Genomic DNA, 55,491 nt, shown 5'->3' with positions numbered 1-55,491 from the left:
CGATCGACTTGCCGCCTGCCTCTTGCGCGCCACGGTTGCCGGCTTCCATCACGCCGGGGCCACCGCCAGTGACAATAACGTTTTCCTGACCGTTGTATTCCATCGACTTTAGCGTCACCTGACGGGCGAAATCCCGGGCAACGTCATAGAAATGCGACAGGTCGGCCAGCGTTTTGGTGCGGGCGGTTTCCTTTTTTGCAGGCGATGGGATGCGCGCGCCGCCGAACAGGACAATCGTCGATTTGATCCCCTGTTCATCCAGCATCAGCGTGGTTTTCATCAACTCCAGCTGCAACCGGACAGGGCGCAGTTCCTCGCGGCACAGGAAATCGTCGTCTGTAAAGGCAAGATGGTAGGCAGACGAGCGCGTTTGCGGCGTGTCTGGAACTTCTTTTGCCTTGGAACGGTCGCTGCCTGCGTGGCGCAGCGGGTGGTGTGCAGATTTGGTCATGCCTGTCTCCGGTGTGGTGTTGTGGTCAACATGCATGGGTTTGGCGGCATTGGCCACGCGATTTTGGGCGCCAAAGCGTCGCCCGCGTGCATTGCGTGAAAGCGGCTCAGACGGTAAAGGGGCTGAAATGTCCCAACTCTGGAATTTACACCATGTCCAATGCCCAACTTGAATCCTCTATCGAAGCTGCATGGGAAACCCGCGACAGCATCACCCCCGCAACCACTGGTGAAACGCGCGAAGCCATCGAAGACACGCTGAACGCGCTGGACAGCGGCAAGCTGCGCGTTGCCGAAAAACAGGCTGACGGGTCGTGGCATGTGAACCAGTGGGCCAAAAAGGCGGTTCTGTTGGGTTTCCGCATCAAGGACATGGAACAGCAGGACGGCGGCCCCCAGGGCGGCGGCTGGTGGGACAAGGTTGACAGCAAGTTCAAAGGCTGGGGCGACAACCAGTGGAAAGCCGCGGGTTTCCGCGCGGTGCCCAACTGTGTGGTGCGTAAGTCGGCGTTCATCGCACCCGGCGTGGTGCTGATGCCGTCATTCGTGAACCTTGGCGCCTATGTGGACGAGGGCACCATGGTTGACACATGGGCAACCGTCGGCAGCTGTGCGCAGATCGGCAAGAACGTCCACCTGTCGGGTGGTGTCGGTATCGGCGGCGTCCTGGAGCCCATGCAGGCGGGTCCGACCATCATCGAGGACAACTGCTTTATCGGGGCGCGGTCCGAGGTTGTCGAAGGCTGCATCGTGCGCGAAGGCTCGGTTCTGGGCATGGGCGTGTTCATCGGCCAGTCGACCAAGATCGTGGACCGCGAAACCGGTGAAGTCACCTATGGCGAAGTGCCTGCGGGTTCGGTCGTTGTGGCAGGCACGCTGCCGTCCAAGAACAACGTCAGCCTGTATTGCGCCGTGATCGTGAAAAAGGTCGATGCGAAAACACGCTCGAAGACCTCGATCAACGAGCTGCTGCGCGACTGAGGGAACCAAAAGGACCCGCTGTCTGTTGTCTCTCCAACACAACACATTGGAGAGACAAGATGACAGGATTGGGTTGGTTTGCGGCGATTATCGTCGGGGCCCTTGCGGGGTGGATTGCCGAAAAGATCATGAACTCGAACATGGGCTTGCTGGCAAACATCGGTCTGGGGATCGTTGGCGCGATCGTCGCCAACTTCTTGCTGGTGACAATCGTCGGCAGCACGCTGGTCGGCTGGATCGGCCAACTGATTGTGGCTGTGTTTGGCGCCTGCCTGCTGATCTGGGTCACCCGGTTGATCCGCGGCCGCGCCTGAACCCTTTTCAGGACGGCAAGAACACGTTAGGGCTGCCGCATCTTCATGCGGTGGCCCTTTTCATGTCTGATATCAAAAAAACCAAGAAACCCTCGCGTCAGCAGGTCTATACGCTGCTGGTTCAGATCGGCCGCAAAAAGGGCGACGGGTTGCCCGACAAGGCGACCGGCGCTGCGCTGATGTGCTTTGCCAGTGGCGTGGACGAGGCCGAAGCCGTGCGCGAAACCGTGGCGATCCTGAAGCAGGCAGACACCGCGCCGCTGGACGTTACAGGCTACGGCACCCTGGCCGAGCGCGAGGAAGAAGGCCACGAGATCGACGACGAAGAGCGCGCGCTGATGCAACAGGCGTTGGACGAAAACGCGGTGATCGTGGCGCAGGTCACGCCCTTTTACGACAAGCTTTAGTGCGCTTCGCCAAACCAGTTGCGATAGAGAGTGGCATAGGTGCCGTCTTCGCGCAGGCTCAGCAGTACCTGATTGATGTCTTCGCGCAGCGCACTGTTGGTGGGCAGCGCAATGCCATAGTTCTCGCCTTTGAATACAGATCCGGTCAGTTCTGCCAGACCTGCACCGGCAGTGTTGACGTAATAGGCCAGCACCGGTGCATCAAAAACGACGGCGTCCAGTTGGTTGGTCTCGAACTTCTCGATCAGGGAGGCCAGATCGGGTGACCCCTCCGAGCGCAATTCGCGCGCGTCCATAAACACCTGCGCGGTACTGCCCTCGATGGTGCCAACGCGTTTGCCATAAAGATCATTGATTGATCCGACAGACCCGTTGATTGCATCGACCGTCATGGCGGCTGTGATATGCGCCACGAACAACGACACGATGAACAGCGACGAAATCACCAACAACACGCCGAACACACGACCAAAGGGGCTGCGCGGCATCCGTTCCTCGAACCCGCCGTTGACCACAAGGTTCAGCGCCCACCAGAATGACGGAAAGATCGCCTGCCGCAGTGGTTTGTCAAAATATTCCTGCGAACGCTTTTCAAAATGCCACATCAACATGCCACCGGCCAGAAGCAGGGCAAAGGCACCCAGAATGGCAATCACCAGATCCCACGACATCAGCGCAGACCAGATCGACGCGCCGCTGCCCGCTTGGGGATGCACCATGATTTGCAGACCCGAGGCAAAGATCGGCTGGGAAAAATCCATATCAAGCTCGCGGCGCGCCGTGATCGAGATATTGGCGATGGCCGCATCAGAGGTCCCGGTCTTTACGCTGTCCAGCATATCGCCAAAACTGTCGTAACGCACAAACTGATAGGGGCGGCCCAGCTTGGCGGCAATCTCGTGCCACAGGTCAATGGAGAATCCGGTATCCTTACCGTCCACGACCATGGAAAATGGTGGCCGTGTGACAGTGGCAATCGACAGCTCCTGGGCTGCGGCCTCGGACAAAAGGCAGCAGGCGAACAAGATCGCAAGAAAATTACGGATCATCCCCTAACCCCATTATTTCCAACGGGGTTAATGCAAGGCTTTTGACCCTGCAAGGGTGCGCAAGCGTCAAGCGGCGCGTTGATCCGTCAAAGTGACAGCTTCGAACCATTTTAGCACCGGAAAGGCCGGTTTTCCGTGTTCTGGCAGGGTTATACGTTCGACATCACGCAATACGCTGTTGTTCAACAGGTCGTTTTTGCGGCGCAGGCGCCCGATATACAGGCTTTCGGCCCATGTGCCTGCGGTCAGCAGGGTTTCATGGCCCGGCAGCAACAGCTGCGTATAGGTGATCACCGGCCCGCTGGGCGCTGGATGCGCGGCGTGCCCGTTCATAAGGTGGCGCGCGGGGACCAGAACGGCCTGCTGGTTGAACAGATATTCAACATCCGACCCGCGCAGAACCAGCCGTTGATCGGGGGCAACGATGATGTCCTGTTGCAGATCGAAATAGGGCGCCCGCAGGCGGACGGGGGAAAAGCTGCCGCGCGCAGGCACGGTGCGGTCGATGCGGTGCAGCACCGGCACGACACCCGACTGTTCGGTCATCACCGTATCGCCGCGCTGCAATTCGCCCACCGGACGATAGCCTTCCGGCGTCGCGGCCATAACCGACGGGTCCAGCGACGGCATCGGGCCGATGGGTTCAATCCGGGTCGACACGGCGGCAAAGATCACATCCTGTGCCAATACGCGGTCGGTCTGGCCCAGGATCAATTCGCGCAAGTCCGACACCAGAAACGGCTTGGGGTCTTTGATCGGCACGCTCAGAACTTCGCCCTGCTCGGGTTCTTCGATCGACAGACGCGCCCAGTTGGTTGCGGTGTCCCAGGCATAGGTCACGCGCAGCACATCGGTACGCGCAAAGGTCTTGCGCCGGATTGCGCCGTGTACAACCGTACTGTCGTGGCTGTGCACCATCGAGATTCCGCCGCCGGGAATGGCCTGAAACGTCAGGCTGCGCGGCCAGGGATGGCCTGCGGAAAAGCCGAACAGTTCCTGCGGCCGGCCATCGGGTGACATCCGCGTTTCCAGCATCAGGCTGCCGCGTGTCAGCATCGCCTCGTCGGCCATATCGCATTGCGGTGCGTCGTGGTGATCAAGCCCCAGCCCATTGGCGCAAAAGCGGCCTTCGCGGGTGTCGAGTAGTGCAATCCAAGCCATAATCAGGCGACCTTTTGTGCGCGGCGCCACAGGTCCGCTTCAAAGTGTTTCAATGTCCGGCGCGCGGCGGGCGAATAGCCCTGCCCGGTTGCCGGGTCGAGTTCGGGGAACAGGGCGCAGATCTCGTCGAGGATGTCTTTTTCAAAGCTCTTCTCGGTCTGCGGTCCGGGCAGGAAAGACTCTGTTGCCAGCCCTTCCGAAAACACCACCTGATGCCTGTCGAACATCAGATGGACATAGGTCACCTCGCCCCCCGCACGCGCGCGCACGGAACGGTCGTTCACCAGGTCCTTGGCGGCGACCAGCACTTCGGACTCGCCGAAGAGCAGTTCGGCCAGACTGTCGCGGATCAGGATGCGGTGTTCAGGCGAGACCAGCAATTCGCGGTGGCTGCCAAAGGTATTGGCGCGCACGCAGATAGGCGCAAATTTTCCCGCCGCCGCCACGGTGCGTTGTCCGATCCAGCGCAAGGGCTGGGCACCGTCGTCTTGTGTCATCACCAGATCGCCGGGCACCAGATCCTCGACCCGCGCCTCGCCTTGCGGAGTTGCAATCATGGTTCCGGCAACAAAACAGGGGATCGAACTGACGTTGACATAGCCGATATCGGTATTGTCGCCGTTGTCGATCTCATAGGTAAAGTTGAAATCTTCAGCGTCGCCATCACCAATCAGCGTCAGCGTGCCGTCGGCGTTCAGCATCACCTGCTGGCCTGTGGGCAGGGTGACGGTCTGACCGGCCACCACGGCCATGTTGTTGATATGGGTGATGGTCAGACTGCCGGCACCGTTGTTGATGTCATTGGCCAGCACATCGACGATCTTGGTGCCATCGGGGGCCACATGCGCGTCGTCGGTGTTGGCCACCAGTTGCGTCTGCACCGAATTCGCAGCGATCAGCAGGTTTGAATCGTAGTTGGCGTCCGACACGTCCGCGATGCCGATGCGAATGCTGTTCAACTGGCCTGCGTTCACCGGAATTGTCAGGGTCATCGTGATGGTCAACCCGTCCATCTCGGTGTTGTAGTCGTCATTCGAGTTGTCCAGATACATGTTCTGGTTATTGGTTTCGTTCACGTTGCCGGGGTCGGTGTCGCCATTGCCAATCGTCATTTCGACAAACTGGCCGTTGATCCAGACGCCGACAAAGTCCTGATAGACCGAATTCTGGAACTCGGGATATTCTTCGGATGAAAACACAAACTGCATCGTCATCACGTCGCCGGTGGGCACAAAATCGACGTCCAGCCAGGCCGCATCATAGGTGCGTGTGCCCGCCTGTTCGTTAAAATCGCTGTTATTGTTGCGACCGGATGTGTTGGTCGAAGTGTTTGTCGAGGTGTTCGTGTTTGTGCCCCCCCACCAGCTCCCGGAGGTGTAATCCTGCGCGTTGCCTGTGGACAGAATCACGCCGGTGTCGCTGGGGGTGGCGCCGGGCGAGACACTATCGCCGTTGGTATAGATACCGGCAGAATCGCGGTCTCCGGTATAGGTTGCCCCATACACCGTGACGCCATCGCCAAAGATGGTTTGCGCCATATCCGTGGCGTCTGTACCTTCGCGCACCGTCTGGATGGGAAGTTCGCTTGCTATAGCCATGTCTGCCTCTTGCCCTTAAGCGAGACAGATCAATCAGCAGCGCACAGTTATCCTGTGCCCATTACGCCATGCGGTTTTTGCATGTTTGTGCCATACGTTGATGGCGGTACTGCTGAATGCCCTGCCTCGGGTCATGTTATTGCCGCAAGCCTAGCATGTATTTTTGGAGTTTGTTAACAAAAACTCCATGTAAAGAGCGCGGTTTTGTGCCGATTTCGCCACAATTCTGTGATCGCCGCGCAGTATCGTTGACCAAAGGAAACCAAATGCCTCCCATTGATCCCGTTGATCTGACCGCTGAGCTGGTCAAATGCGCCTCTGTCACGCCAGCCGACGAAGGGGCGCTGGATGTGCTGTCTGACGTGCTGTCACAGGCCGGTTTCGCGGTGTCATGGGCCGATCGCGGCGGCATTCGCAATCTGTTTGCCCGCTGGGGCGACAAGGGCCACGCGCGCACCTTCGGCTTTAACGGGCACACCGATGTGGTGCCCGTGGGTGATACAGGCGCGTGGACGCATCCCCCGTTCTCCGCCGAAGTTGTCGAAGGCGTGATGTACGGGCGCGGCACCACGGATATGAAATCGGGCGTTGCCGCCTTTGCCGCAGCGGCCATTGATTTTGTTCAGGATACGCCGCCCGATGGCGCGGTGATTTTGGCCATCACCGGCGATGAAGAAGCTGACGCGGTGGACGGCACCACTGCGCTGCTGGATTACATGGATGCACAAGGCGAGGCGATGACCGTCTGTCTGGTGGGCGAACCGACCTGCCCCGAGACCATGGGCGACATGATGAAGATTGGCCGTCGTGGATCAATGACCGCGTGGTTCGACGTGACCGGAAAACAGGGTCATTCCGCCTATCCCCACCGCGCGCTGAACCCGCTGCCGGCAATGGTGCGGCTGATGGACCGGCTGGCCAGCTATCCGCTGGACGAGGGGACCGACCATTTTGACCCCTCGACGCTGGCCGTTGTCACAGTGGACACCGGCAACCCCGCCACCAATGTGATTCCGGCGACCTGCTCTGCCTGCGTCAACATCCGGTTCAACGACATCCACTCGGGCGACAGCCTCAGCTTGTGGCTGCAAGAGAATGTGGACCAGGTCGTCGAAGAATTCGGCGTGAAAATCGACCTGCGCATCAAGGTTTCGGGCGAGGCCTTCCTGACACCGCCCGGTGACCTGTCGACGCTGATCAGCACGGCGGTCGAGGCGGAAACCGGGGTCAAGCCGGTCCTGTCCACCACCGGCGGCACTTCGGACGCGCGCTTTGTCAAGAATCACTGCCCGGTTGTCGAATTCGGTCTGGTCGGGCAGTCGATGCACCAGGTGGACGAACACGTGCGCATCGAACATATCCACCAGCTCAAGGCGATCTATGCCCGCATCCTGCGTGACTATTTCGCATGACGGTCCAGATTGCCACGACCCGCGATATTGACGCCTGCCGCGCCTTGCGACGCACGGTGTTCATTGAAGAGCAACAGGTGCCCGAGGCGGACGAGATCGACGATCTGGATGAGGACGCGCTGCATATCCTTGCCACCGATGCGGGTCGTCCGGTCGGGTCGGCGCGGATCATCCTGTTGGACGACACGGCCAAGATCGGCCGCGTCTGCGTGCTGAAAGACCAGCGCGGTACGGGCCTTGGGGCCGCTCTGATCCGCGCAGCGCTGGATGTGGTGCGGGATCAGGCGGGCGTGACACGGGCCAAGCTGGGATCGCAGGAATATGCGATTCCTTTCTATGAAAAGCTGGGATTTTCCGCCTATGGGCCTGTCTATCTGGACGCGGGCATTCGCCACCGCGACATGGAACTGACCCTGTGACCCCCACCCTGGTGGTCATGGTCAAAGAGCCGCGTGCGGGGCGGGTGAAAACCCGGCTTGGCCGCGACATTGGCATGACCGCCGCTGCATGGTGGTTCCGCCATCAGGTCCGCCGCCTGCTGCGCACCATCGACGATCCGCGCTGGACCACGGTTCTGGCCGTCGCCCCCGACCGCGCAGGTATGACCAGCCGCGTCTGGCCCGCGCATCTGCCGCGCTGGCCGCAGGGGCAGGGCGATCTGGGCGACCGGATGGCGCGGATGATGGCACGCGCGGGCGGCCCGGTCTGTGTGATCGGGGCTGACGTGCCGGGCATCACCCGCGCGCACATCGCCCAAGCGTTCAAGGCGCTGGGCGATCACGACGCCGTCTTTGGCCCCGCCCACGATGGCGGCTACTGGCTGATCGGCCTGCGCCGCGCGCACCCCTTGCCGCGCGGGCTGTTCCACGGCGTCCGCTGGTCCACCGAACACGCGCTGGCCGACACCCGCGCCACGCTGTCCGGCCTGCGCATTGCCCAGATCGCGACCCTGCAAGATGTGGACTCCGCCGCCGATCTGCCCCGCGCCGGACACGATAAATAGCCGATGACGCTGCCTCATGCCCGTGCTACCTCGGAGGTATGAGCCGTATACCTTCAAAACCCGAGATCCTCGACTGGATTGCCGCCAATCCGACCCTGACCGCCAAGCGTGACATCGCCAAGGCCTTCGGGATCAAAGGCGCGGCTCGGATCGACCTGAAACGCCTGCTGCGCGAACTGGAAGACGAAGGTCATCTGGAAAAGCGCAAAAAGACCTATCAGGACCCCGACCGCTTGCCACCCGTCAGCATCTTGCAGGTGCTGGCCCCTGACAGCAACGGCGACCTGTTCGCGCGGCCCCTTGAATGGCACGGCACGGGGGTAGAACCCGTGGTGCTGATGATCACCCGCGCATCCGATCCGGCGCTGGGCGAAGGCGACCGTATTCTGGCGCGCCTGACCGTGGTGACGGCAGAGGATCACAATTACGAGGCGCGGATGATCCGGCGGGTTGGCAGCAACCCCAAGAAGATCCTAGGCGTGTTCCGCAAAACAGCCGAAGGCGGGCGTATCCTGCCCGTGGACAAGGGCGCCGACAAGGAATGGCAGGTGCCATCCGACGCCACGGGTGGCGCCAAGGACGGCGAGCTGGTCGAGGCGGAACTGGCCGGCCCCGCCCGCATGGGCCTGCCGCGTGCGCGCATTGTGGAACGGCTGGGCGATCCGTCTGCGCCCAAGGCTGTGTCGCTGATCGCCATCCGCCAGCACGGCATCCCCGATGATTTCCCCGACGAGGTGATCGCCGAGGCCGACGCGATGAAGCCGATGGGCCTGAAAGGCCGCGAGGACCTGCGCGACATGCCGCTGATCACCATCGACCCGTGGGATGCGCGCGACCACGACGACGCCTGCTATGCCCATGCCGACGATGATCCCAAGAACAAGGGCGGCCATATCATCTGGGTCGCGATTGCGGATGTGGCGGCCTATGTCACGCCCGGTTCGGCGCTGGACCGCGAGGCGCGCAAGCGCGGCAACTCGACCTATTTCCCCGACCGCGTGGTGCCGATGTTGCCCGACCGTCTGTCCGGCGACCTGTGCAGCCTGCACGAGGGCGTGCCGCGTGCCTGTATCGCCGTGCGGATGCAGATCGACGCGCAGGGCGAAAAGCTGAGCCACAAGTTCGTGCGCGGTCTGATGCGGTCACCCGCGTCGCTAAACTACGAAGAAGTGCAGGCAGCCATTGACGGCAACCCCAACGACCGGTGCGGTCCCTTGTTAGAGCCTGTTTTGCAGCCCCTCTATGACGCCTATGCCGCTTTGGTCAAAGCACGCCATTTGCGTCAGCCGCTGGAGCTGGACCTGCCCGAACGGCAGATCGTGCTGGAAGACGACGGCACCGTCAGCTCTGTCAACTTCAAGGAACGGCTGGATGCCCACCGTCTGATCGAGGAATTCATGGTGCTGGCCAACGTCGCCGCCGCCGAGACCCTGATCGCCAAGAAACAGCCGCTGCTGTTCCGCGTCCACGAAGAACCCAGCCCCGAAAAGCTGAACGCCCTGCGTGAAATCGCGCTTGAGGCAGGGTTTCCGCTGGCCAAGGGGCAGGTGTTGAAAACCGCGCATCTGAACAACCTGCTGAACTCTGCTGCGGGGTCCGAGGATGCCGAGTTGATCAACATCTCGACCCTGCGGTCAATGATGCAAGCCTATTACGGGCCGCAGAACTTTGGCCACTTTGGTCTGGCCTTGCGCAATTACGCGCACTTCACCTCGCCCATTCGCCGCTATGCCGATCTGATCGTGCACCGCGCGCTGGTCACGGCGCATGGCTGGGGAAAGGACGGGCTGAAGCCCGAGGACATCGAACGGCTGGAAGAGACAGGCCAACATATTTCCGACACGGAACGCCGGTCGATGGTCGCCGAACGGGACACGACCGACCGCTATCTGGCTTCCTACCTGTCGGAACGGGTGGGCGACGAATTCACCGGACGGATCAGCGGCGTGGCCAAGTTCGGCGCGTTTGTAAAACTGGACGACAGCGGTGCCGACGGGCTGGTGCCGATCCGCACGCTGGGACGCGAGTTCTTCCACTTTGACCGCGAGGCGGGCACGCTGATGGGGGCGGACACCGGCCTGACCATCGGTGTCGGCCAACGGGTGACCGCGCGCCTGACCGAAGCCACGCCGGTCACAGGGGGCGTGGCGCTGGAGCTGTTGACGATTGACGGGGAAAAAATGCCCCAAGGCGGCAGCCGTTCACCCGCAGGTCGTTCACCACGGCGCAAGGCGGCCAAGGGCAAACGCAAAACCGACAAGATCAAACGCAAGGTCAGCCGGAAACGCGGTTAGATTCGAATGTCTGCTGTCAATTTCTGACAGGAGTTGTGTTATAACTGGCGCATGAGCCGTACACATCGCCTGTTCCAATTGATGCAACATTTGCGTCGCCTGCCTCCGCCTGTCACGGCACAGCAGCTGGCTGACGACATGGATGTGTCCTTGCGCACCGTGTACCGTGACATTGATGCGTTGCGCGGGTTGGGGGCTGTGATCGACGGCGAGGCAGGCTTTGGCTTTACCTTGATCGAGGACGCAACACTGCCACCGCTGGGGTTCGAGGATGACGAACTGGAGGCGCTGGTGCTGGGCCTGCGCGATGTGGCGGTGATTGGCGATCCGGCACTGTCCAAAGCGGCGGAATCGGCGCTGGTCAAAATTCAGGCGCGCGTGCCGCCCCGTCAGGCCCACCGGTTGAAACATGCGATTCTGGACGCGCACCGGTTCCACCGCCCCGCCGCCCCCACCATCGACGTGGGCCTGCTGCGCGCGGCCACCTGGGACGAGGTTTGCGTGCGGTTTTCCTATTCCGACGCCGAGGCGCGACAGACCGAACGCAGCGTGCGCCCGCTGGGGATCGTCTATTTCGACCACAACAACGTGCTGTTGGCCTGGTGCCTGCTGCGACAGGACTTCCGGACGTTCCGGCTGGACCGGATGAGCGATCTGGAACGCACCGACACCAGCTTTCGACCGCACCGCGTGGCGCTGCTGCGCCAGCACCTTGAGCGGATCCGGGCCGATCAGGAACGCCACTGTCTGCCCTGACCGCTTTCGGCAGCCGGGTTTTGCCGCTAACCTGCGGCCAATCACGCGGACCACACCAGCGAGAATCGAGGCACTATGCGGTATCTTTCCCTGTCAGCAGCAGCGGCGCTGGGCGTCGGATTCGGCGGCATTGTGCTGGCTGAAACATCGATCCGGCCCGTCTTGCGTCCGCAACCGGCGGTATCAGCCAGTGGCACCACCGTGGGCGAAACCCCTGTCACAGAGACTGAAACACTGTCGAACGCAGGCTTTCAGGACTGGATCAAAGGGTTCTATCCGCGCGCCATGGCCAAAGGCATCCGGCAGAGCACGCTGGACGCCGCTTTTGCCGGCATCACCTTTGACGCGGACGTGGTGCGGCGCGACCGCAACCAGTCGGAGTTTACCAAGACGATCTGGGACTATCTGGACACCGCGGTGTCAGACGCCCGTATCGCCAACGGTCAGGAGGCGATGCGCAAACACGGCGCCACGCTGGACAGGATCGAGGCCAAATACGGCGTCGATAAATACGTGGTGACCGCGATCTGGGGTCTGGAGAGCGCCTATGGCGGGTTTCGCGGATCGAACAGCACGGTGCAAAGCCTGGCCTCGCTGGCCTATGACACGCGGCGGTCGTCGTTCTTTGAAGAACAGCTGATGGCGGCGCTGACGATTCTGGAGAATGGCGACGTGGCCGCCGCGCGTATGAATGGCAGTTGGGCGGGGGCGATGGGGCATACCCAGTTCATGCCCACATCGTTTCTGGCCCATGCGGTGGACTTCACCGGCGACGGCAAGCGTGACATCTGGTCCGACGATCCGACGGATGCCCTGGCGTCGACGGCGGCCTATCTGAAACACCACGGCTGGCAGACAGGTATGCCCTGGGGCGTCGAGGTGACGCTGCCTGAGGGGTTTGATTACACGCAAGCCAACCGCGAGATCACCAAGCTGCCCTCGGTCTGGGCAGGCTTGGGGGTGAAAGGCGTCGGCGGGCCGGTGCCGGACCATGGGCCGGCGGCAGTTCTGCTGCCTGCGGGGGCCGAAGGGGCCGCTTTCCTGGTGTTTGATAATTTCGAGGTCATCGAGGCCTATAACACCGCCGATGCCTATGTGATCGGGGTCGGTTATCTGGCTGATCGCATTCGGGGTGGTGCTGCGATACGCGCAAACTGGCCGCGCGGTGATCGGGTGCTGACGTTTGCCGAGCGAATTGAGCTTCAGGAACGGCTGACGGCGCAAGGGTTTGATACGCACAAGATTGACGCCAAGATCGGTCCGCTGACGGTGGACGCGGTGCGGCGGTATCAATTGTCTAAGGGGATTGTGCCGGATGGCTATGCGTCGCTGCGTTTGCTTGAGCGCTTGCGTGGCGGGTAGGGGCAGGACCGGGGCGCTGCCCCGGACCTCGGGATATTTTAGGCCAAAAGAAGTTTAGCTTTCGACGATGCCGCGCAGACGTTCCGAGCGACGGCGCAGCAGTTCGACCACGGTCAGCAGAATGATCGAGATACCGACCAGAAGCGTGGCGACCGCGAGGATCGTCGGGCTGATCTGTTCGCGCAGGCCGGTGAACATCTGCCAGGGCAGCGTTTTCTGGCCGGCGGAGCCGACAAAGAGGACAACAACGACTTCGTCAAAGGAGGTGATAAAGGCGAAGAGGCCGCCCGAGATCACGCCGGGCAGGATCAGCGGCATTTGCACGCGGAAGAAAGTAGTGACCGGGTTGGCGCCCATGTTGGCCGCCGCGCGGGTCAGCGAGCGGTCAAAGCCGACCAGCGTGGCCGTGACGGTGATGATCACGAAGGGGATGCCAAGCACCGCGTGGGCGAGGATGACCTTGACGTATCCGACAAAGTTCTTGTCGAGCCCCAGGGTCGTTTCCAGCCAGTTGCCCAGAGTTGAGTAGAAAAAGAACATGCCGGTCGCAGAGATGATCAACGGTACGATCATTGGCGAGATCAGGATCGCCATAATCGTTCCTTTGAACGGGACGTGGGATTGCGACAGACCGATGGCCGCCAGCGTGCCCAGCGACACCGAGATCACGGTGGCAAAGGGCGCGATGATCAGCGAGTTTTTCAGGCTGCGCTGCCATTCGTTGTTGGTAAAGAAGTCCTGATAGTGCTTCAGCGAATAACCGTCAGGGTCCAGCCGCAGCATTTCCGGCGTGAAGGTAAAGAAGTTCTCGGCGTTGAAGCTGAGCGGCATCACCACGATGATCGGCGTGATCAGAAAGATGAAGATCAGCGCGCAGATGAAGCGGAAGGAATAGTACCAGATCCGCTGCGGTGTCGTTGCATAAGGAGGCAGGCCCATAATCAGTTATCCCAGTTTCACGTTGTCGATGCCGACGATCCGGTCGTAGCACCAGTAAAGGAGAAGAACGACCGCCAGCAGGATCGACCCCAGCGCGGCCGCGAGGCCCCAGTTCAGCGAGGACGAAATGTGGTAGGCGATGCGGTTCGAGATGAACACGCCTTTGGTTCCGCCGACGATTTCGGGGGTGATGTAGTAGCCGATGGACAGGATGAATACGAGAATCGACCCCGCACCGATGCCCGGAATCGACTGGGGGAAGTAGACGCGCCAGAAGGCCGTCCAGTTCGTCGCCCCCAGTGATTTTGCCGCCCGCAGATAGGTCGGCGGTACGGTTTGCATCACCGAATACATCGGCAGGATCATGAACGGCAGCAGGATGTGTGTCATGGCCACGATCGTGCCGAACTGGTTGTTGATCATGATCAGGCGGTTGGCGTCGTCCACCAGCCCCAGCCAGACCAGCACGTCGTTGATCACACCCTGTTGTTGCAGCATGACCTTCCAGGCCGATGTGCGCACCAGAAGCGAGGTCCAGAAGGGCAGCAGCACGAGGATCATCAGCAGGTTGGCCTTGGCGGTGGGCAGGTTGGCCAGAAGCCACGCCACCGGATAGCCCAGCAGGATACAGGATCCGGTGATCACCAGCGACATGATCAGCGTGCGTCCGAAAAGTTTCAGCAGGATCTGCTTGTCTTCCGGCTGCCAGGCAATGCCTTCCGGCGTTTTCTGCGCATCTATCGCATTCAGAAAGTAACCGGCGGTGTATTTCGAGGAATGGGTTTGCAGTGTTTCCCATGGCCCGGGTGTCGCCCACTCGGGGTCAATGTCGGTGAAAACCCTGGAAAAGGCGGGAATGTCGAATTGCACAGCCTGCGCTTGTTTCAACAGATCGGCACGCGGGCCTGACAGGCCTGACAGGTCGGCTGTTTTCAGCTCTTGCAGCAAGGCCAGCGGCACCAGTTCCCACGGATCGCGTGTGGCGGGGTCGCGCTGTTCTTCAGTGGCCTCGTAGACGGCCCATTCAGTATAGCTGCGGGTGGTCAGGGGCAGCGCGTCGGCCATCTGGGCACTGGGGGCAAAGTCCATTTTGGCTGAGGCCGAGCTGTCGTTCAGTCGACCGATGCGTCCACGCATGGCGCTTAGCAGTCCGGTGTCGGCCTCGTCGTTGCCTGCGTTCATCAGCGCGTACCAGGTTTCACCGTCCTTAAAGGCCGGGAGGGCCTTTTCCAGCGCCTTGGTGGCGTCTTTTGCCAGATCGTCAACCTTGCGGCCGCTTTGGCGGAACAGGGATGAGATCCCGGATTTTTCATAGTTCAGGCGTGAACCCAAACGCGTGTGACGTTTGGCTTCGACGGCGACGAACAGGTCATAATACATGGCCTGATAGACAGCTTCAGAGGGGATTTCGCCCGATGTGGCGTCCCAGCCGGCAAGCTGGCGTACCGCATTGGGCAGTGTGTTGGCCACGATGTCGTTCTCGACAGACCGGAACAGCATCGATCCGATCGGAATGATAAAGGTCACGAGAACAAAGATCAGCAACGGCGCAATCAGAAGCAAGGCGCGGCTTTTCTGGCGGCGCAGGGCACGCGCAAGGCTGCGTTTCAGCGGGGTGCCGTCAGCGGCCATCACCGGGCCGTCTTCGGCGTTTTGATTTGGTACGTTGCTCATCATCGATCTCGCTTTGGAGGGTGGAGGAGGCCGGATGTGGCCTCCCCCTGTTTCAGGCGATCAGGCGAAGCTTATTGCGCCAGCCACGCTTGGAATTTTGCGTCGATGTCGTCGCGGTAGTCGGCCCAGAACTCGTAGTTATACAGGAACGTGTTCTTTGCGTTTTCCGGATCGGTCGGCATGTGCGGTGCCATTTCGATGCCCAGATCGGCGTGTTTGCCAACCAGAGGAGCCGAAGATTTGCGCGCGGGGCCGTACGAGATGTATTTGGCCTGGTCCGCCAGACGCTGTGTGTCTGTCGCAAAATAGATAAAGTCCAGTGCACGGGCTTTACGCTCGTCGCTCAGACCTGCGGGAATGATCCAGCCGTCAAGATCGAACACCTGCGCGTCCCACAGCATGGCGACGGGCTGGTCTTGCTCTTCGATGACAGAGAACAGGCGACCGTTATAGGTCGAACCCATCACAACTTCGCCGTCTGCCAGCAATTGGGGCGTATCCGCACCGGCCGACCACCAGATCACGTCGTCTTTGATGGTTGCCAGTTTGTCCAGCGCCTGCTGCTGACCTTCTGGTGTGGCCAGAACGTCATAGACTTCGTCCTTGGCAACGCCGTCACAGATCAGCGCCCATTCCATGTTGTTAATCGGGCGTTTTTCCAGCGAACGTTTGCCGGGATATGTTTCGGTGTCGAAGATCGCGCAGACCGATGTCGGAGGCGTGTCGCCGACCATGTCGGTACGATAGCCGAATGTTGTCGAATAAACGATCTGCGGAATGAAGCAGTCGGAAACCAGAAGGTCGCCAAAATCTTCGGATGCAGGCGTGCCATCGGGCGCGTCGGCCAGCATTTCGTCTGCGTCGATTTCCATCGCCAGACCTTCGTCACACAGACGGATGGCGTCAGAGGCCACAACATCGACCACATCCCATGTGATGTTGCCGGCTTCGTTCATCGCACGCAGCTTTGCCACGGCTTCGTTCGAGCTGTCGTCGTTGATGATGCTGACGCCGGTTTTCTCGGCATAGGGATCGCTGTACGCAAGTTTTTGCGATTTGGAATAGGCGCCGCCCCAGGACACGATGGTCATTTCGTTGGCCATGTGCGCTTCGGCTGCGACCATGCCCGCGACAAAGCTGAGCGCCGTCGAGGTCATAAGAATTTTGGTCAGTTTCATATTTGATCTCCCAATCATTTAGCCGTTTCCGGCCATTGCCCGTGTGGATGTTGGGACGGGGATAACGGGCTTTGATACCGTCCCTTTTTTATCGCGCGACCGCAGCCGCGCGACGTCTCGCGCGTGCTTGGGACGTTACGCGTCCAAAGCGCGGCAATCTTCGGGCAGCCAGCCGATTTCGATCTGGGTGCCGGGTGTCAGACGCTCCTGGTCCGGCGCGTTCCGGGTCTTGATGACAAATTCATCAGTCCCTGCGACGCGCAGACGGGTGCGGAAAATATCGCCCATATAGATGAACTCAAGCACTTCGGCCTTCAGGGTCCGGGCGCCTGGCATCAGGCGTTCCTTTTTCATCTCGACCCGTTCGGGACGGATGGACACACGGGTGCGTTCGCCAACCTTGCTGACGTTCACCGGAACCGCGTCGATCAGGTCGCCGCCGTCCAGCTGAACCACAGCCGTGCCGTTGCTGATCTCTTTGACTTCGCCCATCAACGTGTTGTTTTCACCGATGAACTGGGCGACGAAGCTGTTCTCGGGTTTTTCGTACAGTTGGTCGGGCGGTGCCAATTGCTGAATGCGGCCGTTTTCGAACACGGCAACGCGGTCGGACATGGTCAGGGCTTCGGTCTGGTCGTGGGTCACATAGACCACGGTAATGCCCAGATCATGCGCCAGCTTGGTAATTTCGAACTGCAGGGTTTCGCGCAGCTGTTTGTCCAGCGCACCCAGCGGTTCGTCCATCAGAACCAGTTCGGGTTCGAACACCAGCGCACGCGCCAGAGCGATCCGCTGTTGTTGACCACCCGACAATTGCGTGGGACGCCGACCGGCGAAATCGTTCATCTGCACCATGCCAAGGGCGCGGTGGATTTTCTCCTCGCGCTCCGACTTGCCGATCTTGCGCACTTCCAGCGGGAAGGCCAGGTTCTCTGCAACGGTCATGTGCGGGAACAGCGCATAGTTCTGGAAAACCATGCCGATGCCACGTTTGTGCGGCGGGATGTTGTTGATCGACGTTCCGCCAAGACGGATGTCACCATGTGTTGCTGTCTCAAATCCTGCCAGCATCATCAGGCAAGTCGTCTTGCCCGAACCGGATGGGCCGAGCATTGTCAAAAACTCGCCGCGTGGCATGGAAAGGTTCAAGTCTTTGACGACGAGATTTACGCCGTCATAACTTTTTTGCACGCGTTCGAATTCAACGAACGCAGCATCGGTCGATGTGTTAGCCAAATCAGGCTCCCTGGTTTTTATGACGACGGTGAACCCGCCTTGTTGCTTACGAGTAAAACGACCACAGTCGAGTATTGCAACCAGATTACTGAAAAACAGTTGGTTGTGCCCACAATAGGGCGTTTTTCTCGTTAAATTCCAAATATAAGGACAATGGCCTGCCTGAAACGGCATCGCTTGTGCCGTCACCGACATCAGGAATCGGTCAAAGTTGTTTGGTGTTGCGTCCTGAGGCGTCACAACGCAAGTTTCTTAAAATGGAGCACGCGCATGATTGTTAAAAACCTTCCGTTTACCATTGCCGAATATGATCGCCGCATCGCGCTTGTGCGTGGCGCTATGGATGATGCTGGTATCGACACTTTGTTTATTACGGACCCCAGCAATCAGGCCTGGCTGACAGGGTATGACGGCTGGTCGTTCTATGTGCATCAGGGGGTCATTCTGCGCGCAGAGGGGGATCCTGTCTGGTGGGGGCGGCGTCAGGATACTGCCGGGGCGCGGCGCACGGTCTGGATGGATGACGATCATGTGCGCGGCTATGAGGATCACTTTGTACAGTCTACAGAACGCCATCCGATGCAGGATCTTGCGGGCATTTTGCAAGAGCTGGGCGCGCAGCGCATCGGCGTCGAGATGGACAATTATTATTTTTCAGCCAAGGCATTTGCGGTGATGCAGTCCAGCCTGCCGGAGGCCCGGTTTTCAGATGCCACCGCAATGGTGAACTGGAAACGCGCCGTGAAATCCGCGCCCGAACTGGATTACATGCGCAAGGCCGCGCGGATATCCGAGAAGATCGTCGATGGTCTGCTTGAGCGGGTCGAACCCGGGGTGCCCAAGAACGAAGTGGTCGCGGAAATCTATCGTGACGCGGTGCGCGGGGTCGACGGCGCGTGGGGGGATTATCCTGCGATTGTACCGCTCTTGCCATCCGGGTCAGATGCCGCGGCACCTCATCTGACATGGGATGGCCGCCCCTTTGAATCCGGGCAGGCGACATTTTTTGAAATCTCCGGCTGCTATCGCCGCTATCACGCGCCGTTCTGCCGCTCGCTGTTTCTGGGCACGCCTCCTGATTTCCTGAAACGCGCCGAGGCGGCCCTGGTCGAGGGGCTTGAGGCCGGGTTGGATGCGGCCCGTGCGGGCAATCGCGCTTGCGACATTGCCAATGCACTGGCGGCCCCGCTGGAAGCCGCGGGAATAGAACGGGGGGAGCGGTGTGGCTACCCCATCGGCCTCAGCTATCCGCCGGACTGGGGCGAACGCACGATTTCACTGCGCAGCAACGACCAGACTGTTCTGGAACCGAATATGACATTCCACTTTATGCCCGGCCTTTGGATGGCCGACTGGGGGCTTGAAATTACCGAAAGCATCCGCATCACAGAAGATGGCGCCGCTGAATGTTTCTGCGACCGCCCGCGCAAGATGTTTGTCAAATCATGAGCCTGCGCGAGACTGTCGAACTGCTGGACCAGTTGATCGCCATGCCGACAGTGTCGGCGGACAGCAACATGGCAATGATCGCCGAACTGGCGCAACGATTGGAAGACGCCGGTGCACAAACCGATGTAATGTTGTCGCCCTGTGGAACCAAGGCCAACCTATGGGCCCGAATCGGCCCCGACGCACCGGGGGGACTGTTGCTGAGTGGGCATACAGATGTGGTGCCCGTGGAAGACCAGGACTGGACGTCGGACCCGTTCGCGATGCGCAATACAGGGGATCGTCTGTACGGACGCGGCACCTGTGACATGAAGGGGTTTATCGCTGCCGCCGTGGTCATGGCAGGCAAGGTACAGGCGCAAAAGCCGGTGCATTTCGCCTTTACCTATGACGAAGAGGTGGGCTGTATAGGTGCCCGCGCGTTGATCCCTGAATTGCAGGCACGCGGGTTGCAACCCACAATGGCCGTGATCGGAGAACCGACCGGGATGCGTGTGATCGAGGGGCACAAGGGGTGCTGCGAATACACCACGCATTTTACGGGTCTTGAGGGGCACGGCAGTGATCCCGGGCGCGGTGTGAATGCTGCGGAATATGCTGTGCGCTATGTCGGTCGGCTGATGGAACTGCGCGCCGATCTGATGGCGCGCACGCCCGCCGGCAGCCGGTTCGAGCCGCCATGGACCACGATTAATATCGGTCGGGTTTCAGGTGGGGTGGCGCATAATGTCATCGCGGGCAAGGCAGAGGTGGAATGGGAAATGCGCCCTGTTGTACAAGATGACGCCCGTTTTGTACGAAAAAGCATCGAGGCTTTTGTCGAGGATGAAATGCTGCCGATGATGCGCGCCATCTATCCACAGGCCGATATTCGCACCGAAACAATAGGCGAAATCGCTGGGCTGGAGCCGATGGAAGTAAACACCGCCCGCGATGTTCTGGCCGGATTGCTGGGCACCAACAGCGCCGAACTGGTGCCATTCGGAACCGAAGCGGGGCTGTTTCAGGAGATGGGGATGGATGTCGTGGTTTGCGGGCCGGGGCATATCGCCCAGGCCCATAAACCGGATGAATTTGTCGCCATCGACCAGATGGCCGCCTGTCTGGCCATGTTAGAGCCACTTATGACGGGCGCCTGATGGTTCAGGATGCGGCTTTGAACAGCCCCTGTTCCTTGATTTGCGCATAGGATTCGTCCAGCGCGGTGCGCGCACGTTTGCCCATTTCGGTGATTTCTTCCGGCGTGATGACCAGCGGCGGCGAGATCACCATACGGTCATAGACGTGGCGCATGATCAGGTTGTTGGCAAAGCTGCGTTCACGCGTCATGAAACCGGCGGTGCCCGCGTCGGCGGCAAATTTGGCGCGGCTGTCCTTGTCGGGCGTCAGGGCCAGCGAGGCCATCATGCCGACAATCTTGGTTTCCCCCACCATCGGATGATCGCCCAAGCCGTGCCACATCTCGGCCAGTGCGGGGGCCGCAACATTGCGGACGTGGTCCAGAATGTTTTCGTCTTCCATGATCCGCAGGTTCTCCAACGCCACGGCGCTGGCAACGGGATGACCGGAATAGGTATAGCCGTGATTGAACTCGCAAGCATTCATCACCTCGGCCACTTCGTCCGACACGATTGATCCGCCGATGGGCTGGTATCCCGACGACAAACCTTTGGCGATGGTCATGATGTCGGGTTTGATGCCCACGGTGGTCGATCCGAACCATTCGCCGGTGCGGCCAAAACCACAGATGACCTCGTCGGCGATCAGCAGAATTTCGTATTTGTCACAGATGCGCTGGATTTCCGGCCAGTAGGTCGACGGAGGCACGATTACACCGCCAGCGCCCTGAATAGGCTCTGCAATAAAGGCGGCGACGCGGTCCTCGCCCAGCTCCAGAATGGCTTTTTCCAGCTCTTGCGCGCGTTGCAGGCCGAAGTCTTCGGGCGTGGATGTGCCGCCTTCGGCCCACCAGTTCGGTTGGTCAATGTGGTGAATGTCGGGAATCGGCAGGCCACCCTGTTCGTGCATCGGGGTCATGCCCCCCAGACTGCCCGATCCGACAGAGGACCCATGGTAGGCATTCTTGCGGCTGATGATGATGGATTTGGTCGGCTTGCCCTTTTGCGCCCAATAGGTGCGCACCATGCGGATGTTGGTGTCATTCGCCTCGGACCCCGAACCTGCAAAGAAAACATGGTTCAGATGCGCCGGTGCCAGTTCCGCAATCTTGGCGGCCAGTGCGATGACCGGTGCGTGCGATGTCATGAAAAACGTATTGTAATAGGGCAGTTCGCGCATCTGCCGTGCAGCAACATCGGCCAGTTCGCCACGACCATAGCCGATATTGACACACCACAGCCCTGCCATGCCGTCCAGGATGCGGTTGCCTTCGCTGTCGGTCAGGTAAACGCCGTCGGCACGGGTGATAATGCGCGCGCCTTTTGCTGCCAGTTCGTTGTTGGTGCTAAAGGGGTGCATGTGGTGTGCGGCGTCCAGCGCCTGCAATTCCGCGGTGGGCAGATGGTTGGTGATGGCAGCCATGACGGTGTCCTTTTCATTCGAAATGAAGTTGCCCGCAGAATATGATCAAATTTTTCGCTGTCAATCCGGCAGGTGGCGAATCACCGTGGCGCAGGGTCTTCGGTCAACGCGGCGCGCACTTGCACCATCCCTTGGCAAATGTCTTCGGCGATGGCGTCGCGCGCGGCATCGGCGTCGCCAAGTGTCAGTGCTTCGAGCAGCTCGGCATGTTTGTCCGGCAGGTTGGAGGTGCCAAACCGACCACAGACCACACGCAAAGAGGGCCCGAAACGCAGCCAGAGCGCACCAGCGAATTGCGCCAGTATTGGCGCCTGTGCGACGGCATATAGGGCAGTATGAAAGGCATGGTTCAGACGCAAATACCCGCTGATATCCCCCGCTGAAATGGCGTGGTTCAGCCCGTTGTCGATGGCTGTCAGCGTCGCAATATCGTCAGCCGAAATATGCGAAGTTGCGCGAAATGCCAACTCTGGCTCAAGATTTAATCGCATGAATTCAAGCTGTTCCAGCGTATGCAAGTCCAACACCGGCACTGACGCGCGACGATTGCCTTGCATCACAAGCGCGCCTTCGGCGGTCAGCTTGCGGATCGCTTCACGCACTGGTGTCATGCCTGCGTCCAGCATTGTTGTCAGACCCTGAATCGTGATCGGCTGACCGGGCGCCAGATCACCGAACAACACCGCATCGCGCAATTTGGTGTAGACCGCTTGGTGGGCGGGCGTCTTGGCGGTCAGGGCCCGGGTTTCTGCCCCGTTCTGGAGCGCCTCTTTTTTCAGCGATGCATTCATTGCGATATCTCTTTCTGGCACCTCGGCGGCGAACTGCTTGCACGGTTCCCTTTGCCGTGAAAGCATAAAACATCTTGCCGCAAAGGGCAAAACTTGATCAAATTACCCCAAGCCGGGATCAACCCGGTCTGATAACCGGGAGAACACTATGACTAAGATGATGCTTAGCACAGTAGCAGCATTGGCTGTTATGGCCACTTCGGCACTGGCAGAAGAAGTGCGCGTTTACAACTGGTCCGACTACATCGACGAAGAACTGCTTGCCAAGTTTGAAGCGGAAACGGGCATTGATCTTATCTATGACGTTTTTGACAGCAACGAGGTTCTGGAAACCAAAATGCTGGCCGGTTCGTCGGGCTATGATGTCGTGGTGCCATCGGGCACTTTCCTGCAACGCCAGATCAGCGCAGGGGCTTTTCAGAAGCTGGACAAGTCGAAGTTGCCGAACCTTGGGAACATGTGGGACGTGATCAGCGACCGCGTTGGAAAATACGACCCCGGCAACGAATATGCGATCAACTACATGTGGGGCACCACGGGTATTGGCGTGAACGTCGAAAAGGTCAAAGAAGCGCTGGGCGATGATGCGCCTGTCGATTCGCTGGCGTTGATCTTTGACCCTGCCAACATGGAAAAACTGTCCGCCTGTGGCGTTCATTTCCTGGATGCTCCGGCGGAAATCATCCCCGCCGCGCTGAATTACATCGGTGAAAACCCCGACGCGCAAGACGCCGAAACCATCCAGAAGGCCGAGCCGGTTCTGACCGCCATCGCGCCCTATGTGCAGAAATTCCACAGCTCGGAATACATCAACGCGCTGGCCAATGGCGACATTTGCGTCGCAGTCGGCTGGTCGGGTGATATCCTGCAAGCACGCGACCGTGCGGTCGAGGCCGACAACGGTGTGACCATCGAATATCACGCGCCGAAAGAAGGTGCGCTGATGTGGTTCGACAACATGGCGATTCCGGTGGATGCACCGAACCCGGACGGGGCGCACAAGTTCCTGAACTTTATCATGGACGCGCAGAACATGGCGGCGGCGTCGAACTATGTCTATTACGCCAACGGCAATCTGGCGAGCCAGGAGTATCTGGTTGAAGACGTGATCGGTGACACGGCGATCTATCCCGATGCCGCGACGCTGGAAAACCTGTATACGACGTCGCCTTATGACGCAAAAACACAGCGCGTCGTCACGCGTTTGTGGACCAAGGTCAAATCGGGCACCTGAGGCCCGAAGACAGGGCGCGGCCGCTGGGGTCGCGCCCTTATTTCCCACTGATTTCGTGAGGACTGATTTTGGCCCAAACCGTATTCGCCCCTTGGGATGACCCGCAGCAAAAGCCGCTGATCCAATTTGTCGGAGTCACCAAACGCTTTGGTGATTTTGTGGCAATCGACGATCTGACACAGGACATCTACGAAAAGGAATTCTTTGCGCTGCTGGGGCCTTCGGGCTGTGGCAAGACCACGATGATGCGCATGCTGGCCGGGTTTGAGGCGCCGACCGAGGGGGCGATTCTGCTGGCGGGCAAGGACATTGCAGGCGTGCCACCCAACAAGCGCGCAGTGAACATGATGTTTCAGTCTTATGCGCTGTTCCCGCATCTGACCGTTTGGGACAACATCGCATTTGGTCTGCGCCGGTCTGACATGCCCAAAGACGCCATCGCCGCCCGCGTCGAGGAAATGCTGAAGCTGACACGGTTGACCAAATTCGGCCGTCGCAAACCGCACCAGATTTCCGGTGGCCAGCGTCAGCGTGTGGCATTGGCGCGGTCCCTGGCCAAGGCGCCCAAGCTGCTGCTGCTGGATGAACCGCTGGGCGCGCTGGACAAAAAGCTGCGCCAGGACACCCAGTTTGAACTGATGGACATTCAGGAAACCACCGGCACCACATTCGTCATCGTCACCCACGACCAGGAAGAAGCGATGACCGTGGCCAGTCGCGTTGCCGTCATGGACGAGGGCCGCATCATTCAGGTGGCCACCCCCGAGAAGATCTATGAGGCCCCAAACAGTGTCTATGTTGCCGATTTCATCGGGGATGTGAACATTCTGGAAGGCACGACCAAGGCGAATGGCCCTGAAAGCTATGCAGTTGACTGGGGCAATGGCCCGCCTGTCACCGCAGCCAGCGTCCGCCCGTTCAGCGAGGGGCAAAAGGCCCATCTTGCGATCCGCCCCGAAAAAATCGCGATCAGCGCCGAACGCCCGCCCGATGCGGTCAACGCCGTGCAGGGCAAGGTCCTGGACATCGCTTATCTGGGCAATCTGTCGACCTATCACGTCGAGTTGCCAACAGGGCAGGTGATCAAGGCGCAATCGGCCAACACGCGGCGGGTTTCGCGCCGCGCATATACATGGGAAGACCCGGTCTGGCTCAGCTGGAGCGCCACCGCCGGCGTGTTGTTGGAGTCGTGAGACGTTTTGCCCTGATAGCGGTGCCGTACCTGTGGCTGCTGGCGCTGTTTCTGGTGCCCTTTGCCATTGTGTTCAAAGTGTCCCTGTCCGACACGGCGCTGGCCATTCCGCCCTATACGCCAACCATGAAAGACGGCTTCGGTGCGCTGGTTTCCGGTCTGGATTTCGAAAACTTTGTCTTTCTGACGCAGGATGACCTGTATTGGAAAGCCTACGCCAGCTCGCTGCAAATCGCTTTCTTTTCAACGATCGCAACGCTGCTGGTCGGCTATCCCATGGCTTATGGCATGGCCCGCGCGCCCGAAGAATGGCGCCCGACGTTGATGATGCTTGTGATTCTGCCGTTCTGGACGTCGTTCCTGATCCGGGTCTACGCATGGGTCGGCATTCTCAGTACCGAAGGGTTCCTGAACCAGTTTCTGCTGTGGGTTGGTGTGATCAATGAACCGCTGACCATTCTGAACACCAATTGGGCCGTCTATATCGGCATTGTTTACACCTATCTGCCCTTCATGATCCTGCCGATTTATGCGGCGCTTGAGCGGCTGGACGAAAGCCTGATCGAAGCCGCCGAAGATCTGGGTTGTTCGCGTTTTCAGGCGTTCTGGCTGGTGACAATCCCGCTGTCGCGCAACGGCATTGTGGCGGGCTGTTTTCTGGTCTTTATCCCGGCGCTGGGCGAATTTGTGATCCCGTCGCTGCTGGGCGGCTCTGGTACGCTGATGATCGGTAAGGTTCTGTTCGAAGAATTCTTTGCCAACCGTGACTGGCCCGTGGCCAGCGCCGTGGCGGTGATCCTGCTGTTGATCCTGATCATTCCGATCATCCTGTTCCAGCGCAACGAGCAGCGTCAGCAGGAGGCAGAACAATGAACCGTCTTAGCCCGTTCAACGTGGTCAGCCTGACGTTTGGTTTTGCCTTCCTCTATCTGCCGATGCTGATCCTTGTGATCTTCAGCTTCAACTCGTCCAAACTGGTGACGGTCTGGGCCGGTTTCTCGACCAGATGGTACGGCACCCTGTTCCAGAACGAGGCGTTTCTGGATGCCGCTTGGGTGACGCTCAAGGTGGCCGTGATGTCGTCCACCCTGGCCACTGTGTTGGGGACAATGGCCGCCTATGTGCTGGTACGCGGCGGGCGCTTTTTGGGCCGCACGCTGTTTTCCGGCATGATCTATGCCCCGTTGGTGATGCCCGAAGTGATCACCGGCCTGTCGCTGCTGCTGTTGTTCATCGGTATCGGCATGGACCGCGGTGTCATGACCATCGTACTGGCGCACACCACATTTTCGATGTGCTATGTTTCGGTGGTTGTGTCGTCGCGCCTGTCGACATTTGACCGGTCACTGGAAGAAGCAGCGCTGGATCTGGGCGCGTCGCAATTCGATGCCTTCCGGCTGGTGACACTGCCGATCATCGCGCCTGCGGTCATATCAGGCTGGTTGCTGGCCTTCACGCTCAGCCTTGATGATCTGGTGATCGCATCTTTTGCCACCGGCCCGTCGGCCACCACGCTGCCGATGAAAATCTGGTCGTCGGTGCGATTGGGTGTCTCGCCCGAAATCAATGCGCTGTCGTCGATCCTGATCGGGATTGTCACGGTTGGCGTTATCACCGCCTCGTTGATGTCCAAACGCCATGCGGTGCGGGTGCGACGCGAAGAACAGGCCGCACAGCGCGCCACATGAAACGCATTTATTCTGATTATGCCTATGGCAATGGTCCGCGTAACGGGTGTTGGTGGGATGAAACCTGCGGCTTGCCGGAATTCCCTGCATTAGAGACTGATGTGACATGCGACGTTGCCATCGTCGGCGGCGGCTATACCGGCCTGTCGGCAGCGCTGCATCTGGCGCAAGCAGGCGTCGATGTTGTGGTGCTTGAGGCGGAATACGTCGGCTGGGGTGCCTCTGGTCGCAATGGGGGCTTTTGTTGTCTGGGGGGCGCGCGGGTCGACGACGAGGGTCTGGACCGCCGCTTTGGCCGCGAGGGGCGGTTGCAGTATCGCAAGGCCGAACGCGATGCGATTGCACTGGTCGCGCAGATCACGGAAAACTACGGCATCGAGGTTGAGCGCCATTCGCACGGCGAAACCGAACTGGCACACCGGCCCAAGGACATGGACGATCTGCGGCGCGCTGCTCAGGCGGTGGCCGAGAACCACGGCGTCGACTGCGATATCATAGCCAAGGACGATCTTGCCAGTCACGGCCTGGCCGGTCCGTTCCACGGGGCGCTGACCATCCCCATCGGCTTTGGTCTGAACCCGCGCAAATACATTGCCGGTCTTGCCGCAGCCGTGCGGGATGCAGGGGTGCGCATTTATGACAAGACCCTTGTACAGAGACTGGATAAGGGTCTGAAATGGACTTTGAGTGCAGGCCATAAAGTCACGGCAGATCAGGTGGTGATCGCTACCAACGGCTATTCCGCCGATGATCTGCCCGCGTGGCTGGCGGGGCGCTACATGCCCAGTCAGTCGAACGTGATCGTCACCCGCCCGCTAAGTGCGCAAGAACAGGCCGACGCTGGATGGACCAGCGATCAGGCCTGTTATGACACGCGCAACCTGCTGCACTATTTCCGCAAGATGCCCGATGGACGGTTCCTGTTCGGAATGCGCGGCGGGCTGACATCGAACCCCGCTGCCGAAGCCCGCGCCCGCCGCCGCGTGCGTCACGATTTCGAGACCATGTTTCCCGCCTGGGGGCATGTCGAGTCGGCGCATTGCTGGTCTGGCATGGTATGTATAGCGCGCGACATGATGCCTTTTGCTGGTGCAGTGCCGGGTCAACCGGGGATGTTCGCCAGCCTGTGCTACCATGGCAACGGTGTGGCGATGGGCAGCTATGCGGGCAAGTTGATGGCAGGGCTGATCATGGGGCAGGGCGACGTGCCTGTTGCGATGGCGCAGCCGCTGTCGCGGTTTCCGCTGGGCCGGTTTCGCCGTGCTGTCATGCCTGCGGCCTATGCTGGATTCATGCTGGCCGATCTGTGACCTATGCGCGTCGTCTGTCGCTAAAACCGTGGTCGCGAACATTGCCATGATCGCAACCTGAAATGTCTGCCTGGTTTGCTGTGCATGTTTCCGGGGCTGCGCAAACGATCACTAAACCGGTTCGCGCAAACCGGTTACGTTGTCCGCCAGAACGGCAAGACTGCCCTTTAGGATCAGGACCGTTTGCCCCTTTTCGATACGCGCTTCGGTCACCCGCCCATAGGTTTGGGCGCGTTCGGCCAGCAACAGCGTTTCGCCGTCGTAGCTTTCGATCTCGAATGTGTAATTGCCAGTTGGAAACGTCGATCCGTCCACACCGGCGATACCGTCCCACTGGGTGGATTCAGGTGAAATCGGAATTTGTTGGCGGTCAATTTCGGCCCCATCAGGGCCGTAGACGACCAAAAATGCCGAATCCGCCGCGCTCAGCGGATTGGGTGCAATGGTGACGGGGGTACCGTCAAAATGCGCGGGGGCAGGAGACAGGGCCTCCATGCCGATCCAGCCAGACAAAGCGGCGACGTTGTTATGCGCAGCCCCCCCCGCACCAAGGGTGCGCAGCAATTCGTTGGTCTGCACCTGCTGTTCAACCATCGAAAACTGAGCCAGTTGCGCCGCATATTCCGAACTGTCCATCGGTTCCAGCGGGTCCTGATAGCGGGCCTGCGTGGTCATCATCTGAAGAAAAGTCTCAAAGTCAGAGGAAATCAGCGATGCAGCCTTGTCCGAAACGGAACTGGTGTTTGACTGTAGTTGCGTTTGTGCGGCGACGGGGGAAATGGTCATTCGGGAAATCCTTAGATTCTGATATCCATTGCTGAACTGGGTGACAGCGCAACATCTTGATGCGTCTCTGGCGGGGGCGTGACAGTCGGGATGTCGATGACAGCTTGATCGCTTTGATCGGGCCTGCGCTCATCGCGGTGATCTTCCGCACCGTCGCCGCCCGAGAATGAAAACGAGATTTCCGCATAACCCATGTCGACAAACTCGCGGTCCAGTTCTGTAATGTTGCGCCGCATCAGGTCTAAGGTTTCAGGGCGATCCGCGTGAATGACAAGCGAGACACCGGTGTCTGTTGCTGAAAGTGACATCCGCACACGCCCAAGCTCGGCGGGGCTAAGTGTCAGCTCGATTGGTCGGTCGGCGCCATTTTTTAAAGCATCGGCAATTTGTCGGGCGACAGTGGTGTGCAAGTGCTGCGACGACGCGATCGTTGGTGCGATGTGTGAGGCTGCAGGTGACACAGATGTCGTGCGACTTTCGACCATGAAGGAGTCCGGTTCAGACTGTGAAAAAACCGGATCAATCGACCCCTTGGAGGGAAGCGTTTCGAGGCTCAGGGGCGGTGCCTTGTCTGTTGGCGACTGCGAGACAGTGTTGCGAACGGGTGACGCTGCGGTGTCAACTGTATGTGGCGGCGCGGATTCCAGGTCTGTCAAAGTTCCGGCCCGAGAACCCGTTTGCGGGACGGAGCCAGTGTCGAACGACGCCAGGATACCGAAAGATTTTCGCGGGTTGGACGTTAGGGCAATCAAACGGTCTGCACCGGACGGGCGCTGCGCGACGGCATCAGACGCCGGCACAGGCGGGTCAGTTACCGGTTTTGATGTCTGAGATCTGGTATCTGCAGATGGCACCTGTTCGGATGGCATTTTTGCGGTCAGTGCCGTAGCGGAAATATTTACAGTTTTGTCGCCCAAGGCCGCGCTTTGTTCAGATAGCAGGCGCGGGACCGCCTGGGATTGTGAAGAGATGGTGACCTCAAAGGGTGGCGTCACAGCAGATGATGCGGATTGTGCTGCCTGCGTTGGCGGGCTGTTGGCGGTCGTGGCCTCTTGCGCAAGCGCCTGGGAGGCGGTGACAAGAGGCGGTGGGGCGGATGGATATGTACCGGCCATTTCCACGACAAGCGGTTTTGCGGCAGGCGCATGTGTTAATGCGGGCGTCTGGGCGGGCGCATCGGATCTGTTGCTTTGAAGAAGTGCCGCTGCATCAGGCTTGTGCCCGTTCGTCTGCGCCCGCCGGAAAATGGCTGTCGGTTCAGGTCGGGCAGAGAAACGACCACGAGGTTCTGCTGTCGCTCTGTCACCAGCGGATTCCTGAGTAGGCAAGGCTGTCGCATTCTGCTCTGGCTCGGGCAGCATTGCCGACGGGTTTGCGAAGGTCATAGGCGGGGCGTCTGATCTTGCCGCGTCGGGTGCGCTGCCCCGGGGAGTCGTTGATGCACCGGAGGCATGTTCGTCAGCGTGGGTTCGACGGTAGATCGCTGTCGGTTCAGGTGAGGCTGCAATACGGTCTGGCGGACTTGTTGTCGCACTGTCACGGGCGGGTGCCAAAGCTGGGAATGCTGCCGCATTCTGCTTTGGTTTGGGCGATGATGGCGTCGGGGTTTGCGCAGGAACAGGCCAGACGCCTGATTTGACCGTTGGAGAAGGTGATTGCGCGACGCCACTCTTCGTTGTGGTCACGACCTGCGACATCGCAGAAGGCAGTGACTGCGGCGCGCCCTGCACTGAACGTCCCTCAACCGGGGCAAGCGTTGCCCGCCCGTTATCAGATGTAGCGGCTGCAACAGAAACGCCACCTGCTGAAGGCCGAGAGTTTTGATCCGACACAGGCGGTGCCAATGTTGCCGCGGATTTCGCGCGCACCTCTGCCGCCTTTGCCGGAAGGGGTACGTCGGATTCCAAAGGCGCCCCAGCTTGTGCGGGGGGGCGTGTGCGGAGAGACGGCGCGGACGCCGCAACAGGCGCCATCGCGCCAATATCCACAGCCATCTGCACGCCAAGGCTTAGCTGTGCCGCAGAGATATGAACAGGTTCCTGTCCATTCTGGGGCTTATGACGATGGGTTGGCTGGCCCTCAATCGCTGGTGATCCTGTCATCTCCGGCGGATCTTCGGGTACGGAGTTGGTTGTGGCCGTATCATCAGGGGCCTCGCTTGCCCCTGGTTCAGAGCTTTCCAAAACGTCGCTGTCGTGCGGTATATCAGTGTCTAAACCGGGCCCGTCGCCATCTTCAACAGTGGCCGGCGTGTCAACGCTGCTGCCATTCTTGGCATCGCTCAGCAATTCAAAAGCAGCAGAAAAGCTGTTTTCAGGATTACAGACCTCAGTCGGATCGCGGCGCGATTGAGTGGACGAGTCAATCTGGATCAATGGGAAAAGTTGCACGAGACCTCCGGGAGTTCTTCCACGTCTGTGTCTTATGCCCGTCGATGGTTACCGCTTCTTTACCAGTGTTCGACAATAATCGGAGAAATACAAAGCATTTGAAAGGAACAGAGAATGCAAGTGACTTCGGATCGGGTGGGCATGCCGATGGCTGGCGGGCCTGCCGTGCGAAACGATACGGAACTGGGCGCCCTTGCGGACCAGCTTGAGGCAGGGTTTCTGGCAGAAATGCTGAAGGCTGCCGGCTTAGGCCAATCGCGCGACAGTTTCGGAGGCGGTGCAGGAGAGGATCAGTTTTCATCCTTTTTGGTCCAGGCCCAGGCCGAAAAAATGGTCGCTGCGGGCGGAATAGGATTAAGCGAAGCGCTTTTTCATGCATTGCGGGGGACGTCCCATGGCGGATGAGCCGATTGAAGATACGATAAACGTCTTGGATGATTTGCTGGATCAGGAACGCGCGGCGATGCTGGAGGGGGATCTGGAGAAAATCGCGCGGACTCTCGATTTGAAACAGTCACTGATTGAACGCCTGAACAGGCTGGACATGGCGGATCGTGCGACGCTTGAGGCGCTGAACGCCAAGGTCGAACGCAACCAATCGCTGCTAAATGCAGCACTGGAGGGGATTCGCGCCGTTGCAAGGCGGTTGGCAACCATGCGCCGTATCCGAAGCTCTCTGGATACCTATGACGCCAACGGCAGGAAAAAGGTCATTACAATGTCGCCGGACCGCTCTGTCGAAAAACGCGCCTAGGGCGGTTTGTTTCAAATCGTGTGTAACAGGCTGGCGGGTCTTAGCACTCCGTTAGCTCTTGGCGGCGATGGTGTCCGTGCACTCCAGAAGTGAGTGGCGCAACTCAGCAGAGCTGAAAATTGCAAATGTCAGAATGGCTTGTCTTTGTCCGTCCCAATGGGGGGCGGGACGTAACCTGACGCAAAGCGTCACGACTTTAGGAGCATGTTCATGTCGAGCATTAACACAAACAGCAGCGCAATGGTTGCTCTGCAAACTCTCAAATCCATCAACACCAATCTGGAAAAAACCCAGGGCGAGATTTCGACCGGTAAATCGATCGCGATGGCAAAAGACAACTCGGCCGTCTGGGCGATTTCGAAAGTGATGGAATCGGACGTATCGGGTTTCAAATCCATTTCGGATTCGCTGTCAGTTGGTGAAGCGACAGTTGCCGTCGCCTCGGCTGGCGCCGAACAAATCGTCAAAGTTCTGGACGAAATGAAATCGCTGGCGATTTCAGGCAACAGCGAAACGGCGGATTTCGCCAAGATTGACGCCGATATGGCCCAGAAAGAAGCGCAGATCTTGTCCATCATCAGCGCGTCGCAGTTCAATGGTGTGAACCTGCTGGTCTCCGACGTTGATGGCAATGGCGGTACCCAGCTGACAGTTCTGTCTTCGCTTGACCGCGTTGGCACGGGCGCGCCGACTGCGTCGACCATCGACGTGGCCACGGTTGATTTCGAAGCCAACCTGGACATCGCCGGTCGGACTGCGGTCACCGACCAAGCATCAGCGGTGACGGCGCTGGGCGAAATGGAAGCCTTTCTTCAAACCGCCATCACGGGCGCGGCTGATCTGGGTGCATCTGCCAAGCGTATTACCGATCAAAACGAATTCGTCGGCAAGCTGACGGATGCGATGAAGAACGGTATCGGTGCCTTGGTTGATGCCGATATGGAAGAGGCGTCGGCACGTTTGCAAGCGTTGCAAACGCAACAACAGCTGGGTGTTCAGGCTTTGTCGATCGCCAACCAGGCGCCGCAGACAATCCTGTCTCTGTTCCGTTAAGCGAGTATCGGGGCGCGCGAATTTACGCGCCCCGACCCTTCGCCCAACATAACCTTCCATTCCGCCCATCATTGAAAGTGGTCTTGTGAACGCATTTTCTACAGCACAACGTGGCTATGCCGCGAACGCAGCCTCGACCCGAACGGACCGACGCGGCGAATATGAGGTGATTGCGCAAGTTACCCGCCGGTTGCGCAGCGCAGCTCAGGAGTCCAACCGGAACTTTGCGCCTTATGCCGAGGCATTGCACGACAACCGCCGTCTTTGGACGAATCTTGCAGTCGATGTCGCGGGCAATGGAAACGAACTGCCCGAATCACTGCGGGCGCGGGTCATCTATCTGGCCGAATTCACAGCACAGCATACCAGCAAGATCCTGCAAAAGCGGGCCTCTGTCATGCCACTGCTAGAGATCAATATGGCCGTCTTGCGCGGTCTCAAAGGGAACGGAACAGTGCAATGAGCGGTCTGATCCTAAAACTTAGCCCGAAAGAGCGGATCCTGATCAACGGGGCCGTTATCGAAAATGGTGACCGGCGCAGTCGTCTGGCGATTGTGACAAAGGATGCGCATATTCTGCGCCTGCGTGACGCGATCCACCCGGACGAAGCAACAACACCTGTGCGCCGTGTCTGTTATGCGGTGCAATTGGTTCTGTCTGGTGACGGTGACGCCAAGGCCAGCAAGAAAACCTTGCTGCGTCACATCGAAGAACTCAGTCAGGTATTCACTGACCGTGACAGCCGTCTGTCTCTGGCGGCTGCATCGGATGCATTGCTTGCCGGAGACCACTACCATTGTCTCAAATCACTGCAATTGCTGATCCCGCGCGAAGATCGGCTTTTGGCTGCGGGAGACTGACAGATGTTCCAGCCCGTCATACCCACCGGCGGTTTGGCCGGGTGGCGGTTTTTACAAAAAACTTATGACCACCAGCGCGAAGCGTTCAACAAGTCGGCCCAACTGAACCGTGCAACGGATTATTTTCGTGAAAACATTGGCAAAGTGACGTCTGCCAAGGAACTGGTCGACGACCGTCAATTGCTGGGTGTGGCGCTGGGCGCATTCGGGTTGCAGGATGACATCAACAACAAATTCTTCATCCAGAAGATATTGGAAGAAGGGACAACCGCCGACGATGCGCTGGCCAACCGGTTTACCGACAAACGGTACAAGGAATTGTCCGAAGCCTTTGGCCTGGGCCCAAACGAATTCAGCCAGACCTCATTGTTCAGCTTTGCAGACAAGATTGTGAGCCTGTACGAGGCCACCAGTTTTGAAGAGGCAACCGGAAACGTCGACGAAACCTTGCGCATCGCGCTGTATGCCGAACGCAAATTGCCCAGCCTGGGCGCAGAAAACAGCAGTGAAAAGGCAAAATGGTTCTCGATCATGGGGGAATCGCCGCTGCGTGCTGTCTTTGACACCGTGTTCGGCCTGCCTTCGGCCTTTGGCCAGCAGGATATCGACAAACAGCGTGAGGTATTCCAGGAGCGTGCCGAGCGTATGTTTGGAAGTTCGGACCCAGCGCAATTTTCCGATCCCGAAGTGCTTCAGGATCTGATGACCAAATATGTCGCCCTGTCCCAAATCAAGGCGTTCAATACAAATACTTCATCAGCGTCTCTCGCGTTGATGCTGCTACAATCCTGAGGTTGCAGACCCACGTATTCCGGTTTTCGTATTCGCTTTGGCGCGGCGCAAAATTAGGTTCAGTTGTGCAAAGCTGTTGGCAACGCTACGCGGCTCTGATTTGGCAAGAAAAGTCTCTAATTCGGGCCAAAGTTTAATAGCATGGTCGATGTCAGGGTCACTGCCGTGCGTATACAGGCCCGCCGAGATCATCATCGTGTTGCGGTCATAGACACTTAGCGCGCGGCGCATTTGCGCCAGTGTTTCATTTTCCGCCTTGGAAGCGGCGGCCGGCAGGCTGCGTGAAACAGATCGCAAGACATCAATTGCCGGAAACCGCCCCCGCTCAGCGATTTCGCGATCCAGAACGATATGACCGTCCAGCACCCCGCGCAGTATATCCGCAATCGGTTCATCCATATCAGAGCCTGCCACCAGGACACTGAAGACACCTGTGATATCGCCCTGATCCCCTTGCCCGGGACCCGCGCGTTCGCAAAGAGACATGATAAGGTGCGCAGTCGATGGCGGGTGCCCGCGCAACACCGGGGCTTCTCCCGCAGCCACGGATACCTCGCGATGTGCTTCGGCAAAACGGGTGATCGAATCAGCCACAAACAAAACCGATTTGCCCTGATCGCGGAAATGTTCGGCCACGGCCATTGCGGTCCATGCACAGCGACGTCGTATCAGCGCGGACTGATCCGAAGTCGCGGCGATGACGACCGACCGCGACAGCCCCTCTGAACCCAACACCTCATCGACAAAATGACGCAACTCGCGTCCGCGCTCTCCGATCAATGCGATCACCACAACATCGGCCTGCATCGACTTGGCCAATGTGCCCATCAAACTGGATTTTCCGACGCCAGAGCCTGCAAAAAGCCCCACGCGCTGCCCCTGTACGATTGGGAGCACGGTGTTCAAAGCCGCCAGACCGGTGTTCATACGCGCGCCCAGGGCGCGACGCTGGGCAGGCAGCGGCGGCTTGGCACGCAAGGGGCGCGCGGTAACCCCTTCAAGCAGCAGCTTTCCATCCAGGGGCCTGCCGTCCGGGTCAACGATCCGCCCGATCCAGCCATCGTGCGGCGCAATCTCCGCAGCGCCCTGCAAAATGACGCGGTCACCAATGGCGACTCCATCCATCTCGCCATCGGGCAACAACACCAGCCCGTCATCATTCAATTGCACGACTTCCCCGCTCAGCCGCAGGTGGTTCTGCCCGCTAAGCAAAGCCCGATCACCGATATGCGCGGTGTTCCCCAAACCCGAAACATGCAGCGTAGAGCCTTCTGCACGGGTGACGCGGCCGATCCGGTGAACGGGCTTGAAGCGGGACAGTTGGTTTTGCAATCCGACGAAGGCTGAAGCGTTTTTCATGACAATCCTTTGGGTTCTGCAAACCGTTTCTAAAGGAATCACCGTTAAGCCTTGATTGAGATTGCACGAGGGAGAAGCCCCGATGTTCGAGAACATTTCGATTTTCAAAATGGCCAGCGCCATGGCCGTTCATGCGGGCCAAAAGCAGGCATTGGTGTCGCAGAATGTCGCCAATGCGGATACGCCGGGCTATCTGGCGCGGGATCTGCCCGACTTTCAGTCGTTGTATCATCATGATGATGCGCGGGTGCAACGTGCAACGCGAACAGGCCATTTGAATGGGGCCGTCGACGGTGCCGGCATGGCGAAACCCGTGGAAAGACCGGGTACCGCATCGCCCGACGGCAACACCGTGTCGGTCGAGCAGGAAATGCTTGGAGCCGTTGACGCGGCCCGCCAGCACGAGCGCGCGCTGGCAATATATAAATCCGCACTGAATGTTCTGCACAGCACCCTTGCGCGCAGCTGAGAAAGGCACTGACATGAGCGATTTTGCAAAATCCCTGAGCGTCTCGGCCAGCGGCCTGCAAGCACAGGCGCAGCGGCTGCGCCATCTGTCTGAAAACATCTCGAATGCCGATACACCGGGGTACCGCCGCAAGACCGTCGCATTTGAAACGGCCTTTGGTCTGGGGGATTCCGTGTCCGCTGTCGAAACCGGTCGGGTACGGCTGGATCGCAACACAGATCTTGAGCGTATCTATGATCCGCAGCACCCGCTGGCCGATGAAACCGGCCACTACGACGGGTCGAATGTGAACCTGCTGATCGAGCTTTCCGACGCCCGCGAGGCGCAGCGCAGTTACGAAGCAAATCTGAAAATGTTCGAACAGGCCCGCAAAATGTCAGCTGGTCTGATGGACCTGCTGCGCCGTTAAATTTGAATTCAAGGAGTATCTAGAATGGATATGTCACTGCTTACTGCGACCCAACGTTATGCCGAGGCCAAACCTGCAACCGAGCCGAAACCAGGTCAGGGCGCGGGCGGCATGGGTGATGCCTTTCGCAACCTTGCGATGGATTTCGCCCAAACGCTTGCCCACAGCGAAGAGGTCGCCAAACAGTCGATGGTGGGTGATGCCGATCCGCATGCACTGGTGCAGGCGTTGGCCCAGACCGAACTGGCCGTAGAAACCGCCGTTACCGTGCGCAACAAGGTTGTCGATGCCTACCAGGAAATCTTGCGGATGCCAGTGTAAGATGCTGAATGAGATCATCTTTTTCGACACCTTGCGTCAGGGGCTTTGGACCGCTGTCGTCGTGTCCATCCCGATCCTTACGGCGGCCCTGGTGGCTGGGGTCTCCATCGGATTGGTGCAGGCGCTGACGTCGATTCAGGAAATGACGCTGACCTTTGTGCCGAAACTGGCCGCCATTGTTGTCGTGTTCTGGATGTCGATGGGGTTCATGACCCAGACACTGGTGTCATTCTTTCACGACCGCATCATTCCCCTGATTGTTGGAGGCTGACCTATGGACAGTGCCGGATACATCACCATCACTCGCCAGATGGGGCTGAAACGCGAGATGCAGATCGTCGCGAACAACATCGCCAACGCAGCCACAACCGGATACCGGCAAGAGGGGATCATTTTCTCTGAATATGTCAAAGCGGTCGATAACGGGCCGTCGCTGTCGATGGCACAAGGCAATATTCACAACACTTCGTTCGCGCAGGGCACGCTGAACCAGACAGGTGGCACATTTGATTTTGCCATAGAAGGCGATGGGTTTTTCCTGATCGAAACACCCGCGGGCGAGCGGTTGACCCGCGCGGGTGCGTTTTCGCCCAACGCTGCCGGCGATCTTGTTACCCATGACGGCTTTCGCGTGTTGGATTCGGGCGGTGCGCCAATCTTTGTGCCTCCGGGCGCGGATATTGCCGTGTCATCCGACGGCACGATGAGCGCCGATGGTGTGCTGGTTGGACAGATCGGCGTTGTGCGCCCTCTGGAGCCGATGGACATGCAACGCGAAGATGGCGTGATGTTTCGCGCCGACGCAGGGTACGAGCCGTCCGAGTCTGCGCGCGTTGTTCAGGGATTTGTCGAAGGCGCGAACGTCAATGCCATCGGGCAGTTGGCCCGCATGATCGAAGTCCAGCGCGCCTATGAAATGGGCGCCAGCTTTCTTGATTCCGAAGACAAACGGGTGCGCCAAGCGCTCGAGTCCATGATGAAATAAAGGAGAAGGCCCATGCGCGCCCTCAAAATTGCGGCCACCGGCATGTCTGCCCAGCAAATGCGGGTCGAGACGATTTCGAACAACCTCGCGAATATGTCCACGACGGGTTACAACGCCCGCCGTGCTGAATTTGCCGACCTGCACTATCAGCAGATGGCGCGCGCGGGCACCGTGAATGCCTCGGACGGAACGGTGTTGCCCACCGGCGTCCAGTTGGGGCTGGGCGTGCGCCCCGCCGCAGTGTCCATGCATCTGGCGCAAGGGGCGCTGTCGGCCACAGCGGGCGACCTGGACATCGCGATCGAGGGCAACGGCTATTTCGAGGTGACCCTGCCATCGGGGCAGGCGGCCTATACCCGCGATGGCGGGCTGAAACGTACGGGCGAAGGGCTGATCGTGACGTCGGACGGTTTTCCGGTGGCGCCTGAAATTGTCATTCCCGCCGATGCGCGCAGCATTTCGATCAACGCCGATGGCGAGGTCTATGCTTATTTCACTGGGGAAAACGAGGCGCAGTTGTTGGGTCAGTTCACGCTCGCTGGGTTCACCAATCCCAAGGGGTTGGAGGCCATCGGCAGCAACCTGTTCACCGAAACCGAAGCCTCTGGGCCGTCTTTGGTGGCAGCACCCGGGCAGGACGGTCTGGGGACCCTGCGCCAGGGTTTTCTGGAAGACAGCTCGGTTGATGCCGTGCGCGAAATCACAGAACTGATCGAGGCGCAGCGCGGTTACGAGATGAATGCCAAGGTGATTTCCGCCGCCGATCAGATGATGGGGGCAACGACGCAAATCCGATGATCCGAATTTTGATGCTTGCCAGTCTGATCTTCTCGGCAGCTGCTGCCAGCGCCGACATTGTTGTGGCGACCCGCACCATTCGCCCGCAGTCGCTGATTGACGCAGCCGACGTGCAGGCGGTCGCGGGCACCCGTGCCGATGCGTTCGAAAACCCGTTGGACGTGGTCGGGCAAGAGGCGCGGGTGGCTTTGTACGCAGGGCGCCCGATCCGGTTTGACGACATCGGGCCACCGGCTTTGGTCGACCGCAACCAGATCGTCCAGCTACAATATCACGGGGCGCAACTGGTGATCCATACCGAGGGACGCGCGCTGGAACGCGGCGGCATCGGTGATCGCGTGCGCATCATGAACCTTAACTCCCGTGCGACACTGTTTGGTCTGGTTCAGGCAGACGGCACCGTGCGCGTGTCAAACTAGGATTTTGAAATGAAAAGATTTTCTATTCTGGCCCTGATCTGTTTGACAACATTGGCGGCCTGCGGTCGCGGCGATCATCTGGGCAAGGCCCCCTCGTTTTCACAGCCGATGGAGACGGTGGAACATGCCGCCATGATCTCTCCGGGTCTGCCGCGCACGATTGAAATTGTGCATCCGATCGATCAGGCTTCATTGTGGTCGGGGTCGCGCAAATCCCTGCTGGGAGACCGGCGGGCGATCCGGCGCGGTGATATTCTGACCGTTGTGATCGAAATTGATGAGAAGGCCGAAATTTCGAACGCCACCGACCGGTCACGTTCCAGCGGTGAAACATTGAATGTCCCCGAGCTGCTGGGCATCCCGCAGCGGTTGGACAATGCCATCGATGAGGGCGCATCCGGGGTCAATCCGGTGTCGATCAGTTCGTCCAGTTCCTCCGCTGGTGATGGTTCGGTCAAACGCAAGGAAAAACTGACCCTGCGCGTGGCCGCCACCATTGTCGAGGTTTTGCCCAACGGCGTCTTATCCATTTCGGGCAGCCAGGAGCTGCGGGTGAATTTCGAAATGCGCGAGCTTTTGGTCACCGGCTATGTCCGCCCGGAAGACATCTCGCGGCAAAATGAAATTACCTATGACAAAATCGCATCGGCGCGGGTGTCATATGGTGGGCGCGGGCAGATCACCGACGTGCAGCAACCGCGTTACGGACAGCAAGTTCTTGATGCGATCTTGCCATTCTGAAGGGGTTGAAAATGATCAAGAAACTCTTGCCTGTTCTGCTGCTGTTGATCGGCACCGGCGGCGGCGTTGGGGCCGGACTTTTCCTGCGCCCCGCGCCTGTCGCACCTGCGGCGGAGGATGCAGGCGATCAACATGAGGCCAGCCCGCCCGCCGAGAGTGAAGATCATGAAGACGAGGGGCCGGTCGAGCGCGAATATGTCAAGCTGAGCAACCAGTTCGTCATTCCCATTGTGGACCGCGAGGCTGTGCGTGCCTTGATGGTGGTTGCCTTGAGTGTCGAGGTGACCATCGGTGCAAAAGACACCGTCTATCTGCGCGAGCCAAAGCTGAGGGACAGTTTTCTGCAAGTACTGTTCGATCATGCGAACCTGGGTGGATTCGAGGGGGCATTTACCAGTGCCAACAATCTGGATGTTTTGCGTGCGGCTTTGCTGGAAGTGGCTCAACGAGATCTGGGGCAGATCGTAACCGATGTACTGATCTCGGATATCGGGCGGCAGGATTATTAGGCGTCACCCTTAGACTGCGCATTCCTTTCGAGTGATCGCCAAAGCGCGGTCTCTTGGGCTGTTTCAAGTTGCTTCTTGTTGTGTGCCTGACGCCGGACACGGCGCTCGTTCTTGTCCAGCGCTTCGGTGACCAGCACCTTGCCGTATGCCCGTCGCACCCTTTCCAGATGATGTTCCTTCTGCGCAAGGACTTGGGCCAGGGCCATGTTCAGCTGCGCCTTGGATCTTCCGACCCAACCCAGCCAGATCACATCTGCGCCGATGGCGCGCATCGGCGCGTCTTTGGGGGCGGTGGCATGGGCCGCTTGCTCTTGTTCAGACAGTCGAAACAGTTCAGCACGGATCAGGGATTCTTGCTGGACCAGTGCTTTCAGAGACTGTTGTTCACGCTCGTAATGAATTTGGGTCAACTGGTTCAGATCCGATAGCCGTGTCATCAGAAACCACGCGTTCTGACGCGTTGGCGCATCGCTTCTGCAAAGCGAATTGCGGCGGCAACGGCTTGATAGTGATCGGGTGCTATTTCGGCCCCGATGTCGGTCACGGCAAACAACGCACGGGCGGTTGGTGGGTCGCGATGCACAGGAACACCGTGTTCGGTTGCAATTTCGCGTATGCGAGCCGCGACTTCGTCCACGCCCTTGGCCACGCAGGTTGGTGCCGAGCCGGGTTTACGCGACCATTTCAACGCCACGGCGTAGTGGGTCGGATTAACAATGACTACATCTGCATCGGGAACATCGACCATCATTTGGGTCATCGCGATGGTCTGCGCGCGTTGTCGGCGGGCCTGCTTTAGATGGGGGTCGCCTTCGGAATCTTTGTTCTCGTCTTGCAAATCCTTGCGAGACATCCGGTTCTTGCGGATGTGTTCAAAATGCTGCCAGACCGCGTCGATGCCGCCGATGACGAGAGATACCAGAACAACCACACATAGAAACGAAATGCACAGCTCGGCCAGCAGCAGCACAACCGAGCGCGGCCCGCTATTGACCGCTGTGAGCATTTCCGGCGCGCGCGCGCGCAAAAAGACCCCCAGACAAAACGAATAAATCACAAGCTTCACAAAGCTTTTTGCAAATTCAAACAGACCGTTACGCCCGAATTTGTTACCGGCGTTTTTGATGATCGAGATTTTTGACAGTTTCGGTTCCAGTTTTGAGGGTGCAAAAATAAACCCGCGCTGGGCGGCGATTGTCAGCACCACGGCGACAGCCGGAATAGCAAACAACGGCACAATTGCGATAACTGCATCGCGCAAAACTCCGGCCATCAAGGGGCTGCTGCCAGTGGTCACAAACAACGGTGCCAAGCCATCTGCTTGATCCAGCAATGTCATAAGCGCCGTGCCAAATCCCGAAATCACGCTGGCACCCGACATAAACAGTGCCAGCGTCAAACCCGCATAGGCCGCAGCCGTGTTCAGATCCTGTGACCGCGCAATCTCACCCTTTTCCCGCGCCTTTTGCAGTTTTTGCGGGGTCGGATCGAAGGACTTTTCTGTGTCGTCATCCTGCCCGCTCATGGCACTGACCGAAATGGCGCAGCTAAAAAGCTGTCAAGCGCATCCAGCCAGACAGTCAGGATCAGCGGACTGCTGACGCACAGGATAATCAGGCCAGCGGCAGTGATGACCGGCGCGCCGACAAAAGCCACCATCAATTGCGGCATGGCCTTGTTGATCGCCCCAAGCGCAAGGTTGTAGAGTACTGAAACCAGAATAAACGGTGCCGCAAGGGTAAACGCCAAAGCAAAGGCGCGCCGGATTTGATCCAGCCCCCAATCCGAAAGGTCGCTTGCTCCGGCAAACGCTCCGATTGGCATGATGTCATATGATAAAATGATCAGCTCTGCGACTTTGACATGCAGGCCTGCCATCACGGCCAAAGCCAAAGCGCCGATGATCAGAACATATCCGATTGCGGCCAACGGGTCACGCACGGCACCGCCCAGAATTTGCGAAAGCGATGTTGATTGGGCCGCGATGGCACCCGCGGTTTGCAAGGCAAGGATAAACAGGCGGATGCCGATGCCAAGAGCAAGTCCAGCCAGTGCCTCGCTCAGCACCAGGAGGGACAGGGCGGGAATTCCGGGCGCGAGCGTCGTTTGCGGAACAGCCGGGGCCACGATTACGGTAAAGGCCAGTGCCACAACCAGTTTGATCCGGGCAGGCACGGTTTCCTCTCCAAATGCCGGTAGCAGGGACGCGATGGCCGCAACGCGCAAGAAGACAACGAACCCGTGCCAGGCCTGGTCACGCAGGATGTCCACCAGCGCCTGCATCAGGCCGCCACAACACCGACCAACGCAGGCCGCGCGTCAACGCCAATCTCTTCGAAAGACAAGACTGGGTTGCTGATCCCCTTGGCACGCATCACGGTTCGCAGGAACCGTCGACGCCGGGTGTTGGTGACGATGGCGGCATAAATGCCATCGCGGCTGGCATCGGCCAGCTTGTTGGACATATTGTCTGCCAGCGTGTTGAACAGGTCGGGCGGCAAGGCAATATCCAGCCCCCGTTCGGCATCAACCTGATAGGTGGCAAATGTATCCTCCCATTCGGGTGCCAGTTGAACCAGCGGCAGGGTGCCATCCGCCCGCCGCATTTCCGCGACCAGTTGAAAGCCCAAACGTTGCCGAACATGTTCGCAAATGGCCTCGGGCATGGCGTTCTGACCGCGCGCTTCGGCTGTGGCCTCAAGGATCAGGGGCAGGTTGCGGATCGAAACCTGTTCATCAAGCAACAACCGCAGTACGGCGTGCAAGACGTCGATCGGGACCTTGTCGGGGATCAGTTCGTCCAGCAGTTTCCGGTTCGCTTCGGCCCGTGCCGGGTCGGAAATGTTGACCATTTCAGTCAGCAGCCTGCGCAGTGATTTCAGCGTCAGCAACCGCGAGAAGTTGCGTTTTACGATCTCCAGCAAATGTGTCGCCAGAATCTCGGTGGGCGTTACCAATGTTGCGCCAAGCATCGACGCCTTTTCCTGATCACGCTCGCTGACCCACCGTGCTGGTGCGCCATAGACAGGTTCGACCGTGTCCTGACCTGCAGGCAATGCCACGGGCTCTTCCGGTTTGAGCGCAAGAATCTGATCGGGTTTTAGTTCTGCGCGTGCTTGTTCCACACCCTGAATGCGCAACACATAGGTGTTTGCGGGCAGGCCCGGGTGATCGGTCAACCGGATTTCCGGAAGGATCACCCCAAAAACCGAAGCCACATGCGTGCGCATATTGGCGATGCGCGCATCCAGCCCGGTGCCGGGGTCCAGAACCATATTGACCAGATCCGGCGCAAATTCCACATGGATGTCATCCAGTTCAAGGATGTCACCCATTGGACGTTCACGGGGCATATCTGGTACGTTTTCAACGATTTCCGGCATTTCAGCCTCGGATTTCAGCCTGCGGTGCATCACAAAGGCCGCTGTTCCCAACCCCGCTGCCCCGAGTACAAAGGGCAGGAACGGCAGGCCGGGAAACAGTGCAAACATCACCATCAAAACGGCGACCGTGGCCAAGGCCGCAGGGTGTTTGCCCAGTTGCGCAAACACGGCCAGATCGGTCGCACCCTGCGCCCCGCCACGCGCCAGCAACAGCGCGGATGCGATCGAAATGATGACGGCCGGAATCTGGCTGACCAATCCGTCTCCTACAGTAAGAATAGCATAGGTTTCAAAAGCTGTGGACAGGGGCATGCCATGAACGGCAATGCCCATAACAAGACCTGCGACAAGGTTCATCAAGGTGATCAACAATCCGGCTACGGCGTCGCCTTTGACGAATTTTGATGCCCCATCAAGCGAACCGAAGAATGTGGTTTCCTGTTGTTCGCGTTCGCGCCTTTCCTTGGCCTCAAGATGGTCAATGGCGCCCGCGCTCATATCGCTGTCGATGGCCAGCTGTTTGCCGGGCATACCGTCAAGAGCAAAGCGCGCCCCGACTTCGGCCATTCTTGCGGCACCTTTCGTGATGACCATAAAATTCACGATCAGCAGTACGCAAAATACAACCAAACCAAGAAAGACACTGCCGCCCATGATGAACTGGGCAAAGCTTTCGATCACGTCCCCGGCGGCCCCTGTGCCAGTATGACCCTGACCGATGATCAGTTTGGTCGACGACACGTTCAGCGACAGACGCAGCATTAAAGATGCCAGCAAGATGGTGGGAAAGGCAGAGAAATCCAATGGTTTCTCGATGAACAGCGTTATGGTGAAGATGAGGATCGCAAGCGCGAATGACGCCGCCAGCCCGATGTCGAGCACCCAGGCAGGCATTGGAAGAACCATCATTACAATGATCGCCATAAGTGTGACGGCCAGCAGGACAGTGGGGTTGAACAGGGCAATAAGATTAACTTTTTTCATCGGTTATCCCCCCCTGCGAAACAGCGCAAAAGGACGCGCATCCGAACCGTGCACAAGAGGCACCAGCGAGCCAAGGCGAGCGGCCTGGCCTGTTTGAACCAGCAACGGGAAGCCGTTTGTTTCGTCGTTGCCAGCGTGGATGGACTGGAGGGGGGGCGCTTGGGAGGCGAGCACCGCGTGAACGCTGTCGAAGCGTTTTACATATTTGTCGGCAAACTCTTTGGTGCGGGAATGATAAGCGCCCGCAGCTTTGGACCAGGAACCAAGTTCCAGATGCAAGGCGCTGAGAAACTGAGCTGCATAACGTGTGTTTGCAAGCGGATCGAACATCTCTTCGATCGACGCAAATGCGTGGCCGTGCCATTTGTAATTGATCTGGAAACACCCAACATCAAAGCTGCGCGCGCCGCTTTTGAAGCGCTTGAAGACATAGGCGCGCGCCGCATCTTCGGTCTCGAACCATTTCCCGACCCCCTCCATGTTGACCGTCCACGGCCAGGGCACGGTGATCCCATTGCGGGTGCGTCCGGTTTCCACGCGGGTGATTGCCCGCAGAACCGGCAGCGGAACCTCGCTTTCAGCAGCAACCTTTGCGGCGGCATCGTCGCATATGGTCTGTGTGTTTGCGCCTGCCGACGAGCCGAGCCAGGCCAAGCAAAGAAGGATGGCTAAAAAGGCGCGCCAAGACGTAATGGTGATCAGCGACATTCTGTCGGCCCCGCCTGTGGAATAAAGATGTCTAAAGTTAGGGCTGCGATGGTTTATTTTGAGTAACCAAGCAAAGATCTCTCTGAATTTAGCTTTGCGGTGATGTGTCGCCGTCTACCGGATCATTTAACAAGCTGCCGATATAGCTGCGTGCCGCCGCGCTTTCGCTCAGCGCATCTGCACTGCGCGCTAACATGCCTTCGCGCGCGGGATCCGCCGCCAAGGGTGTATTGGTAAGTCTGGCAAGCGGTCCGACCAACGGCGCGTCCTCGGCCACCTGGTTTTGCCAATCTTGCGCCAAAAAGGCCGCCGTTCGAGCTGCTTCGTCATCTCCGGAAGCGCGAAACAATGCGCTGGCCTCGGAAAGTTTCCCTTCTGATTTCAAAGCTCTCGCCATAAGCCTGTCAGCTTCGTCCCCTTTGAGGTCCAGCAAGTATGCCTGGGCGAGGCCGGGCTGCTGCATGTCCAGGGCGATGCGTGCCTTGAGTAGCAAAACAGCAGCGGTAGGCGTCGTTTGCTGGAGTTGCGCCATAATCGTGTTGGCTTCACTGGCGAACCCCAAAGAAACCAACCTGTCCGCCACTGCGATGCGCGTATCGTCTGAAACTGCAAGCGCTTGCCGGTCTTGCAGGCCATAGACCAGATCGAGAAAGGTCATATCCTCGCCCGCTTCTGTGACCTCGGCAATCACATGATTGGTCAGTGTCGCGCGCTCGATTCGTTGTTGATTGGGAGGAAGCGCATCAATCGCGGCGATGGACGCTTCGAATTGGCCGGACCGTGCGAGCGACAATACAAGCATCTTGCGCAATTCCGGCCCCAAAGCATCCTCGCGAAACTCCAGTGCATAGGCCTCGACCAAAAGGGTGGTTTCCTGCGAGATTGGTTGGTTTTGAGCGATCTGGGACGCGATTGATTTGATCAGCGCAAGGGCAGATTGGGCTGAATTGGAATCAATGACTTCGGTAAGCTTCCCCTGGGCTGCATCAAATTGTTCTTTGGCCAGATCCAGGTCGGCCTGTGCCATTTTGGTATCGTCCGAGAGATGTCCCGGCAGGCGTTCGACGCTGCGCAAGGCCGTGGCAGCCCCGGATTTATCTCCATAGGCCAACAATCTCTGGCTGAGTTCGGGGGCGATGAAATTGCGTAAATGAGGGGGCAGGGTATTCAGGCTTCGCAATGCCGCGCGGGAGTTTATTACGGTCGATGTCGGCACCTTTGGCAATGACAGGATTGCCCAAAGCGCCAAAGCACTGTCGCACTCCACATAGGTCTTCAACACTTGTGGTGCGCGGACGTGACCGAACTCCATTATTTCACCCAACTCAACAAGGATATTGTTTGTACGGCGCAGTTCGGGGTCCAAGTCCAGAATGCGCATGGCTTCGGGGCCAAAACCATAGTGCAGGTAAAGACGGCTTAGCCGCAGCGCCGCCTTGGTATTCAAGGCATCGAATTCACCGAACAATGGCGCGCGTGCCTCGGCGAGTTGAGCGGGCATCGGGCGATCATCCGCCCATGCCTCGACGCTTACCGATGCGGGGTCGATACAGCCCGGACCATAGGGTGTTGTTGCCAGCTCAGCGGGCAGGGCATTGGCCTGAAAGTCCATGCTGGTTGTGATGCGCATCGATTCTTGTGGGCCGGTGACCGGGCCGTCGACGCTTGGCAGCGCGTGGTCGTCAAAGGCCGAGGTGTCGATCTGGGGTTGCCGTTCCATGCCGGGCAATTTCACCCTGCGACCATTCGGCTTCAAAACACCTTTCGTCGCAGCCTCGGCTATTTCACGACTGAGTTGGTCTTGGGCTGCTTCAAGGGTTTCATGATCATATGAGTTGCCGAAATCGATTGGCGCGGGCAAAGGCGAGAACGAACTGGCGGGTTCTGGTGTTATGAACGGCAGCGTGACGCCGTTTTCCGTAGGGTCGGAGACACGCCTTTCAGGGGAAGGACGCGCTTCGACTTCGGACGGTACAGAGAGGACTTTCGCCGTCAATGTCGCACCAAATCCCAACGTAGGGGGGTGCGGGTCGTGCCTGGAATACACTGCACTCAGCGGGGGCAACTCTGTTTTTGCCCCCGCGTTCGTCGGTCCTGCGACATCCACCACAACCATGTCGCGGCCGCTGGAAAATGCCGTTACGGTACATTCACAGGCCAATTGCAAAGATAACTCCGACTCTGTTCCGGACACGGAAGCGATGCGGTTTCTGTCAATGCGGTCATAAATTGCACTGGTGGCAAAGCCGTTCTTGTGGTTTGGAAACAACAGAGAAATGCGCGCGCCCTGTTGCGTCATTTTCCAGGGTTCGTCGGATGGGACGTCGAAAACCAGACGGGTAAAGCTGCCATGATCGCCGGAACGGACCTGTATTTCCTGCCCATATGCTGCGCTTGAAAACAAGAGCAGGCCTATGAAAAACAGTCGGATCATGCGGCGTTTTGCTTCACGGCTTTCAGGGCGTCTTCCAGATCCGAAAAACTTGGACGACAATGCGACGGTGTGTTCTGGCGCCCAACCTCGATGCAAATATTGGTGGCATGATTGTGCAGGTTTGCAACCAGCACCTCGCGGATCAGCTGGTAGAAATGCGCATCCTCTTCGATCACGACCTTTACCTTGGCGGCAAAGGGGCCGACCAGGCCATAGGCCAGAAACACACCCAAGAATGTACCCACAAGGGCGCCGCCAATGAGCTTTCCCAGCACTTCGGGTGGTTGGTCAATCGAGGCCATGGTCTTGATAACACCCAGAACGGCGGCAACAATTCCGAGCGCTGGCAGACCGTCTGCAACGGTTTGCAAGGCATGGCAGGAGTGCATGGCATGGTGCAGGTTCGCCTCCATCCGCTTTTCCAGAACCTCTTCGACCTGGTGGGGATCGTCGTAGTTCATCGACGCGGACCGCATGGTGTCGCAAATCAGTGCGGTCGCTTCCTTATCTGCGATGATCCTGGGATAGCGTGAGAAAATGGACGAGTCCTCGGGCGCTTCGATATGTTCTTCGATACCAACGGGATTTTGGCGGGCCAGCCGGATGAGTTCAAACAGCAGGCACAAAAGATCCTGATAATCCTGATGTTTCCACTTGGGCCCTTTGAAAACTTTGCCCATGTCCTTCAGCGTATGTTTCACTTCGGCGGCGCTGTTCGAGATCATGAAAGCGCCCACGGCGGCGCCACCAATCATCATCATTTCGAAGGGAAGTGATTTAATGATGATCGCCATCTTGCCGCCGGCGGCAAGGTAGCCGCCAAAAACCATGGCAAAAATTGTAATAATGCCGATGATACCAATCATTTCCGTTCCCGATCTATTGTGTTGAGAGGTAGTGTCGCAAAGGCAGGTTAAGAAAGGATCAGCGTGTCTCAGGTTTTCGGCGCGCGCGCGTTGCGACCGGCAAGAATCACACTGATCGTGTAAGCGGTTTGCGGTTTTAGACCGGCCATGACACTGGCAGCCACATCGGGGCGCATGCGTGCAAGGAACCCTGCAGCGAATTCGGGCTCCATTTCTTCGAACAATGCGGCTGCATCTTTGGGCTTCATGCTTTCATAGACTGTGGTCAGGCGGGCAACATCATCTTCAGCGGCTGAATCTGCGCGGCTTAACGTTGCGCGCAACTGCGCTTCTGTTTCTTCCAGAACTTTCAGCCGCCGCTCGATTTCGGCGCGCGCTACGGCCAGCGCTTTTTCCCGCACGTCTATATGCGTCTCGCGTTGTTCAACGCGGTCTTCGCGCTCGATCAAGGCTTTGAGAAGGCTCGACATTTCTGATCGGCTTGGTGTGTCTTCAGGCGCGTCGATGGCCGTTGAATCGATCTGTGCAATTTCCGGGAGAGGGCGCGGGACGATTTCGCCGTTTGCCAAGGCAACAGATGCACCGGAGAAAATCCGCAGCACAGCAGATCCACACAGCAAACCCGCAATCAATAGCACAGACCCTTTTGCAGAATATTTCGACGACAGGAATGGTTTCATGCGCGATCTCCCAATGTGGTATGCCGCACAAACATCGGCTCGGACGGTTGCAAAGGTGCGGTGTCGGCCTGCGGTAGATCCGTGGGCGTGCCATTGGCCGACGGCTGGGGCGTCTCAGTGGTATCGGTCACGTCGTGTAAAGATGCCATTTGCAGTTCCAACTGCCGTGAAATGGCCTCGGCCCGGGTCGCCAGTTCGGTCAAAGTCTGTGCCGATTGTGACGCGGTAACCTGTGCGGCGGTCATCGTTTTGGTCAGGTCGTCAACCTGCGACGACAATACTGCAACGGCCCCGCCCACGCCTTGTTCAAGGCTGTTAAACCGCTTGAGACGCCGCCCGAGGATGAAGCAGTAAAATCCGGCGCTCAACGCTCCCGCGATAAGTAAGATATCAGCAATAAGCTCCATAACCACCTCTTAATTAAGCACAAATTCCATTATCAGAAGGTCACTGACCCGCCCTTCGCCAGTGACGATCTGGATGCGCCGCAGCATCTGGGCGCGCAAGCGGGTCAGCGAGGAAGGATTTTGAAGATCGCGCAATTCCAATGCGCGCAGATAGCCGTTCAGAACATCGACCACACGGGGTAGCAACAGGGTCACATCCTCCTGATACTGGCTGGGCACTTCTAGGTTGGCGCGAAAGCGCAAATGTTGATTTCCGGCACCTGGAATTAGAGACACAACCATCGGTTCCACCGGAACAAATGCGACATCCGGCAACCCTTCGATTTCCGGTTTAGCCTCTTCTTCGGCATGTGATTCGCTGCCCAGAAACAAACCCGAAAATGTCGCATAAAACCCGCCGCCCGCACCGATCAAAGCCAGTACGACCCCGAGAATCAAAGGCAATTTCGAGGCTTTCTTGGGTGGCTCATCTGTTTCGGCTGCTGTCTCGGTCATCTGGCGTCCATTCGATCACTTCGAAATCTGTATAGACCGGCAGGAGCTAACCGATTGTTAAGCCTGATCCGTCATTTGTGGTGCCATCTTCGGGCAGAACGCCCGGTTTGACGGAGGCGATTGTGCAGCAATTACTCAATGTCTGGATGGGTCTTGACCTGCGACGCCAGATCACTGTTATCGGCGCGACACTGGCAATGTTTTTCGCGGTTCTGGCCATGTCGCGCATGGCGACGGCACCCAGCATGACGCTGTTGTATGCGGGGCTGGAAAACGGTGCGGCGGGTGAAGTTGTCCGCGCCCTCGAGGCGCGTGGTGCCACTTTTGATGTGCGCGGCGGGTCGATTTTTGTCGATTCGAAAGACCGCGACCAGTTGCGCATGACTTTGGCCTCGGAAGGTTTGCCGGCAAATTCGAACCGAGGTTACGAATTGCTCGACAACTTGTCGGGTTTCGGCACCACCAGCCAGATGTTTGATGCCGCATACTGGCGTGCAAAAGAGGGTGAGCTGGCGCGGACAATTGTATCCAGCCCGCATATCGCCATGGCCCGGGTTCATATTGCAACAACCGGTTCCAACCCTTTCCAGCGCGGCGTTACGCCGACTGCGTCGGTGTCGATAACACCCAACGGTGGATCGGTTTCAGCAGCGCAAGCCAAAGCGGTGCGCTATCTGGTTGCCTCGGCCATCGCGGGCCTCGCCCCCGAAGATGTGGCAGTGATAGACGCGAACGGAAACTTGATCGGCAGTGCAGAAGAGGCGGCTCCGGCCGTCGGTGGCGATGACAAGGCGCAGATGTTGCGCGATCGGGTAGAGCGGTTGCTGGAAGCGCGCGTTGGGCCTGGCAATGCGATTGTCGAGGTCAGTGTTGACACGGTAACAGAATCCGAAGCCATTCGCGAACGGCGCTTCGACCCAGAAGGGCGCGTCGCAATTTCGACCGATACGCAGGAAACAAGCAACACTGCGACAGATGCGGGCGGCGGTGACGTGACCGTTGCGTCTAACCTGCCGGACGGCGATGCGGCCGGGGGCGACAGTTCGTCATCGCAAAACTCGGAAACCCGCGAGCGGATCAACTATGAAGTATCCGAAACCGAACGAGAAATAATCAAGGCGCCCGGTGCGATCAGGCGTCTGAGTGTCGCGGTTCTGGTGAATGATGTCACGCAGGTGGCCGGGGATGGCACCATCACCCAGATACCCCGCAGCGCAGAGGAGATGGGCGCGTTGCGTGAACTGGTTTCGTCAGCGGTTGGATATGACGAAGCGCGTGGCGATATCATCACCCTGAAATCCATGTCTTTGCAAAGTGTTGAGCCGGCGGGAACGGCTGCAAGTACGTCGCTTCTGGATCGTTTTGATCTGGACGTGATGTCAGCGATCCAGATGGCCGTTCTTGCATTGGTCACGCTGATCCTCGGGCTGTTTGTTGTGCGTCCGGTTTTGTCGCGCGCACCCCCTGAAAATCTGTCGTCAGATCCCGCGCGCCTGCCCAATATGGGGTCCACCGATCCCATGAGCACGCTACCGTCTTTGTCGGGCGAGGTTTCAGGCGGGGAGGGGGATTTGCCGGACTTGCCCATGCTGGGTGGAACGATGGGTGAAATGGGAAATATGGACGCCCCTCAAGACCCTGTAGACCGGCTGCGCTCCATGATTGGCGAACGTCAGGAAGAGACCGTTGAAATCCTGCGGTCATGGCTTGAAGAAAAAGAGGAAAATGCATGATGTCATTGCTTCATCTCTACCGCGAGTTTGGCGAGGGAGAGAGCGACAGTGAGGTTGCGGCGAGCACCTCTTCGTCGATCAGCCAAGAGGCGTTGGAAGACATCAAACTGGAAGCTTTCGAGAGCGGGTATTCGGCAGGATGGGAAGACGCGCTAAAGGCGCAATCTGATAGTCAGACAGAAACAGTCAACGCATTTGTTGCCACGCTTCAGGACGTTTCGTTTGGGTATCACGAAGCCCGGGCCGGTTTGATCAAGGCGATGCAACCCGTGCTGTCGGACATCATTAACAAGTTATTACCAGAAGTTGCTCAGGCTGCGTTGGGTGCGCAGGTCGTCGAGCAGCTGACATCCATGCTACGCAAATCAGTTAATCAAGACATACGGATCGAGGCGACGCAGACGAATTTGGAAATGTTGGAGAAATTGGTGGGTCATGTCATATCCGCACCTTTTGTCTGCGTGCCCAACAGCGATCTGGGCCCCAACCAGATCATTCTGCAAGTGGGCGCGCAAGAAAATGAAATCGACCTTGATCAGGTGATCTCTGGGGTCGCCAACGCAATGGCGGGCTTTGTCCAGCAAATGAAAAGGGAACTGACATCATGACAGAAATTCCAGATCAGACCACACTGGCATCCGACGGTGCAAACCCTTTTACAGCGGTGCCGATCGACATAACCGTCTCGGTCGGAAAGGCCCGTCCCCTGGTGCGCGATCTTGTGATGCTGGGGAAAAACGCGGTGTTGAAATTGGACAAACGTATCGATGATCCCGTTGATCTGTATGTCGGTGACCGTTTGATTGCGCGGGGCATGTTGGAAGAGGCCGAAGGCAGTGAAACCGGGCGGCTTGCGGTTCGTTTGCTTGAAATTGTCGATCTCTCGGGCGGCATCTAGGCCAGTGAGCGCGCAAATAAAAACGGTTCTGGCACTGGCATTTTTCCTGCTTCCGGCTGTGTCCTATGCTCAGGACCTTTCGGTGTCTTTGGGCGATGATGGATCTCTGAGCGCGCGCACCTTGCAACTTTTTGCTTTGATCACGGTGCTTAGCCTTGCACCTGGACTGGCTATCATGGTGACCTGCTTCCCTTTTCTGGTGACCGTATTGTCGATTCTGCGACAGGCGATCGGGTTGCAGCAATCCCCACCCAACATGTTGATCGTCAGCCTCGCATTGTTTTTGACTTATTTCGTCATGGAACCGGTCTTTCAGCAGGCCTGGGAGAACGGTTTGCGACCTTTGACGAACGAAGAAATTGACGCCGAAACTGCTTTCGAACGAACGCTAGAGCCATTTCGCAGCTTTATGGCCGACCGAATGGATTCAGAGACATTCACCGCAATGGCTGAATTGCGACCCGATACGCAGGGCCTCGCCCTATCGTCCGAAGCGCCTTTGTCGGTTCTGATCCCAAGCTTTCTGTTGTCTGAAATTTCGCGGGCATTTCAGGTTGGATTTTTGATATTCTTGCCCTTTCTGATTATTGATCTGGTGGTTGCAGCTGTATTGATGTCGATGGGTATGATGATGGTGCCTCCTGCCATTGTTTCTCTTCCTTTCAAACTGGCGTTTTTTGTGATTGCGGATGGGTGGGCGCTGATTGCCGGTTCTTTGGTTCGCAGTTATTTTTGAACGGTTGAAATCGCTATAAACTGTCAAGATATGAAAGCACGTCGTTAGGATTATTGAAGCTGTCTCGCCTCTAAACCTGTTCCGGGATTGGAATGGGGTGTGAAATGGACCAGGCAGGCGAACGCGGCACTTTTTCGCAGTGCCACACCACAATAATGGCTTTTATTCAGTTTGCCGTCGCAATCGCGATGATTAACTGTGCGCAAGGTTCGGATGCAGGCCTGATCTTGTGGAGCAGTGGAGCCATTGTTTTTGTAGCCACCGCGGCCGCAGGACTCTGGCTTCCGCGCAAAGCTGACCGATCGACAATGAATGATGCGAGAATGCTTGCCTGGTTTGGTAAGCTGTTGCTCTTTGGCTGTTCGGTTGCAGTTGCAATCGCAGAGTTTTCCCGTGGTGACAGTCTTACCCTTGTGATCATGGTTCTTGGTGCAACTGTTTTGGTAGGCTTGGGTGCCGGCTTGTCCAGAAGGTCGACGCGTACATTGGCATACAGCCTATGTATGCTTGCAGCACTGTCATTCGCCATCAGTAACTGGCTTCCGTTGACGATTAACCTGTTTCTGCTTTCTGCTGTTTTCATTGGCCTGACGGTTGCAGCCTTTGAGTTGGGACACCCGTCGCGGCGCCGGAATACACTGTATTCCGGAAAATCCGAAGAACCCATGCTGGTCAGTCTAACCCAATGGTTGGACGTGTTGATTGTGCCGTTTTTCCTGAGTGAGAAAGAGGTTTTGATTTATCTCACCGTGCGTTGCACTGTTGGCGCCGTTTCGGGGGCGATTGAGGCCGTGCAGCAAGTGATCTTGCCGCGCCTTGTGAGCGCATATGCGAACTTAGACACAAGAGAATTCCGCGGTCTGGTCGCGCGCGCTTCGCTTGGGGTCTTGTTGATTGGAGGTGCCGTGGTCTTGGTCGCCTTGATGGCCGCACCTTCTATGTTTCCGCGTCAGGTAATTGATGTGGATGACTTGGATGCCTTTTACATATTGGTACTGGCGGTAATGGTGCCCGTTGTTTTGGGGGTTTTCCCAGCGTTGATGAAGGCATTGGTGCCAATGCGACAATTGATGTCGGCATATCTCGCCAGCATTTTTGTCGTGGCGGTTCTGGCCGCTATCCTTAGGCCGGGAACAGCTGTCGAGATGGCGCAGATTGTCGCGATTGGTCAATCTGTCTGTGCCCTCTGGCTTGCCAGGATAAATTTCTGTCAGCTTGATCTTTTACCAGCAATTACAGCCTTGTTGCATCCCAAGATCCGTTTGTGGTCATAGACAACACAGACTAACGCACGATAAATTCGGCATGCAGGGCGCCGGCAGCTTTGATACTTTTCAAGATGTCGATCATGTCGCGCGGAGATACGCCCAAAGCATTGAGACCGGCAATAACCTCGGAAAGCGATGCACCGTCAGGCACTTCTGCAAGTCCAATGCCGGGTTCCTCCTGAATGTCAGCACGTGCACGCGGCACAATGACAGTTTCGCCTTCGGAAAACGGAT

The 55,491-nt window shown here is 58.3% G+C and carries 59 protein-coding genes and 1 pseudogene (2 of these 60 cut by a window edge); 36 read left to right on the top strand and 24 right to left on the bottom strand.

Features of this window, described 5'->3' with window-relative positions:
• Nucleotides 1-451, bottom strand: partial view of a TIGR00730 family Rossman fold protein gene (locus DSM107133_RS17965; protein WP_114291858.1) — the 5' portion only. 392 nt of this gene lie to the left of the window's left edge; only the first 451 of its 843 coding nucleotides appear in the window; the start codon lies at nt 449-451; the stop codon falls past the left edge of the window.
• A 152-nt stretch (nt 452-603) separates the two neighbouring features.
• On the opposite strand from DSM107133_RS17965, the gene dapD reads away from it, so the two are divergent.
• The 3 genes from dapD (at nt 604) to DSM107133_RS17950 (ending at nt 2,152) form a co-directional block, all read left to right on the top strand.
• Nucleotides 604-1,431: a 2,3,4,5-tetrahydropyridine-2,6-dicarboxylate N-succinyltransferase gene (dapD, locus tag DSM107133_RS17960; RefSeq protein ID WP_114291775.1), complete on the top strand. Its 828-nt coding sequence runs from the start codon at nt 604-606 to the stop codon at nt 1,429-1,431.
• Between the two features lie 59 nt (nt 1,432-1,490).
• The gene (locus DSM107133_RS17955) at nt 1,491-1,745 is read left to right on the top strand and encodes a GlsB/YeaQ/YmgE family stress response membrane protein (protein ID WP_114291774.1); all 255 of its coding nucleotides are present in this window, start codon (nt 1,491-1,493) and stop codon (nt 1,743-1,745) included.
• A gap of 62 nt (nt 1,746-1,807) precedes the next feature.
• Nucleotides 1,808-2,152 carry a hypothetical protein gene (locus DSM107133_RS17950; protein ID WP_114291857.1) on the top strand — a complete coding sequence of 115 codons (345 nt, stop codon included), beginning with the start codon at nt 1,808-1,810 and terminating at the stop codon, nt 2,150-2,152.
• On the opposite strand, the gene DSM107133_RS17945 is transcribed toward DSM107133_RS17950, so the two are convergent.
• The 3 genes from DSM107133_RS17945 to DSM107133_RS17935 all read right to left on the bottom strand — a co-directional run bounded on the left by DSM107133_RS17945 (nt 2,149) and on the right by DSM107133_RS17935 (nt 5,960).
• Nucleotides 2,149-3,201, bottom strand: coding sequence for a transporter substrate-binding domain-containing protein (locus tag DSM107133_RS17945; RefSeq protein ID WP_114291773.1), 1,053 nt, complete (start codon nt 3,199-3,201; stop codon nt 2,149-2,151). The genes DSM107133_RS17950 and DSM107133_RS17945 overlap by 4 nt on opposite strands.
• A 66-nt stretch (nt 3,202-3,267) precedes the next feature.
• Nucleotides 3,268-4,362 (bottom strand): Hint domain-containing protein, encoded by a 1,095-nt coding sequence (locus DSM107133_RS17940; protein ID WP_114291772.1) that lies wholly within the window; start codon nt 4,360-4,362, stop codon nt 3,268-3,270.
• A 2-nt stretch (nt 4,363-4,364) separates the two neighbouring features.
• Nucleotides 4,365-5,960, bottom strand: a complete 1,596-nt coding sequence (locus DSM107133_RS17935) for a Hint domain-containing protein (protein WP_114291771.1) — start codon at nt 5,958-5,960, stop codon at nt 4,365-4,367.
• A gap of 266 nt (nt 5,961-6,226) precedes the next feature.
• Here DSM107133_RS17935 and dapE point away from each other — a divergent pair, with 266 nt between their 5' ends.
• From dapE to DSM107133_RS17905, 6 genes are all read left to right on the top strand, one after another.
• Nucleotides 6,227-7,372, top strand: a complete 1,146-nt coding sequence (gene dapE, locus DSM107133_RS17930) for a succinyl-diaminopimelate desuccinylase (protein ID WP_114291770.1) — start codon at nt 6,227-6,229, stop codon at nt 7,370-7,372.
• Nucleotides 7,369-7,791, top strand: a complete 423-nt coding sequence (locus DSM107133_RS17925) for a GNAT family N-acetyltransferase (RefSeq protein WP_114291769.1) — start codon at nt 7,369-7,371, stop codon at nt 7,789-7,791. Before dapE ends, DSM107133_RS17925 begins: the two co-directional genes overlap by 4 nt.
• Nucleotides 7,788-8,375: a TIGR04282 family arsenosugar biosynthesis glycosyltransferase gene (locus tag DSM107133_RS17920; RefSeq protein ID WP_114291768.1), complete on the top strand. Its 588-nt coding sequence runs from the start codon at nt 7,788-7,790 to the stop codon at nt 8,373-8,375. Before DSM107133_RS17925 ends, DSM107133_RS17920 begins: the two co-directional genes overlap by 4 nt.
• 38 nt (nt 8,376-8,413) lie before the next feature.
• Nucleotides 8,414-10,669 carry a ribonuclease R gene (gene rnr / locus DSM107133_RS17915; RefSeq protein ID WP_114291767.1) on the top strand — a complete coding sequence of 752 codons (2,256 nt, stop codon included), beginning with the start codon at nt 8,414-8,416 and terminating at the stop codon, nt 10,667-10,669.
• Nucleotides 10,670-10,720: 51 nt separating this feature from the next.
• A complete protein-coding gene (locus DSM107133_RS17910) occupies nt 10,721-11,425 on the top strand; it encodes a YafY family protein (protein ID WP_114291766.1) in 705 nt (234 codons plus the stop codon).
• A gap of 75 nt (nt 11,426-11,500) precedes the next feature.
• Nucleotides 11,501-12,787, top strand: coding sequence for a lytic murein transglycosylase (locus DSM107133_RS17905; RefSeq protein ID WP_114291765.1), 1,287 nt, complete (start codon nt 11,501-11,503; stop codon nt 12,785-12,787).
• A 54-nt stretch (nt 12,788-12,841) separates the two neighbouring features.
• Here DSM107133_RS17905 and DSM107133_RS17900 read toward each other — a convergent pair.
• The 4 genes and pseudogenes from DSM107133_RS17900 to DSM107133_RS17885 form a co-directional block, all read right to left on the bottom strand.
• Nucleotides 12,842-13,690 (bottom strand): annotated as a pseudogene (locus tag DSM107133_RS17900) (ABC transporter permease); the annotation flags it as partial.
• Nucleotides 13,691-13,732: 42 nt separating this feature from the next.
• A complete protein-coding gene (locus DSM107133_RS17895; protein WP_114291763.1) occupies nt 13,733-15,400 on the bottom strand; it encodes an ABC transporter permease in 1,668 nt (555 codons plus the stop codon).
• Between the two features lie 71 nt (nt 15,401-15,471).
• Nucleotides 15,472-16,578, bottom strand: coding sequence for an extracellular solute-binding protein (locus DSM107133_RS17890; protein WP_114291762.1), 1,107 nt, complete (start codon nt 16,576-16,578; stop codon nt 15,472-15,474).
• A gap of 135 nt (nt 16,579-16,713) precedes the next feature.
• Nucleotides 16,714-17,814 (bottom strand): ABC transporter ATP-binding protein, encoded by a 1,101-nt coding sequence (locus DSM107133_RS17885; protein WP_114291761.1) that lies wholly within the window; start codon nt 17,812-17,814, stop codon nt 16,714-16,716.
• Between the two features lie 270 nt (nt 17,815-18,084).
• Between DSM107133_RS17885 and DSM107133_RS17880 the strand changes: the two genes are divergently transcribed.
• Nucleotides 18,085-19,263 carry a M24 family metallopeptidase gene (locus tag DSM107133_RS17880; RefSeq protein WP_114291760.1) on the top strand — a complete coding sequence of 393 codons (1,179 nt, stop codon included), beginning with the start codon at nt 18,085-18,087 and terminating at the stop codon, nt 19,261-19,263.
• Complete coding sequence (argE, locus tag DSM107133_RS17875; protein WP_114291759.1) at nt 19,260-20,402, top strand: acetylornithine deacetylase; 1,143 nt, start codon at nt 19,260-19,262, stop codon at nt 20,400-20,402. The genes DSM107133_RS17880 and argE overlap by 4 nt, the downstream gene beginning before the upstream one ends.
• A 4-nt stretch (nt 20,403-20,406) precedes the next feature.
• Here argE and DSM107133_RS17870 read toward each other — a convergent pair whose 3' ends face one another.
• Complete coding sequence (locus tag DSM107133_RS17870) at nt 20,407-21,804, bottom strand: aspartate aminotransferase family protein (RefSeq protein WP_114291758.1); 1,398 nt, start codon at nt 21,802-21,804, stop codon at nt 20,407-20,409.
• Between the two features lie 80 nt (nt 21,805-21,884).
• Nucleotides 21,885-22,595, bottom strand: a complete 711-nt coding sequence (locus tag DSM107133_RS17865; protein WP_114291757.1) for a GntR family transcriptional regulator — start codon at nt 22,593-22,595, stop codon at nt 21,885-21,887.
• A 148-nt stretch (nt 22,596-22,743) separates the two neighbouring features.
• Here DSM107133_RS17865 and DSM107133_RS17860 point away from each other — a divergent pair, with 148 nt between their 5' ends.
• From DSM107133_RS17860 to DSM107133_RS17840, 5 genes are all read left to right on the top strand, one after another.
• A complete protein-coding gene (locus DSM107133_RS17860; RefSeq protein WP_114291756.1) occupies nt 22,744-23,829 on the top strand; it encodes a polyamine ABC transporter substrate-binding protein in 1,086 nt (361 codons plus the stop codon).
• A 68-nt stretch (nt 23,830-23,897) separates the two neighbouring features.
• Nucleotides 23,898-25,022, top strand: a complete 1,125-nt coding sequence (locus DSM107133_RS17855; protein ID WP_114291755.1) for an ABC transporter ATP-binding protein — start codon at nt 23,898-23,900, stop codon at nt 25,020-25,022.
• Nucleotides 25,019-25,894 (top strand): ABC transporter permease subunit, encoded by an 876-nt coding sequence (locus tag DSM107133_RS17850; protein WP_114291754.1) that lies wholly within the window; start codon nt 25,019-25,021, stop codon nt 25,892-25,894. Before DSM107133_RS17855 ends, DSM107133_RS17850 begins: the two co-directional genes overlap by 4 nt.
• Nucleotides 25,891-26,709, top strand: a complete 819-nt coding sequence (locus DSM107133_RS17845) for an ABC transporter permease subunit (protein WP_114291753.1) — start codon at nt 25,891-25,893, stop codon at nt 26,707-26,709. The genes DSM107133_RS17850 and DSM107133_RS17845 overlap by 4 nt, the downstream gene beginning before the upstream one ends.
• Nucleotides 26,706-28,019 (top strand): FAD-binding oxidoreductase, encoded by a 1,314-nt coding sequence (locus DSM107133_RS17840; RefSeq protein ID WP_114291752.1) that lies wholly within the window; start codon nt 26,706-26,708, stop codon nt 28,017-28,019. Before DSM107133_RS17845 ends, DSM107133_RS17840 begins: the two co-directional genes overlap by 4 nt.
• Before the next feature lie 111 nt (nt 28,020-28,130).
• Here DSM107133_RS17840 and DSM107133_RS17835 read toward each other — a convergent pair whose 3' ends face one another.
• Nucleotides 28,131-28,805, bottom strand: a complete 675-nt coding sequence (locus DSM107133_RS17835) for a flagellar hook capping FlgD N-terminal domain-containing protein (protein WP_114291751.1) — start codon at nt 28,803-28,805, stop codon at nt 28,131-28,133.
• A gap of 11 nt (nt 28,806-28,816) precedes the next feature.
• The gene (locus tag DSM107133_RS17830) at nt 28,817-31,180 is read right to left on the bottom strand and encodes a flagellar hook-length control protein FliK (protein WP_162791942.1); all 2,364 of its coding nucleotides are present in this window, start codon (nt 31,178-31,180) and stop codon (nt 28,817-28,819) included.
• A 156-nt stretch (nt 31,181-31,336) separates the two neighbouring features.
• Here DSM107133_RS17830 and DSM107133_RS17825 point away from each other — a divergent pair, with 156 nt between their 5' ends.
• From DSM107133_RS17825 to DSM107133_RS17800, 6 genes are all read left to right on the top strand, one after another.
• Nucleotides 31,337-31,600, top strand: a complete 264-nt coding sequence (locus tag DSM107133_RS17825) for a rod-binding protein (RefSeq protein WP_240310355.1) — start codon at nt 31,337-31,339, stop codon at nt 31,598-31,600.
• Complete coding sequence (locus DSM107133_RS17820; RefSeq protein WP_114291748.1) at nt 31,590-31,949, top strand: flagellar biosynthesis protein FlgN; 360 nt, start codon at nt 31,590-31,592, stop codon at nt 31,947-31,949. Before DSM107133_RS17825 ends, DSM107133_RS17820 begins: the two co-directional genes overlap by 11 nt.
• Nucleotides 31,950-32,159: 210 nt before the next feature.
• Nucleotides 32,160-33,002: a flagellin gene (locus tag DSM107133_RS17815; protein ID WP_114291856.1), complete on the top strand. Its 843-nt coding sequence runs from the start codon at nt 32,160-32,162 to the stop codon at nt 33,000-33,002.
• 85 nt (nt 33,003-33,087) lie between these two features.
• Nucleotides 33,088-33,465, top strand: a complete 378-nt coding sequence (flaF, locus tag DSM107133_RS17810) for a flagellar biosynthesis regulator FlaF (RefSeq protein WP_114291747.1) — start codon at nt 33,088-33,090, stop codon at nt 33,463-33,465.
• Nucleotides 33,462-33,863, top strand: a complete 402-nt coding sequence (gene flbT, locus DSM107133_RS17805) for a flagellar biosynthesis repressor FlbT (protein ID WP_114291746.1) — start codon at nt 33,462-33,464, stop codon at nt 33,861-33,863. The genes flaF and flbT overlap by 4 nt, the downstream gene beginning before the upstream one ends.
• Before the next feature lie 3 nt (nt 33,864-33,866).
• Nucleotides 33,867-34,655 (top strand): DUF1217 domain-containing protein, encoded by a 789-nt coding sequence (locus DSM107133_RS17800; protein WP_114291745.1) that lies wholly within the window; start codon nt 33,867-33,869, stop codon nt 34,653-34,655.
• Here DSM107133_RS17800 and DSM107133_RS17795 read toward each other — a convergent pair.
• The gene (locus DSM107133_RS17795; RefSeq protein ID WP_114291744.1) at nt 34,644-36,014 is read right to left on the bottom strand and encodes a FliI/YscN family ATPase; all 1,371 of its coding nucleotides are present in this window, start codon (nt 36,012-36,014) and stop codon (nt 34,644-34,646) included. The two genes, DSM107133_RS17800 and DSM107133_RS17795, sit on opposite strands and share 12 nt — an antisense overlap.
• 82 nt (nt 36,015-36,096) lie before the next feature.
• On the opposite strand from DSM107133_RS17795, the gene DSM107133_RS17790 reads away from it, so the two are divergent.
• The 9 genes from DSM107133_RS17790 to DSM107133_RS17750 are packed head-to-tail and all read left to right on the top strand — an operon-like array spanning nt 36,097 to nt 40,665.
• Entirely contained in the window at nt 36,097-36,483 is a 387-nt protein-coding gene (locus tag DSM107133_RS17790) for a FlgB family protein (protein ID WP_114291855.1), read from the top strand.
• Nucleotides 36,484-36,496: 13 nt separating this feature from the next.
• Nucleotides 36,497-36,892, top strand: coding sequence for a flagellar basal body rod protein FlgC (gene flgC, locus DSM107133_RS17785; protein WP_114291743.1), 396 nt, complete (start codon nt 36,497-36,499; stop codon nt 36,890-36,892).
• A 24-nt stretch (nt 36,893-36,916) separates the two neighbouring features.
• Complete coding sequence (gene fliE, locus DSM107133_RS17780; protein WP_114291742.1) at nt 36,917-37,213, top strand: flagellar hook-basal body complex protein FliE; 297 nt, start codon at nt 36,917-36,919, stop codon at nt 37,211-37,213.
• 1 nt (nt 37,214) lies between these two features.
• Nucleotides 37,215-37,484 carry a flagellar biosynthetic protein FliQ gene (locus tag DSM107133_RS17775; protein ID WP_114291741.1) on the top strand — a complete coding sequence of 90 codons (270 nt, stop codon included), beginning with the start codon at nt 37,215-37,217 and terminating at the stop codon, nt 37,482-37,484.
• Between the two features lie 3 nt (nt 37,485-37,487).
• Entirely contained in the window at nt 37,488-38,198 is a 711-nt protein-coding gene (locus tag DSM107133_RS17770) for a flagellar hook-basal body complex protein (RefSeq protein WP_114291740.1), read from the top strand.
• Nucleotides 38,199-38,210: 12 nt separating this feature from the next.
• Nucleotides 38,211-38,996 carry a flagellar basal-body rod protein FlgG gene (flgG, locus tag DSM107133_RS17765; RefSeq protein WP_114291739.1) on the top strand — a complete coding sequence of 262 codons (786 nt, stop codon included), beginning with the start codon at nt 38,211-38,213 and terminating at the stop codon, nt 38,994-38,996.
• Complete coding sequence (gene flgA / locus DSM107133_RS17760) at nt 38,993-39,415, top strand: flagellar basal body P-ring formation chaperone FlgA (protein ID WP_114291738.1); 423 nt, start codon at nt 38,993-38,995, stop codon at nt 39,413-39,415. Before flgG ends, flgA begins: the two co-directional genes overlap by 4 nt.
• Nucleotides 39,416-39,424: 9 nt before the next feature.
• Nucleotides 39,425-40,156 carry a flagellar basal body L-ring protein FlgH gene (gene flgH, locus DSM107133_RS17755; RefSeq protein ID WP_114291737.1) on the top strand — a complete coding sequence of 244 codons (732 nt, stop codon included), beginning with the start codon at nt 39,425-39,427 and terminating at the stop codon, nt 40,154-40,156.
• Between the two features lie 11 nt (nt 40,157-40,167).
• Complete coding sequence (locus tag DSM107133_RS17750; protein WP_114291736.1) at nt 40,168-40,665, top strand: flagellar basal body-associated FliL family protein; 498 nt, start codon at nt 40,168-40,170, stop codon at nt 40,663-40,665.
• Here DSM107133_RS17750 and DSM107133_RS17745 read toward each other — a convergent pair.
• The 10 genes from DSM107133_RS17745 to DSM107133_RS17700 form a co-directional block, all read right to left on the bottom strand.
• The gene (locus tag DSM107133_RS17745; RefSeq protein ID WP_114291735.1) at nt 40,662-41,102 is read right to left on the bottom strand and encodes a hypothetical protein; all 441 of its coding nucleotides are present in this window, start codon (nt 41,100-41,102) and stop codon (nt 40,662-40,664) included. The genes DSM107133_RS17750 and DSM107133_RS17745 overlap by 4 nt on opposite strands.
• On the bottom strand, nt 41,102-42,190 hold the full coding sequence (locus DSM107133_RS17740; RefSeq protein ID WP_114291734.1) for a flagellar type III secretion system protein FlhB: 1,089 nt from the start codon (nt 42,188-42,190) through the stop codon (nt 41,102-41,104). The genes DSM107133_RS17745 and DSM107133_RS17740 overlap by 1 nt, the downstream gene beginning before the upstream one ends.
• On the bottom strand, nt 42,187-42,948 hold the full coding sequence (locus DSM107133_RS17735) for a flagellar biosynthetic protein FliR (protein ID WP_114291733.1): 762 nt from the start codon (nt 42,946-42,948) through the stop codon (nt 42,187-42,189). Before DSM107133_RS17735 ends, DSM107133_RS17740 begins: the two co-directional genes overlap by 4 nt.
• On the bottom strand, nt 42,948-45,032 hold the full coding sequence (flhA, locus tag DSM107133_RS17730; RefSeq protein ID WP_114291732.1) for a flagellar biosynthesis protein FlhA: 2,085 nt from the start codon (nt 45,030-45,032) through the stop codon (nt 42,948-42,950). Before flhA ends, DSM107133_RS17735 begins: the two co-directional genes overlap by 1 nt.
• Nucleotides 45,033-45,035: 3 nt before the next feature.
• Entirely contained in the window at nt 45,036-45,740 is a 705-nt protein-coding gene (locus tag DSM107133_RS17725) for a transglycosylase SLT domain-containing protein (RefSeq protein WP_114291731.1), read from the bottom strand.
• 88 nt (nt 45,741-45,828) lie between these two features.
• Nucleotides 45,829-48,174, bottom strand: coding sequence for a hypothetical protein (locus tag DSM107133_RS17720; RefSeq protein WP_114291730.1), 2,346 nt, complete (start codon nt 48,172-48,174; stop codon nt 45,829-45,831).
• Complete coding sequence (gene motA / locus DSM107133_RS17715; protein ID WP_114291729.1) at nt 48,171-49,040, bottom strand: flagellar motor stator protein MotA; 870 nt, start codon at nt 49,038-49,040, stop codon at nt 48,171-48,173. The genes DSM107133_RS17720 and motA overlap by 4 nt, the downstream gene beginning before the upstream one ends.
• A gap of 68 nt (nt 49,041-49,108) precedes the next feature.
• The gene (locus DSM107133_RS17710; protein ID WP_114291728.1) at nt 49,109-49,720 is read right to left on the bottom strand and encodes a hypothetical protein; all 612 of its coding nucleotides are present in this window, start codon (nt 49,718-49,720) and stop codon (nt 49,109-49,111) included.
• Nucleotides 49,717-50,127, bottom strand: coding sequence for a hypothetical protein (locus tag DSM107133_RS17705; protein ID WP_114291727.1), 411 nt, complete (start codon nt 50,125-50,127; stop codon nt 49,717-49,719). The genes DSM107133_RS17710 and DSM107133_RS17705 overlap by 4 nt, the downstream gene beginning before the upstream one ends.
• Before the next feature lie 9 nt (nt 50,128-50,136).
• On the bottom strand, nt 50,137-50,622 hold the full coding sequence (locus DSM107133_RS17700) for a flagellar basal body-associated FliL family protein (protein ID WP_114291726.1): 486 nt from the start codon (nt 50,620-50,622) through the stop codon (nt 50,137-50,139).
• Between the two features lie 122 nt (nt 50,623-50,744).
• On the opposite strand from DSM107133_RS17700, the gene fliF reads away from it, so the two are divergent.
• The 5 genes from fliF (at nt 50,745) to DSM107133_RS17675 (ending at nt 55,263) form a co-directional block, all read left to right on the top strand.
• On the top strand, nt 50,745-52,355 hold the full coding sequence (gene fliF / locus DSM107133_RS17695) for a flagellar basal-body MS-ring/collar protein FliF (protein ID WP_114291854.1): 1,611 nt from the start codon (nt 50,745-50,747) through the stop codon (nt 52,353-52,355).
• A complete protein-coding gene (locus tag DSM107133_RS17690) occupies nt 52,352-52,963 on the top strand; it encodes a hypothetical protein (RefSeq protein ID WP_114291725.1) in 612 nt (203 codons plus the stop codon). Before fliF ends, DSM107133_RS17690 begins: the two co-directional genes overlap by 4 nt.
• Complete coding sequence (locus DSM107133_RS17685) at nt 52,960-53,253, top strand: FliM/FliN family flagellar motor C-terminal domain-containing protein (RefSeq protein ID WP_114291724.1); 294 nt, start codon at nt 52,960-52,962, stop codon at nt 53,251-53,253. The genes DSM107133_RS17690 and DSM107133_RS17685 overlap by 4 nt, the downstream gene beginning before the upstream one ends.
• A 16-nt stretch (nt 53,254-53,269) precedes the next feature.
• Complete coding sequence (fliP, locus tag DSM107133_RS17680; protein ID WP_240310362.1) at nt 53,270-53,989, top strand: flagellar type III secretion system pore protein FliP; 720 nt, start codon at nt 53,270-53,272, stop codon at nt 53,987-53,989.
• 104 nt (nt 53,990-54,093) lie between these two features.
• Complete coding sequence (locus DSM107133_RS17675; RefSeq protein WP_114291723.1) at nt 54,094-55,263, top strand: hypothetical protein; 1,170 nt, start codon at nt 54,094-54,096, stop codon at nt 55,261-55,263.
• A 10-nt stretch (nt 55,264-55,273) separates the two neighbouring features.
• On the opposite strand, the gene DSM107133_RS17670 is transcribed toward DSM107133_RS17675, so the two are convergent.
• On the bottom strand, nt 55,274-55,491 hold the final stretch of the coding sequence (locus DSM107133_RS17670; protein WP_114291722.1) for a flagellar basal body P-ring protein FlgI. The gene runs 883 nt beyond the window's last position; only the last 218 of its 1,101 coding nucleotides appear in the window; its start codon lies beyond the right edge, outside the window — the gene reads right to left on this strand; it ends in the stop codon at nt 55,274-55,276.

Origin of the sequence: Pseudosulfitobacter sp. DSM 107133 (genome assembly GCF_022788695.1) — a bacterium.
Classification (GTDB): domain Bacteria; phylum Pseudomonadota; class Alphaproteobacteria; order Rhodobacterales; family Rhodobacteraceae; genus Pseudosulfitobacter.
The sequence above is the reverse complement of the archived record's forward strand: the minus strand, read 5'-3'. Positions and strand labels throughout refer to the sequence as shown.

Coding starts and splice junctions, on each gene's coding strand:
- dapD (WP_114291775.1), top strand. CDS start 604: ATGTCCAATGCCCAACTTGAATCCTCTATCGAAGCTGCATGGGAAACC.
- DSM107133_RS17955 (WP_114291774.1), top strand. CDS start 1,491: ATGACAGGATTGGGTTGGTTTGCGGCGATTATCGTCGGGGCCCTTGCG.
- DSM107133_RS17950 (WP_114291857.1), top strand. CDS start 1,808: ATGTCTGATATCAAAAAAACCAAGAAACCCTCGCGTCAGCAGGTCTAT.
- DSM107133_RS17945 (WP_114291773.1), bottom strand. CDS start 3,201: ATGATCCGTAATTTTCTTGCGATCTTGTTCGCCTGCTGCCTTTTGTCC.
- DSM107133_RS17940 (WP_114291772.1), bottom strand. CDS start 4,362: ATGGCTTGGATTGCACTACTCGACACCCGCGAAGGCCGCTTTTGCGCC.
- DSM107133_RS17935 (WP_114291771.1), bottom strand. CDS start 5,960: ATGGCTATAGCAAGCGAACTTCCCATCCAGACGGTGCGCGAAGGTACA.
- dapE (WP_114291770.1), top strand. CDS start 6,227: ATGCCTCCCATTGATCCCGTTGATCTGACCGCTGAGCTGGTCAAATGC.
- DSM107133_RS17925 (WP_114291769.1), top strand. CDS start 7,369: ATGACGGTCCAGATTGCCACGACCCGCGATATTGACGCCTGCCGCGCC.
- rnr (WP_114291767.1), top strand. CDS start 8,414: ATGAGCCGTATACCTTCAAAACCCGAGATCCTCGACTGGATTGCCGCC.
- DSM107133_RS17910 (WP_114291766.1), top strand. CDS start 10,721: ATGAGCCGTACACATCGCCTGTTCCAATTGATGCAACATTTGCGTCGC.
- DSM107133_RS17905 (WP_114291765.1), top strand. CDS start 11,501: ATGCGGTATCTTTCCCTGTCAGCAGCAGCGGCGCTGGGCGTCGGATTC.
- DSM107133_RS17895 (WP_114291763.1), bottom strand. CDS start 15,400: ATGAGCAACGTACCAAATCAAAACGCCGAAGACGGCCCGGTGATGGCC.
- DSM107133_RS17890 (WP_114291762.1), bottom strand. CDS start 16,578: ATGAAACTGACCAAAATTCTTATGACCTCGACGGCGCTCAGCTTTGTC.
- DSM107133_RS17880 (WP_114291760.1), top strand. CDS start 18,085: ATGATTGTTAAAAACCTTCCGTTTACCATTGCCGAATATGATCGCCGC.
- argE (WP_114291759.1), top strand. CDS start 19,260: ATGAGCCTGCGCGAGACTGTCGAACTGCTGGACCAGTTGATCGCCATG.
- DSM107133_RS17870 (WP_114291758.1), bottom strand. CDS start 21,804: ATGGCTGCCATCACCAACCATCTGCCCACCGCGGAATTGCAGGCGCTG.
- DSM107133_RS17865 (WP_114291757.1), bottom strand. CDS start 22,595: ATGAATGCATCGCTGAAAAAAGAGGCGCTCCAGAACGGGGCAGAAACC.
- DSM107133_RS17860 (WP_114291756.1), top strand. CDS start 22,744: ATGACTAAGATGATGCTTAGCACAGTAGCAGCATTGGCTGTTATGGCC.
- DSM107133_RS17845 (WP_114291753.1), top strand. CDS start 25,891: ATGAACCGTCTTAGCCCGTTCAACGTGGTCAGCCTGACGTTTGGTTTT.
- DSM107133_RS17840 (WP_114291752.1), top strand. CDS start 26,706: ATGAAACGCATTTATTCTGATTATGCCTATGGCAATGGTCCGCGTAAC.
- DSM107133_RS17835 (WP_114291751.1), bottom strand. CDS start 28,805: ATGACCATTTCCCCCGTCGCCGCACAAACGCAACTACAGTCAAACACC.
- DSM107133_RS17825 (WP_240310355.1), top strand. CDS start 31,337: ATGCCGATGGCTGGCGGGCCTGCCGTGCGAAACGATACGGAACTGGGC.
- DSM107133_RS17820 (WP_114291748.1), top strand. CDS start 31,590: ATGGCGGATGAGCCGATTGAAGATACGATAAACGTCTTGGATGATTTG.
- DSM107133_RS17815 (WP_114291856.1), top strand. CDS start 32,160: ATGTCGAGCATTAACACAAACAGCAGCGCAATGGTTGCTCTGCAAACT.
- flbT (WP_114291746.1), top strand. CDS start 33,462: ATGAGCGGTCTGATCCTAAAACTTAGCCCGAAAGAGCGGATCCTGATC.
- DSM107133_RS17800 (WP_114291745.1), top strand. CDS start 33,867: ATGTTCCAGCCCGTCATACCCACCGGCGGTTTGGCCGGGTGGCGGTTT.
- DSM107133_RS17795 (WP_114291744.1), bottom strand. CDS start 36,014: ATGAAAAACGCTTCAGCCTTCGTCGGATTGCAAAACCAACTGTCCCGC.
- DSM107133_RS17790 (WP_114291855.1), top strand. CDS start 36,097: ATGTTCGAGAACATTTCGATTTTCAAAATGGCCAGCGCCATGGCCGTT.
- flgC (WP_114291743.1), top strand. CDS start 36,497: ATGAGCGATTTTGCAAAATCCCTGAGCGTCTCGGCCAGCGGCCTGCAA.
- fliE (WP_114291742.1), top strand. CDS start 36,917: ATGGATATGTCACTGCTTACTGCGACCCAACGTTATGCCGAGGCCAAA.
- DSM107133_RS17775 (WP_114291741.1), top strand. CDS start 37,215: ATGCTGAATGAGATCATCTTTTTCGACACCTTGCGTCAGGGGCTTTGG.
- DSM107133_RS17770 (WP_114291740.1), top strand. CDS start 37,488: ATGGACAGTGCCGGATACATCACCATCACTCGCCAGATGGGGCTGAAA.
- flgG (WP_114291739.1), top strand. CDS start 38,211: ATGCGCGCCCTCAAAATTGCGGCCACCGGCATGTCTGCCCAGCAAATG.
- flgA (WP_114291738.1), top strand. CDS start 38,993: ATGATCCGAATTTTGATGCTTGCCAGTCTGATCTTCTCGGCAGCTGCT.
- flgH (WP_114291737.1), top strand. CDS start 39,425: ATGAAAAGATTTTCTATTCTGGCCCTGATCTGTTTGACAACATTGGCG.
- DSM107133_RS17750 (WP_114291736.1), top strand. CDS start 40,168: ATGATCAAGAAACTCTTGCCTGTTCTGCTGCTGTTGATCGGCACCGGC.
- DSM107133_RS17745 (WP_114291735.1), bottom strand. CDS start 41,102: ATGACACGGCTATCGGATCTGAACCAGTTGACCCAAATTCATTACGAG.
- DSM107133_RS17740 (WP_114291734.1), bottom strand. CDS start 42,190: ATGAGCGGGCAGGATGACGACACAGAAAAGTCCTTCGATCCGACCCCG.
- DSM107133_RS17735 (WP_114291733.1), bottom strand. CDS start 42,948: ATGCAGGCGCTGGTGGACATCCTGCGTGACCAGGCCTGGCACGGGTTC.
- flhA (WP_114291732.1), bottom strand. CDS start 45,032: ATGAAAAAAGTTAATCTTATTGCCCTGTTCAACCCCACTGTCCTGCTG.
- DSM107133_RS17725 (WP_114291731.1), bottom strand. CDS start 45,740: ATGTCGCTGATCACCATTACGTCTTGGCGCGCCTTTTTAGCCATCCTT.
- DSM107133_RS17720 (WP_114291730.1), bottom strand. CDS start 48,174: ATGATCCGACTGTTTTTCATAGGCCTGCTCTTGTTTTCAAGCGCAGCA.
- motA (WP_114291729.1), bottom strand. CDS start 49,040: ATGATTGGTATCATCGGCATTATTACAATTTTTGCCATGGTTTTTGGC.
- DSM107133_RS17710 (WP_114291728.1), bottom strand. CDS start 49,720: ATGAAACCATTCCTGTCGTCGAAATATTCTGCAAAAGGGTCTGTGCTA.
- DSM107133_RS17705 (WP_114291727.1), bottom strand. CDS start 50,127: ATGGAGCTTATTGCTGATATCTTACTTATCGCGGGAGCGTTGAGCGCC.
- DSM107133_RS17700 (WP_114291726.1), bottom strand. CDS start 50,622: ATGACCGAGACAGCAGCCGAAACAGATGAGCCACCCAAGAAAGCCTCG.
- DSM107133_RS17690 (WP_114291725.1), top strand. CDS start 52,352: ATGATGTCATTGCTTCATCTCTACCGCGAGTTTGGCGAGGGAGAGAGC.
- DSM107133_RS17685 (WP_114291724.1), top strand. CDS start 52,960: ATGACAGAAATTCCAGATCAGACCACACTGGCATCCGACGGTGCAAAC.
- DSM107133_RS17675 (WP_114291723.1), top strand. CDS start 54,094: ATGGACCAGGCAGGCGAACGCGGCACTTTTTCGCAGTGCCACACCACA.